Here is a 53,602-nt window from a genome sequence, read left to right on the forward strand (position 1 = left end):
CTGCGGGTTCTTGGTCTCTTCGGCGGCGGTCGAGACCGCGTCGAAGCCGACATAGGCGAAGAAGATCGAGGCGGCGGCGCCGACCACGCCCATGCCCGTCGTCCCGTGCGGGCCGAACCAGCCGTTGGGGGTGAAGGGCGAGAAGTTGCCGGTCTTCAGCACCGGAATGGTCAGGATGACGAACGCCGTCAGGGCCGTGACCTTGATCACCACCAGCACGGCGTTGACGCGGGCGCTCTCGGTGGTGCCGCGCACCAGCAGGGCGGTGACGGTCAGGGCCACCAGGATGGCCGGAATGTTGACGATGCCCTTGCTGAAATCGGCGGCCGGCATCCAGCCGTTCATCGACCAGGCGGGACCGGATCGCAGGAGGTCGGGCCAGTGGAAATGCAGGGCGTTCTCGATCAAGCCGAGGAAGTAGCCCGACCAGCCGACCGACACGGCGGAGGCGGCCACGGCATATTCCAGGATCAGGGCCCAGCCGACCATCCAGGCCAGCAGTTCGCCCATCACGGCGTAGGTATAGGTGTAGGCAGAGCCCGAAACCGGCACCATCGAGGCCAGTTCCGAATAGCAGAGCGCGGCGATGGCGCAGACGGCGCCGGCGATCACGAAGCTCCACATCATGCCCGGGCCGGCCTTCTGGGCGGCGGCGGCGGTCAGAACGAAGATGCCGGTGCCGATGATGGCGCCGACCCCGAGAAGGGTGAGTTGGACAGGGCCGAGCGAGCGATGCAGCGACTTCTTCTCGGCCGTTGCTAGAATCGCATCCAGTGACTTAACGCGCCACATATTTCCTCCAGAGACCCGCGGCTCCCCCCGGGGCTGCCACGTAGATAAATTTTGCGGACCGTGGCCCGGTTATCGGGACGCGGTCAAGGTAAAGCGGAGGCTGTGCGTAATTGTTCGCCCCTGTGTGTGCAATACGAGCCATGCCGTGCCGGGCCGTTGTTGCGTCGCAGCACGCTTGCTGACCGTTGCTGCCTCAGGGTTGGGCGGTTTTTCGAAGACCCCGGTTCGACGGCCGGCGCTTGGCGATTTTCCCGCTCGCCCTTAAACCACGCCGCGTGACCCTTCCCATCCACGACGCCTTGTCGGCCCTGAAATCCGCGCTCGCCGCGCGCGAATCCGCCGTGCTGGTGGCCCCGCCCGGCGCGGGCAAGACCACGGTCGTGCCCCTGGCGCTGATGGACGAGCCATGGGCGGCCGGCGGCAAGATCGTCATGCTGGAGCCGCGCCGCCTGGCGGCCCGGGCGGCGGCCTCGCGCATGGCCCAAAGCCTGGGCGAAAGCGTCGGCGAAACGGTGGGTTTTCGCGTGCGTCTGCAGTCGAAGGTATCGGCCAGGACCCGGGTCGAGGTGGTCACCGAAGGCGTCTTCACACGGATGATTCTCGACGACCCGGGCCTGGACGGCGTCAGCGCGGTGATCTTCGACGAGTTCCACGAGCGCAGCCTGGACGCCGACCTGGGGCTGGCCCTGGCCCGCGACGCCCAAGGGCTGGTGCGCGAGGATCTGAAGATCCTGGTGATGTCGGCCACCCTGGACGGGGCGCGGGTCTCGGCCCTGCTAGGCGAGGCGCCCGTGGTCGAGAGCCAGGGCCGGATGTTCCCGGTCGACACCCGCTATCTCGGCCGCGACGAGCGGCAGCGCCTGGAAGAGCGTGTGGTCCGTGCCGTCGAGCGGGCCTTGGCGGAGGAGGCTGGCAGCGTGCTGGTCTTCCTGCCGGGCCAGGGCGAGATCCGGCGGACCGAGACCCTGCTGCGCGAGCGGCTGCGGCGGCCGGACGTGGATGTGGCGCCGCTGTACGGCGCGCTGGATCCCGCCGAGCAGGATCGCGCCGTGGCGCCCGCCCAGCCTGGGCGGCGCAAGGTGGTGCTGGCCACCTCCATCGCCGAGACAAGCCTGACCATCCAGGGCGTGCGGGTGGTGATCGATTGCGGCCTGGCCCGCGTACCGCGCTTCGACCCGTCCAGCGGCCTGACCCGGCTGGAGACCGTGCGGGTGTCGCGCGCCGCCGCCGACCAGCGCCGGGGCCGCGCCGGCCGCACCGAACCGGGCGTCTGCTACCGCCTGTGGGACGAGCCGGAGACGCGCGCCCTGCCGGCCTTCGCCCGACCGGAAATCCTGGAAGCCGACCTGTCCAGCCTGGCCTTGAACCTGGCCCGCTGGGGCGCGCGCGACGCCTCGGGCCTGGCGTTCCTGGACCCGCCGCCCAACGCCGCCTTCACCGAGGCGCGGACCCTGCTGAACCGCCTCCAGGCGCTGGACGGGCAGGGCGGCCTGACCGCCCACGGCCGCGCCCTGGCCGACATGCCCCTGGCGCCTCGCCTGGCCCATATGGTGGTGCGCGCCGCCGCCTCGGGCCAGGCCGAGCGGGGGGCCAAGATCGCCGCCGTGCTCAGCGAGCAGGGTCTGGGCGGCCGCGACGTCGACCTGCGCCACCGGCTGGAAAGCTTCGACCGCGACCGCTCGCCGAGAGCGAAGGACGCCCGGACCCTGGCCGAGCGCTGGGCGCGCGCTGCCGGCAAGCCGTCCGGCGCGGCCGAGCTGGACGATGCCCTGCTGCTGGCCGAGGCCTATTCCGAGCGGGTGGCCAAGGCGCGCGGCAAGCCAGGCGAGTATCAGCTGGCCGGCGGGCGCGGTGTCTATCTGGAGCCGACCGACGCCCTGGCCCGCGAGACCTGGCTGGCGGTGGGCGAACTGGGGGGCGGCGACGCCCGCGATCGCATCCTGCTGGCCGCGCCCCTGGACGAGGCGGGCCTGCGCTCGGCCTTCGCCGATCGGCTGACGGCCGAGGACCGCCTGGAGCCCGACGCCAAGGGGCGGGTCAAGGCCCGTCGTCTGCTGCGGCTGGGCAAGCTGGTGGTCGAGGAGAAGCTGGTCGATCAGGTCGATCCGGCCCTGGTGGTCCGGGCCCTGCTGGATCAGGTAGGCCGCGAGGGCCTGTCGGCCGTGCCCCTGGGCGACGCCTCGGCCTCGCTGCGCGAGCGGATCGCCTTCCTGCGGCGAGGCGATCCGGACACTTGGCCCGACCTGTCCGACGCGGCCCTGCTGGAGCGTCTGCCGGACTGGCTGGAGCCGCTGCTGGCTGGGCGCTCGGCGCTGTCGCAGCTGTCGGACGGCGCCCTGGCGGACGCGATCCGCACCCTGGTCCCGTGGGAGCTGCACCGTCGCCTCGACGCCGAGGCTCCGGCCCGTTTCGCCGCCCCGACCGGCTCGACCTTCGCCATCGACTACGCCGCCGACGGCGGCCCGCGCGTCGATGTGCGGGTGGGGGAGCTTTATGGGATCACGACGCATCCCACGGTGGGCGGGGTTCCGCTGGTGCTGGCCCTGCTGTCGCCGGGGCACAAGCCGATCCAGATCACCCGCGACCTGCCGGGCTTCTGGAAGGGCTCCTGGCGCGAGGTGCGGATCGAGATGAAGGGCCGCTATCCCCGGCACGTCTGGCCGGAGGATCCGGCCGGAGCGGCAGCGACGACGCGAGCGAAGCCTCGGGGGACGTGAGTCAGAGGGGCGCCACTTGCCCCCACCTGACCGCTGCGCGGTCTGTCCGCCCCCATAGGGGGCGGAGCTCCGAAGGCGCGGCGTAAAGGCTCCGCCCCCTATGGGGGCGGACAGGCGACGTAGTCGCCAGGTGGGGGCAAGTCGTGAGCTACCGCCCCTAGAGCGGCGCGCACACCTCTTCAAGCCAGGCGCGGACCTCGCCCTCGACCAGCGGGCCGATCTCTTTCACCACCCGCGCATGATACGCGTCGAACTGGGCGATTTCCTCGGCCGACAGCAGGCTCTTGTCGACCAGGCGGCGGTCGATCGGGGCCAGGGTCAGGGCGTGGAAGCGGTGCATCGGGCGGTCGCCCGTGCCGACGGCTTCGGCCGGCATCACCACCTCAAGGTTCTCGATGCGGATGCCGTATTCGCCGTCCTTGTAGTAGCCCGGCTCGTTGGAGACGATCATGCCCGGCTGCAGGGCGATGGTGTTCGGGGCCTTGCTGATCCGCTGCGGACCCTCGTGGACGCCCAGATAGACCCCGACGCCGTGGCCGGTGCCGTGGTCGTAGTCGAGGCCATGGCTCCACAGGGCCGCGCGGGCGAAGGCGTCGATGGCCGAGCCGGTGGTGCCGGCCGGGAAGCGCAGGCGGGCGATGGCCAGGTGACCCTTCAGCACCAGGGTGTTGCGGGTGACCATCTCGGCGGTCGGCTCGCCGATGGCGACCGTGCGGGTGACGTCGGTGGTGCCGTCCAGGTACTGGCCGCCGCTGTCGACCAGCAGCAGCGAGCCCTTCGCCGCGCGCTCGTTGCTGCGCTCGGTCGGGCGGTAGTGGGGCAGGGCGCCGTGGCCGTTGGCCGCGCCGATGGTGTCGAAGCTGAGGTCCTTGAGCACGCCCGTCGCCTCGCGGAAGGCCTCCAGCTTGGCCACGGCCTCCTTCTCGTCCGGCGGATTGACCTGGCCGTCGGTGGCCAGCCAGTGCAGGAAGCGGGTCAGGGCCGCGCCGTCGCGCTTGTGGGCCTCGACGGTGCCGGCGATCTCGACGGCGTTCTTGCAGGCGCGGGGCAGGGTGCAGGGGTCCATGGCGCGGACCACCGAGGCGCCGGCGCCGACCAGGGTGTCGAAGTACCAGGCCGAGGATTGGGCCGGGTCGACCACGACCTTCAGGCCCGACAGATCGCCCAGGGCGCCTTCCAGGGCGTCGGGGGTTTCCAGCGAGACCTGGTTGCCCAGCCACGCGGGCAGGTCGTCGGTGACCTTGGCAGGATCCAGGAACAGGCGGGCCGTGCCGTCGGCGCGGACGATGGCCTGGGACAGGGGCAGGGGCGAGCGGATCACGTCGCCGCCGCGGATGTTGAACAGCCAGGCGATCGAGGCCGGGGCGGTGATCACCGCCGCCTCGCCGCCCAGGGCCGCGACGGCCGAGCCGACGCGGGCGCGCTTCGAAGCTGATTCCTCGCCGGCGTATTTCACCGGCTGGGGCACGACCGGCGCGGCGGGCTGGGCGGGACGCTCGGCGCCCCAGGCTTCGTCCAGAGGATTGACGGCCACGGCCTTGAGACTGGCGCCGGCCTTGGCGGCGGCGGCCTTCAGGCCGTCCAGCGCCTGCGGGCTGTGCAGGCGAGCGTCGTAGCCGATCACCGCGCCCTTGGAGGCGGTCTCCAGATAGGCCGGCACGCCGCCTTCGACGAGGTCGCGGATTTCGAACACGCCCTGGTCGACCTGCTCGCGCACCTGCAGGGTGTAGCGGCCGTCGACGAACACGGCGGCGCGGTCCTTGAGGATCACGCCGGCGCCGGCCGAGCCGGTGAAGCCGCTGGCCCAGGCCAGGCGGTCGTTGGCGGCGGGCAGGTACTCGTTCTGGTGCTCGTCCTCGTGCGGCACGAGGAAGCCGTCCAGGCCCTGGCGCGCCATCGCGGCGCGGATCAGGGGAACGTGACGGGGGCCGAAGCCGGGATCGGTGGATTCATCGAAGGTCTGGCGCATGACCTTCGATGTAGTCCCACCCCGCTTTCCTGGAAAGAGGGGCTTAGTTCACCGGCTGGGTTTGGACGTTGGGATCGGCCGACGGGGCGATCATGTCGTCGCGCGAGGCCTCGGCCCGGTCGGCGGCGTCGTGCGCGGCCTGGGCGGCGTTGGCGGCCGTGGCCTCGGTCGAGCGGCGGGCGCTGTCGGCGGCGGCGCTGGCGTCGCGCGCGGCCTGCTGGGCGACGATGGTGGCCTGGGCGGCCCCGGTCTGGGCGCCTTCGATCACGCCGACGGCGCGGCCCTGTTCCTGGGCCTGGGCGATCATCTGGTCTTGGCTCGGCGTGCGCGCCCCGACGCTCAGCATGAAGGCCACCGCGACCATGGCCACGATGGCCACGGCCCCGGCCACGAACCACCCGGTCGCGCCGCCTTCGCGGCGGACCACCACCTGACGCGGCGGCAGCGGGGCGTTGGGGTCGATATAGGTCATGACGTTGCTCCTGGAGGCAGAGTGTCCCGCCGGGAGAAACGTGGAGGAGGCGAGGGGTGTTCCCCCGCCCTACGGCCGCTGCAGAACCAGCGCCGCCCAGGCGTCGCGGTGGATGCGGTTGACCACCTTGAAGCCGCGCGAGACGTAGGCGGCCTTGACCATCCGCTCTTGGGTGCGCAGCAGGCCCGATAGAATGACCGTGCCGCCGGGGACCAGGGCGTTCTTGATGTCCTGGGCCAGGCTGATCAGCGGGCGGGCCAGGATGTTGGCGAACACCAGGTCGTAGGGGGCGTTGTCGGCGACCAGGCGATTGGACAGGCCCGAGGCGTGGACGAACCGGGCGTTGGCGCGGTTGACCTTGGCGTTCTCGCGCGAGATGCGCACGCTGGGCTTGTCGATGTCGGTGCCCACGGCGATCTTCGAGCCGGTGCGGGCGGCGGCGATGGCCAGCAGGCCGGTGCCGGCGCCGACGTCCAGAACCTTGTTGAACTTCTTGGCCTTGATCAGCTTGTCGTAGGCCATCAGGCAGCCGACGGTGGTGCCGTGGTGGCCGGTGCCGAAGGCCGCGCCGGCCTCGATGCGCAGGTTGACCGTGCTGGCCGGCAGGCGGCCGCGATCATGCATGCCGTAGACGAAGAAGCGGCCCGCGCGCACCGGCGGCAGGCCCGACAGCGCCATGGCCAGCCAGTCGGCGTCGGCCAACTGCTCGCGCAGGACCTTCAGCGGATAGCCGGCCAGCAGCTCCAGCAGGCCCGCGTCCTCCTCGTCGGTGGTCGGGAAGGCGTCGATGCGCCAGATGCCCTTGTCCTCGTCCTCTTCCAGGATCGAGTAGGTCGCGCCTTCGAGGCCGGGGTGGTTGTCGATGGCGTCGGCGGCGGCTTCGGCGTCGGCGCGCGCGCCGCGGGCGACGATCTGCTGGGGCGTATAGTCGGTCATGCCGCTCCAGTAGCCGCCTAGGCGACGAAAGGCGAGACCGCGCGCTTGCCAAATGTGGGGGCGGGACGCTGACCGAAGGTCGCGGGGCGGGCGGCGACGGGCGCGGTGGCGCGGGCCACCGCCACCGGAACCCGGCCCGGCGCCGGCGTCTGGATCTCGAACATCGGTCCGGCGGGGGCCAGGCTCCAGGTCAGGGGCTCGGGCGCGAACAGGGGACGGCTGGGAGCTTTCTCAGTCTGGGCCTCTTGTCGCCAGACCGGTCCCAGCAGGCGGGTCACCGCCGCGCAGGCCAGGGCCCAGGCGATGCCGTTGCGCTCCAGGATGAAGCTCTCGGAGAAGGTGGTCATCAGGAAGATGGCCAGGAAGATCGTGGCCCAGTAGCCGTCCTCGACCTTGCGGAAGCGGACCAGCGAGACCAGCAGCGCGCCGCCCAGCACCAGGGCGCACAGCCCCACGCCGATCCAGCCCAGCTGGGCCAGGATGTCCAGCCAGCCGTTGTGGGCGGTGGGCACGTCCCAACCGGTCTCCTTGCGGATCCACATGGCCGGCACGGAGTCGAGCTTCCAGAACACCGCGTAGCCGTAACCGGTCAGCGGGTGCTTGGCCGACTGGCGCAGCAGAGCGGCCCAGATGTCGGTGCGGCCGGTCAGGGACGGGTCCTTGCCCAGGGCCTTGAACAGCAGCTCGGGGGCCAGCCACATGACCATGGCGGCGGTCACCGCGACGGTTACGCCCAGCCAGACCACGATCACCGCCGTGGCCGGGCCGCGCCGCATGATCGCCAGCATCATGGAGCCACCCAGGCCGATCATCAGCGCCAGCAGCGAGGTCTTGGACTTGCTCATCACCATCATGGCCGCGCACAGCAGGATGGTGGCGATCATCAGCTTGCGCTTGGTTGAGCCGGCCAGGATCGCGGCCATGGCGGCCAGGGCGCCGTAGACCATCATCGCGCCCATCTGGTTCTTCTCGTACCAGAGGCCGCGCCAGTCGCCGGCGTTGATGTCGTGCTGCACGCCCATCTTGGGATAGGCGACCGCGGCCAGCAGGCCGCCGGCCGCCAGCAGCAGGAAGGTGACGGCGATGATCTCGGCCATCCGCTTGCCGTCGAAGCTGGAGGCGAAATAAAGGCCGAACAGGGTGGTGAAGGCCGCCGCCAGGGCGCGGCGATTGGTGGTGCCGGGATCGGCCGACCACGAGGCCGAGGCGAACACCCAGAAGATCATCAGGCTCAGCATCACCGCCGGGAACCAGAACCGCGTCACGCGCGGGGCGCGCCACACCGCCAGGGCCAGGATCAGGGCATAGACCGGCAGCCACATCAGCCGCAGCAGCGGCATGTCCTCGCCGCCGGCCTGCAGCGGGTCGACTAGCGGGCCGATCAGGGCGTTGGACAGCATGAACAGCACGAAGCCGCAGGCCAGGGCTTCCAGCTTGCGCGGGAGGCTGTCGGGCGTGTCTTGCGGCTGTGCGTCCAAAAGTCCGGTCCAAAGCTTGGCGCGAAATGGAACACGCGCCGGGGGTTGGACCGGTTGGCTGCAAGCGTGGGGCCGATGGGATGGTTCGTTTCGGCGCGCCGAGATCAGTAGGAGGCGGCCGCCAGGGCGACGGGCGCGGCGGCCACGACCGGCGCTTCGGGAGCCGCGGGCGCTCGCGGCGCGTCTTCCGGCAGGCGGACGTCGAGGATGTCGCCGTGGGTGGAGGGCCAGGCGCGGTCTTCGGGTTCGGCCATGGCCACCCTCTGGACGACGGCCGGGGCGGGGGCGGGCGGGGGCTCCTCCCAGGTCGCGGGCGTGTATTCGGGGACCTCGTACGAGGCCACCACGACCGGCGGCTGGTAGGACTGGGCCTTCAGGAAGTCGGTGCCGATCACGTAGTCGGGCAGCTTGCCGGTGGGCCAGGCGATCTGTTCGACTTGCTCGTTCGAAGCGTCGGGGACGAACTCCGCATAGGCCTCGGGCGCGGTCTGGGAGCCGGTCTTCAGGATCAAGCCGCCGGTCATGCCTATCGCCAGGGCGACGGCGGCGCCGATCAGGGCCGAGCGATGGGGGAGGAGATCCTGGGCGTCCATGACAAGCAAAGCGCGCCGGACGACAAAACGTTCGATCCGGTGCGCCCGGGCGCTTTCCTTCGTCGCGTGACAAGCGCCAAAACCGGCCTCCACTTTCGGCTGTCACACTCTAGGCTGTCGACTCGCTGACCTCGGGGGACGACCGCCATGAAACGCCAGATGCTTCGCGAGCGCGCCGAGGGCGGCCATGCGCGGGTGACCTATGTCGAGCTGTTCTTCGACCTGGTGTTCGTGTTCGCGGTCACCCAGCTGTCGCACGGGCTGATGGCCCATCCCAGCCTGCTGGGCCTGGCCGAGACGGGCCTGTTGCTGATGGCCGTCTGGTGGGCCTGGATCTACACGGCCTGGGTGACCAACTGGCTGGACCCCGAGCGGCCGCCGGTGCGGATCATGCTGTTCGTGGTGATGCTGGTGGGCATGGTCCTGACCATGTCGATCCCGCAGGCGTTCGGCGAGCGGGGCCTGATCTTCGCCGTGGCCTTCGTGACCATCCAGCTGGGCCGCAGCCTGTTCACCCTGTGGGCCCTGCGCGACGACCCGTTCCAGCGGCTGAATTTCACCCGGATCAGCGCCTGGCTGGCGGTGTCGGGCGTGCTGTGGATTTCAGGCGGTTTCGCGGAAGGACACGCTCGCCTGGCGCTATGGGCGGCGGCCATCGGGGTGGAATATGTTTCGCCGGCCATGGGCTTCTGGACGCCGGGCCTGGGCCGTACCCGCGCCGAGGAGTGGGACGTGGAGGGCGGTCACCTGGCCGAGCGCTGCGCCCTGTTCACGATCATCGCCCTGGGCGAGTCGATCCTCGTGATGGGCGCCACGACGGCGGGCCTGGCCTGGACGCCGGGCGTGATCGCCGCCTTCGTCGCCTCGTTCGCCGGCAGCCTGGCCATGTGGTGGATCTATTTCTCGTTCACCGCCGAAGCGGCCAGCGAGGCGATCAGCCACGCCAAGGACCCCGGCCGCGTGGCGCGCGTGGCCTATACCTATACGCACCTGCTGCCGATCGCCGGGATCATCGTCACCGCCGTGGCCGACGAGTGGACCATCCATCATCCGCTGGGTCACACCGATACGAAGACCGCCGCCGCCCTGATCGGCGGGCCCTTCCTGTTCCTGCTGGGCGGACTGCTGTTCAAGAAGGCGGTGTTCCGCATCTGGGCCCCGGCCCAGGTCGTCGGGCTGCTGGCCCTGGCGCTCCTGGTTCCGGCCAGCATGCTGCTGAACCCCCTGGTTCTCTCGATCGCCACGACGGTGATCCTGCTGGGCGTGTCGATCCGCGAAGGGCTGGTGCATCGCGCCAGGGCGCGACCTTAAGTCCTGAACGCCGCGTCCGTCGCGCGCACCAGGCCGTCGATGACGCCCGGCTCGGTCGAGGCGTGGCCGGCGTCCCAGACGATCTCCAGCTTGCACTCCGGCCAGGCCTTGTGCAGGGCCCAGGCGCTGTCGAGAGGGGTGACCACGTCGAAGCGGCCCTGGACGATCCAGGCCGGGATGTGCCGGATCTTGTCGATGTTCTTCAGGATCCAGCCGTCCTCGTCGAAGAAGCCGCCGTTCATGAAGAAGTGGCACTCGATCCGGGCGAAGGCGATGGCGAAGTCTTCTTCGTTGAATTTCGGAGGACGCGCTTCGGGACCGCGAAGCGAGATGGTGTCGCCCTCCCACTGGCTCCAGGCGTTGGCGGCCTGGGCCTGGATGCGACGGTCGGGATGGGTCAGGCGGCGGTGGTAGGCGGCCATCAGGTCGCCGCGCTCCTCCACCGGGATCGGGGCCAGGAACCGCTCCCAGGCGTCGGGAAACAGCATCGCCGCGCCGTCCTGGTAGAACCAGCGCAGCTCCTTCTGGGTCAGCAGGAAGATGCCGCGCAGGACCAGGCCCTCGACGCGGTCGGGGTGGGCGATGGCGTAGGCCAGGGCCAGGGTCGAGCCCCACGAGCCGCCGAATACGGTCCATTTCTCGACGCCCAGATGCACGCGCAGCCGCTCGATGTCGGCGATCAGGCTCCAGGTGGTGTTGTCTTCCAGGCTGGCGTTCGGGCGCGAGCGGCCGCAGCCGCGCTGGTCGAACAGCGTCATGCGCCATTTGCTGGGGTCGAAGAACCGCCGCATGGTGGGATTGACCGCCCCGCCCGGGCCGCCGTGCAGAATCACCGCCGGCTTGCCGCGCGGCGCCCCGCATTCCTCGTAATAGATCTCGTGCGGCCCGTTGGTGTGCAGCCAGCCGAACGAGAACGGTTCGATGTCCCGGAACAGGCCGCGACGGCCTGCGGAGGACATGGCGAAGGCGGAGACGTTGCGATCCATGCGCCAACCCTAAACCCGTTTCGGGGCGGGAGGGAACGGCTTGGGGGCGGGCGGCGGGTCACCTAGCGTCGTTGCGATCCTCGCAACCCGCGCGGCTTTTCCGTATTCTCCCGAGTCATGAACAACCCCGAAGACTTCAGCGACGAAGAGCTGCTGGCCATGCTCACGCCGCGCCAACTGGCCGAGCTGGACCGCGCCATCGCCGAGATGATGGGCCCGGAAGGCCTGGACAAGGTGATCTCGCTGCAGGTGATGGCCCAGGTCTACACCGTGCGGGCGGCCGAGCGCGACGAGACCTCGGCCCTGGCCATGCTGCAGATGGCCGCCGCGATGCGGCGCCGGGCCGAGATACTGGCGGCCGACAAGCCCCGGCTCGAATCCTAGTTCGGGAAGCGCCGGCCCAGCCAGTCGATCAGGACGGCGTTGACCTCGTCGGGCCGCTCCTGCTGGGTCCAGTGGCCGCTGCCCTCGATCAGCACCTTTTCCAGGTCCGAGATTTGATCGGGCATGCGGTCGGCCAGGGACGGCGGCAGGACCACGTCCAGCTCGGCCATGATCATCAGGCAAGGTACGCCGTCGATGCGGGCGGGCAGGTGTTCGGCCCGTTCCCAGTTGCGCACGAAGTTGCGGTACCAGTTGATGCCGCCGGTGAAGCCGGTGCGCTCGAACGCCTCCACGAAGGTCTTCAGCTCTTCGGGCGCTAGCAGCTGGGTGGCGTCGTCGGCGACGTCGTAGCGGGCCAGGCCGTCCTGCAGGGCCAGCGAGCGCCGCTCGCCCGGCGCGGCTGTGAAGGCCGCCTGGATGGCGCTGGGCCGGCGCATGAAATAGCGCATGGTCTTCTCGACATCGGCCCCCAGTTGGGCGTCGGCGACGCCGGGCTTCTGGAAGTGGACGATGTACATGTCCTCGCCGAACGCGTTGCGAAACGCGGTGATCGGGTCGACGGGCAGGCGGGGCAGGAAGGGCGTGTTGACGCCCACCACCCCGGCCGTGCGCTTGGGGTGCATCAGCGGCATCTGCCACACCACGATGCCGCCCCAGTCATGGCCGCAGAACACCGCCTTCTCCACGCCCAGGTGATCCAGCAGCCCGACCAGGTCGCCGGTCAGGTGCTCCATGTCGTAGTCCTCGACCGCCTCGGGACGGTCGGTCAGGCCATAGCCGCGCTGGTCGGGCACGATCACCCAGCGCCCGGCCGCCGCCAGGGCCGCGATCTGCCAGCGCCAGGAATAGGAGAACTCGGGAAAGCCGTGGCACAGCACGATGGGCACGCCCGTCTTTGGGCCGGCCTCGTAATAGGCCATGCGGATCCCGTTGATCTGGGCGAACTGGGGCTCGGGCATCGGGGGGGCGAGCTGGCTCATGGCGTTTCCTGCTTATATTATTGGTGATCACCTTGAAGGCGCGCGGCGGGCCCGGCAAGGGGCGGCCTGACGGGGATTCGGACGGTCAAGGACTTACCCCTGCGGAAAACAAGCGTAAAAGCGCGGCCATGACCGATACGACCCAGCCCGTACCCGCCGTCATCCCCTGGCGGCTTGTCCTCATGCTGGGGGCGCTGACCGCCTTCGCCCCGATGTCGATCGACATGTACCTGTCCAGCATGCCCGACATCGGCCGCCAGCTGCACGCGGGGGCCGACGACGTCCAGGCCACCCTGGCGGCGTTCTTCGCGGGTATGGCCATCGGCCAGTTCCTGTACGGCCCGGCGTCGGACCGGTTCGGCCGGCGCGGGCCGCTGCTGCTGGGCATCGGCATCTATGTGATCGCATCGGTGGTCTGCGCCATGGCCCCGACCATCGAGGTGCTGATCGCCGCCCGGTTCGTCCAGGCCCTGGGGGGCTGCGCCGGTGCGGTGATCGCCCGCGCCGTGGCCCGCGACCGCTTCAACCACGCCGACACCGCCCGCGTGCTGTCGCTGATGACCCTGATCATGGGCCTGGCCCCGGTGCTGGCGCCGCAGCTGGGCGGGGCGATCCAGTTCCTGGCCGGCTGGCGCGGGGTGTTCTGGACCCTGGTGGCGTTCGGCCTGCTGATCGGCCTGTGGATCGCCCTGGCCCTGACGGAGTCGCGCTCGGAAGCCACGGCCGCCCAGGCGCGCTCGGAAAACCCGTTCAAGGCCTATGTCGCCCTGCTGAGCCAGAAGCGCCTGGTCGGCTACGGCCTGGCCGGCGGGCTGAACGGCGCGACCCTGTTCACCTACATCTCGACCTCGCCGGACCTGGTGATGGGCACCTACGGCCACACGCCGCTGGTCTTCAACATCGTCTTCGCCTTCAACGCCGTGGGCATCATCGGGGCCAGCCAGGTCAACCGGCTGCTGCTGCGCCGCCTGACGCCAGATCAGGTGCTGGTCCGCGCCAGCGTCGCCTCGATCGTCGCCGCCGTGCTGCTGGTCGTCGCCGCTTGGAGCGGACTGGGCGGGGAGTTCACGGTGCTGCCGCTGCTGTTCGCGGCCCTGGCCAGCTACGGCCTGATGGCGGGCAACACCATGGCTGGGGCGTTGAGCATCGATCCCCGGCGGGCCGGTTCAATCTCGGCCCTGATGGGCGGGGTTTCGTTCGCGGCGGGGGCGCTGGCTTCCTGGATCGGCGGCGTCCTGCACGACGGCACGCCCAAGCCGGTGGCGGCGGTGATGTTCGCCTGCCTGTTCGGGTCCAGCCTGGCGATCTTCGGCCTGGCGGTCCCCAAGGGGCTGCGCAAGGCCGCGGCCTAGGCCTTTTCGTCGGCGAGCGTGCCCGCGCGCCAGGCCAGCAGCAGCCAGCCGGCCAGGAAGCACAGCCCGCCGAACGGCGTGACCATGCCCAGGACGCGCGGCGCGCCGAAGGCCAGGGCGTAGAGCGAGCCGGAGAACAGCAGGGTTCCGACCAGGAACAGGGCGGGGGTCGCGACGCCCGTCTTGGCGCCAGCCTTACGCACGGCCAGCCAGCCGAACACCGCCAGGGCGTGGGTCATCTGGTAGAGGCTGCCGGTATGCAGCAGTTCGGCGGCGCGGGCGTCCTTGGCGCCGTGGGCGGCGAAGGCGCCGAAGGCCACGGCCAGGAAGCTGCTGAGCGCGGCCAGGCGAACGACGAGCGCCGTGGACTTCATCTATTTGTGCTTCCGGTGGGCGGCCAGCTCTTCCTGGGTGATGTCCAGGAACGAGGGAGCCGCGGCGTTGTAGGCCTCGGTCTTGTGCAGGTCGATGACCACGCTGCGGTGGCCTTCCCAGACCATGTGCAGCGCCACGTAGAACACGATGGCCAGGCCCACGAAGCCGATCCAGCGGTGCTTGTGCAGCAGGTTGGCGATGGCGGTGGCGGCCACGCCCATCAGGATGATCGAAAGCAGCAGGCCGAATACCAGGATGGCGGGGTGCTCGCGGGCCGCGCCGGCCACGGCCAGCACGTTGTCCAGCGACATCGAGACGTCGGCGATCAGCACCTGCAGGAAGGCCTGCTTGAAGCTCTTGGCCGGCTTGGCGGCCGGTTCGGGGCAGGTGCCGTCCAGGGTCGACTGGGCGGTTTCCTGGTCGTGGGTGATCTGCTCGCGCAGCTCGCGCCACATCTTCCAGCACACCCACAGCAGCAGTACGCCGCCGGCTAGCAAGAGGCCGATGACGCCCAGCAGCCAGGTGGTGATCAGGGCGAAGCTGATGCGCAGCACCACGGCCGCGCCCAGGCCGTAGAGGATGACCTTCTTGCGGTCCTTGGCCGGCAGGCCGCCGGCCGCCAGGCCCACGGCCACCGCATTGTCCCCCGCCAGGACGAGGTCGATCATCAGGACGGAGAGGAAGGCCGCGAACGGACCGTTCAGCCCGCCCGCCTGGGCTATGAGCGCGTCAAACATGAGGCCTCAATGCGTCAGGCGGGACGGTCTGGCAAGCACGCCTTAGTGGGCGTGCTCGAGTTCCTTGTGGGTGGCGGGGTGAGCGTCGTGCCCATGGTCGTCGTGATGACCGGCTTCGGCGTGGCCGTGGTCATCGTGGCCGTGTCCATGATCGTCGTGCCCATGGTCGTCGTGACCGTGCCCATGGTCGTCGTGGTGATCGGCGGCGTGGGTCTCGGCGTGATCGTGACCGCTGATCGGCAGGGCCTCGGCCGCCGCCACCGGAGCGGCATGGTGGTCGTCGTGCACGGCGTGAACCGCGACGGCCTCGGCGCCGGCCACCGGGGCGGCGTGATGATCGTCGTGGCCGTGGTCGGCGTGCCCATGGTCGTCATGGCCGTGGCCGTGATCGTCGTGATGATCGGCCGCGTGGGTTTCGGCATGACCATGGTCGTCGTGGCCATGTCCGTGGTCGTCATGGTGACCGTGGTCGTCGTGATGGCTGACCGCCGTGGCCACCGCCGCGCCGGCCAGGGCGCCGCCCGCGGCCGCGACCATCGGGTTGACGTAGTTGACCTCGGCCGTCTTCGGCGGCGCATCGAACTCCATCTCGTTGCGGCCGTAGTCGGTGAGGGTGCGGAACTTGCGGCGACGCTCGGCCTTGGCCTTGGAGGCGGCGGCGTTGCGCGAGATGGCCACCAGGATCAGCAGGGCCAGCAGCACCAGGGCGCCGCCCAGGAGCGACTTGCCCGGCACCTTGCCCACGCCCGGCAGGTCGACGGTCTCGTACTTGCCCAGGCTGGGCATGCTGAAGCCCTTGGTCTTTTCCTTCACCGCTTCCTGGATCGGCGCGATCCGTTTGGCGATGGAGCCCAGGGTGAAGCCCTGCACGGGCTTGGAGCCATCCAACTGGACGCCGAACTCGGTCTTCAGCTGGCCCTTGGCGGCCGGGGTCGGCTTGACCTGCCAGGCGAAGGTGGCGGGTTCGCCGTCCTTGACCACGGCGGTCTGGCGACCGTTCGGGGTGATCTCGTAGCCCTCGCCCTGCAGGTCGGCATAGGCGCTGGTCTTCTTGGCCGCCTTGGTCAGACCCAGCTTGGCGGCTTCCTTCTTGATCAGGTCGCCGAGCGTGGCGGGCAGAGACAGGGTGACCTGGCCCTCCTTGCCTTCGGCCAGGCTGGCCGCCGGGGCCAGGACGGCGCCCTTGGTGGCTTCCGGCGCGACGGCGGCTTGCAGCTTCTGCAGCTTGGTCAGCGGCTTGGCGGGCTCGGGCGTCTTGGCCGGAGCGACGACCGGAGCCTTGGCCACCGGCGCGGCCGGCTTGGGCGCGACGACGGGCTTCAGCGGGGCCGGGGCGGGCGCGACGGCGACCGGCTTCGGCGCCGGCTTGACCACCGGCGTCGGCGCGGGCTTGGCGGCCACGACAGGTTTCGGGGCGGGCTTGGCCGCCGGCTTGACGACCGGAGCGGGCGCCGGCGCGGCGTGGGCCCGGCGAGCCGGCGCGGAAACGGCGCGCGGCGCATAGCGGGCCGCGCGATGGGCCTTGGCGGTCGGATTGGGAATCGGCGCCATGGCGGTGACCAGGGTGCCGTCGGCGCGGCGCCAGGTCTTCAGGGCGGGATTGCCGCTGGCGACGGGGGTGGGCGCGGCGACCGGGGCCGGGCCGGCGGCGGGGCCGCCCAGCAGGCCGTCGGCTGGCGTGGCTTCCGCGGGCGGCGCCCCCATCAGCTCCGGCGTCGACGCCGCGCCCGAACCGGGCTCCAGCGTGGCGGGCGGCGCCGCGACGGGCTCACGCGCGCCGCAGCCGGCCAGCGCCAGAACGCCTACCGCGCAGCCGGCCAGAGCCGTCAAACGGATATTGGTATGCAACATCGGGTCCCCCGATCCCATGTTTGAACTCTCCGCGCAGCAACGCTCGCGGTCACGAGCGTTGAGAGAACCACGTCATCGCGACGAAATCAAAACGGTTAAGAGAGATTCACGAACCGATTTCTTCCCTGGGGCGAACTTTCGACGCTTCGTACAGCGCGACCGCCGCCGCGGCGGACACATTCAGGCTCTCAAAGCCCCCTGGCATGGCAATTTTTCCCATGGCGTCGCAGTGCTCGGCGACCAGCCGGCGCACGCCTTCGCCTTCCGATCCCAGCACCAGGACGGTGGGGCGGCCGTCCAGAACCTGGTCCAGGGTCTCCTCGGCCTCGCCGGCCAGGCCCACGGCCCGCCAGCCCAGGTCGGCCAGTTCCTCCAGGGCGCGGGAAAGATTGACCACGCGCGCGTACGCGATCTTGTCCACCGCCCCGACGGCGGTCTTGGCCAGCACGCCGGTGAGGGCGGGGGCGTGGCGGTCCTGCAGGATCACGCCCTTGGCGCCGAAGGCGGCGGCCGAGCGGAAGATCGCGCCGATGTTCTGCGGGTCGGTGATCTGGTCCAGCATCACCAGCAGCCCCTCGGCGGGCGAGCCCAGGTCGTGGACGCTCAGGGGCTCGGGTTCGTCGATCTTCAGCGCGATCCCCTGGTGCACGGCGCCGGCGGGCAGCTGACGGGCGATCTCGGCGCCTTCCAGGATCTGCAGGAAGGGCGCCTTGGCCAGATTCGGCGCGAGTCGCTTGGCCCGGTCCGGGGTGGCCAGAAGGCGTTTCGGAACGGGTCTGGCGGGGTTGGAAAGCGCCGCTTCGACGGCGTGAGTCCCCCAAATCCAGTCCTTGGCGTCCCCTTGGCCCTTCGAAAACTTGTTGTTTTCCCGTGGCTTGGAACGAAAATCACGTCCAGGCGAAGAAGGCCGTTTCCGGTCGTTGCGTTCGGAATGAGAGGACACTATAAGACGCGCTCCGATTTGGGGCCCCGAGGGTTTCCACGAACCGGGGCGGCGCTGCTCTAGCACCGTCTCACAGGTTTCGAGGAAGCTTTTGTTCCTTTTTCGTGACGGGCGGTTCTCCGCCGGTTTCGAGGATGGAAAGGCCGCTTTGAAGGAACTCTGTCGCGCGCTGGGGGAATGTCCCGAGTGGCAAAGGGGGGGGACTGTAAATCCCCTGGCGTACGCCTTCGTAGGTTCGAGTCCTACTTCCCCCACCACGCGCGACGAGAGCTCCGACGAGGCTTGGTCCCCAGAGCCAGAGACCGGGAGCCGACGCGACCCCGCTAGCTAGGCGGGTATAGCACAGTGGTAGTGCAGCAGCCTTCCAAGCTGAGGATGCGGGTTCGATTCCCGCTACCCGCTCCAGCTCCCCTTTTAGACTGAACCCTGAAACAAACCCGCCGGCGCGAAGGTAGAGACGATGGCCAAGGAAAAGTTCGAACGTAATAAGCCGCACTGCAACATCGGCACGATCGGTCACGTTGACCACGGCAAGACGACGTTGACGGCCGCGATCACCATCATCCTGGCCAAGTCGGGTGGTGCGACGGCGAAGAACTACGCCGACATCGACGCCGCGCCGGAAGAAAAGGCCCGCGGCATCACGATCAACACCGCGCACGTGGAATACGAGACGGCCAACCGTCACTACGCCCACGTCGACTGCCCCGGCCACGCCGACTACGTGAAGAACATGATCACCGGCGCGGCCCAGATGGACGGCGCGATCTTGGTCGTGTCGGCCGCCGACGGCCCGATGCCCCAGACCCGCGAGCACATCCTGCTGGCCCGTCAGGTCGGCGTGCCGGCCCTGGTCGTCTACATGAACAAGGTCGACCTGGTCGACGACGCCGAGCTGCTCGAGCTGGTCGAGATGGAAGTGCGCGAACTGCTGAGCTCGTACGAGTTCCCGGGCGACGACATTCCGATCACCAAGGGTTCGGCCAAGGTGGCCATCGACGGCGGCGATCCGGTGATCGGCGAGCAGTCGATCCTGGAACTGATGACCACGGTCGACGCCTACATCCCGCAGCCGGCCCGTCCGGTCGACCAACCCTTCCTGATGCCGGTCGAAGACGTGTTCTCGATCTCGGGCCGCGGCACCGTGGTGACCGGTCGTATCGAAAAGGGCATCGTCAAGGTCGGCGAAGAAGTCGAGATCGTCGGCATCCGCGCCCCGCAGAAGACCACCTGCACCGGCGTCGAGATGTTCCGCAAGCTGCTGGACCAAGGTCAAGCCGGCGACAACGTGGGCGTGCTGCTGCGCGGCACCAAGCGCGAAGACGTCGAGCGCGGCCAGGTGCTGTGCAAGCCGGGTTCGATCACCCCGCACACCAAGTTCGCGGCCGAGGCCTACATCCTGACCAAGGAAGAAGGCGGTCGTCACACCCCGTTCTTCACCAACTATCGCCCGCAGTTCTACTTCCGCACCACGGACGTGACCGGGATCATCAAGCTGCGCGAAGGCGTGGAAATGATCATGCCGGGCGACAACGCCGAGCTGGACATCGAGCTGATCACCCCGATCGCCATGGACCAAGGCCTGCGCTTCGCCATCCGCGAAGGCGGCCGGACCGTCGGTTCGGGCGTCGTGTCCAAGATCATCGAGTAGTCGATCGATCCCAGCGACAGCTGACCTAAGCGAAGGCCCCGAGGGAAACCTCGGGGCCTTTTGCTTTGGGGGCTGGGCGCTCTCGCCTAGGTCGGCCTATAATCGTGGCGGACCGGGAGACACGCTGATGGCGAGCGACGGAAGACCGAGAAACATATTCCAGGGACTGCCCATGGAGGATTTGGTCGGCGGTCCGCTGATCACGGCCCCTGCGGCCCAGGCCGCCGCCGCCAAGGCCGCGGCGGAGTTCGTCGAGAAGGCGAGTTCGAAGCCGCCGGCCGATCCCACGCCGGAAGAGGACGCCGAGGGCTAGACGCCGTCAGGCCGTCGTCACCGGCTCGGCCAGATAGGCGTGGATCGCCGCCACCACCTGGGCGCCTTCGCCGACCGCCGCCGCCACCCGCTTGACCGAACCGGCCCGCACGTCGCCGATGGCGAAGACGCCGTGGCGGCTGGTCTGCAGGGTGGGGGTGCCGGGCGCCAGGTCCGCGCCGGTGCGCACGAAGCCGTGGTTGTCCAGCTCGACCCGGCATTGGCTCAGCCATGCGGTGTTGGGCGCGGCGCCGATGAAGAGGAAGAGATGGCTGATATCGCAGCGGTCTTCCTCGCCGGTGTCCAGATCGCGGAAGCGCACCGCGCTCAGCTGGCCGTCCTCGCCCTCCAGCGCGAAGATTTCGTTGCGCACGACGACCTCGATATTGGGCAGGCTCTCGATGCGCTCGATCAGGTAGCGCGACATGGTGGCGGCCAGGCTCTTGCCGCGCACCACCAGCCAGACCTTCTCCACCTGGCTGGCCAGATAGACCGCCGCCTGGCCCGCCGAATTGCCGGCCCCGACCAGGGCCACCTGCTGGCCCGCGCACAGCTTGGCCTCCAGGGGCGAGGCCCAGTAGTGGACGCTGACGCCTTCGAATTCGTCGAGATTGGTGATGTCCAGCCGCCGGTAGCGGGCGCCGCTGGCGATCACCACGGTCTTGGCCTGGGTGGTCTCGCCGCTGGTCAGGGTGAGGTGGTAGCCCAGCTCGTCGCCGCCCCGCAGATCCTGCAGGCATTCCAGATTGGCCACTTCGTCGGGGATGGCCAGATTGGCCCCGAACTTCTGGGCCTGGTTATAGGCCCGCGCCATCAGGGCCATGCCCGACACGCCGGTGGGGAAACCCAGATAGTTCTCGATCCGCGCCGAGGCCCCGGCCTGGCCGCCGAACGCCCGGGTGTCGAGCACCAGCACCGACAGGCCCTCCGAGGCGGCATAGACGGCCGTCGCCAGGCCTGCCGGCCCGGCCCCGACCACGGCCACGTCGAACACCTTGTCTGGATCCATCTTGCCGACCATGCCGATGCAGCGGGCCAGCTCCTGGTTCGACGGATGGCGCAGCAGCTGGCCGCCGGGGCACAGCACGATCGGCAAGGCGGCCTCGTCGACCGAGAACCGCTCGATCAGCACCTTGGCGCAGTCGACCTGGTCGGGATCCAGGTGCTGATAGGGATGGCCGTTGCGGCTCAGAAAGCCCGACAGGCGGATGACCTCGCCGTCGCCGGTCCGGCCGATGATGATCGGGCCGCCGGCGCCCGTTTCCAGAAGCCCGACCCGGCGCAGGATCAGGGCCCGCATGATCCGCTCGCCCAGCTCGGCCTCGGCGATCAGCACGGCGCGCAGGCGGTCGGGCTTGATGCGCAGCACTTCCAGGTCGGTCAGGGCCTGGACGTCGACCAGCGACGGGCGGCCCGACAACTGGGCCAGCTCGCCGATGAAATGGCCGGCCTCGTGCTCGACGATGACGTGGCTCTCGTCGTGGGCGTCGCGCCGACTGATGCGGGCCTTGCCCTCCAGCACCACCATCAGACCGGGCGAGACCTCGCCGGCCTGGGCCAGCACGGCGCCGGCCTGGGCGTGGGCGATGTCGCCGAACCGGCGGAGGCGGTCGATCTCCTCGGCGGTCAGCCGGGGGAACATCTGTTCGCGTCGAGTGTCGATGATGGCCATGCATGTAGAGTGCGTCAGGACCGTCTCCAGGTCATCCGCCCGGCGCGTCGGAATTTGAATGTTCCTGCTGTCTTGAGCGGCGCCGTGGCTTGGGTGTTGGAGAACGGGGCGGGCAGGGGCTAGACTCCGGCCATGTCGTACCCCGCCGCCCGTAGCCGCGCCGCCACCCAGTGGCGGGTCGGAGGCGAAAGCCAGGCCGTCCTGCGCGCCAACCCCGACGAGACGGCCGTGGGCCTGTCGTTCGACGGCCGTCCCCACACCGTGCTGATGGCCTCGCTCACCGATCCTACCGATCTGGCCGTTGGCTTCACCATCACCGAAGGCGTGGCGACCCACGCCGACATCCTTGAGGTCGTCGTCACGGCCACGGACCTGGGCATCCTGGCCGACGTCAGGCTGCGGCCCGGCGCGATCCAGCGCAAGGCGCGGCCGCGCACCCTGGAGGGGCGGTCCAGTTGCGGGCTGTGCGGCGTGCAGCGCCTGGCCGACGCCGTGCGGCCGCTGCCCGTGGTCGGCCCTGGCGTGCGCGTCTCCCACCAGGCGGTGCAGAGGGCCGTCGATAGTCTGGGCGAGGCCCAGGCCCTGGGGCGACTGACGCGCGCCACCCACGCGGCCGCCTTCTTCGACGTGGCCGGCGGGCTGACGACGATCCGCGAGGACGTCGGCCGCCACAACGCCCTGGACAAGCTGGCCGGCGCCATGGCCCAGGCCGGCCAGGACGCCCAGGCCGGCTTCGTGGTGGTCACCAGCCGCTGCTCGTTCGAGATGGTCGAGAAGACCGTGCGCATGGGCGGGGCGATCCTGGTGGCCGTCTCGGCCCCCACGGACCTGGCCATCCGCCGGGCCGAGGAGTCCGGCCTGACCCTGGTGGCCCTGGCCCGCGCCGACGGCCACACCGTCTTCACCGGCGCCGAGCGCCTGTTCGCCGAAGTTCCGGAGTTCGCGTAAATGCCTAAAGGCAATAACGAGGGCGACAAGCCCAACACGGGCATCCCAGGCATCCATCGCTATGACAACGCCGCCGGCGGCTGGGGCGCGCTGAAGGCGGTGGCCGGAGCCCTGGCCGACCAGGCCACGGTGATCGAGGGCGGCAAGACCCTGATGCGCGCCAACCAGCCCGAGGGCTTCGACTGCCCTGGCTGCGCCTGGCCCGATCCCAAGCACACCTCCTCGTTCGAGTTCTGCGAGAACGGCGCCAAGGCCGTGGCCTGGGAGGCCACCTCCAAGCGCGCCACGCCCGAGGTCTTCGCCGCCCACTCCGTGACCGAACTCCTGACCTGGAGCGACCACGCCCTGGAGGACCTGGGCCGGCTGACCCATCCGATGGCCTATGACAAGGCCAGCGACCGCTATCTGCCCATCGCCTGGGACGAGGCCTTCGTTCGCACGGCCGACGCGCTGCGGGCGATGGAGCATCCCAACCAGGCGGAGTTCTACGCCTCGGGTCGGGCGTCCAACGAGGCGGCCTTCCTGTTCCAGCTGCTGGGCCGCCGGGTGGGGACCAACAATTTCCCCGACTGCTCCAACATGTGCCACGAGCCGACCAGCGTCGGCCTGCCGGACCAGCTGGGCGTGGGCAAGGGCTCGGTCAGCCTGGACGACTTCGAACACGCCGACCTGATCCTGTGCTTCGGCCACAACCCCGGCACCAACCATCCCCGGATGATGGCCACTTTGCGCGAGGCTTCGCGGCGGGGCGCGACGATCCTGGCCTTCAATCCGCTGAAGGAGCGGGCGCTGGAGAAGTTCGCCTCGCCCCAGGACCCGGTCGAGATGGCGACCCTGACCTCGACCCCCATCGCCTCGGCCTATTATCAACTGACCGTCGGCGGCGACGCCCTGGCGGTGCAGGGTATGATGAAGGCGGTCCTGGCCCTGGACGCCGAGAGCCAGGGCACGGTTCTGGACCGGGCCTTCATCGCGGAACACACCCAGGGCTTCGAGGCGGTGAAGGCCGTGGTCGAGGACCTGACCTGGGAGGAGATCGAGGCGGGCTCGGGCCTGACCCGCGCCCAGATCGAGCAGGCGGCGCGGACCTATGCCGGCGCCAAGGCCACGATCCTCTGCTACGGCATGGGCCTGACCCAGCACCGGTCCTCGTCCAGCACCGTGCAGCAGCTGGTCAATCTGTTGCTGCTGAAGGGCAATATCGGCCGACCGGGGGCGGGGATCTGTCCGCTGCGGGGCCACTCCAACGTCCAGGGCGACCGCACGGTCGGGATTTGGGAGAAGCCCTCGGCGGCCTTCCTGGACGCGATGGATAACGTCTTCGCCTTCAAGTCGCCGCGCGAGCACGGCCACACGGTGGTCGAGACCATCGCTGCCATGGAGGCGGACGAGACCAAGGTCTTCGTCGGCCTGGGCGGCAATTTCGCCGTGGCCGCGCCCGATCCGGTGCGGACCTTCGCGGCGATCAAGAAGGCGGGCCTGACGGTCCATGTCGCCACCAAGCTGAACCGCACGCACCTGCTGCATGGCGCAGAGAGCCTGCTGCTTCCGTGCCTGGGCCGTACCGAGATAGACGTCCAGGCGTCGGGTCGCCAGGCGGTGACGGTCGAGGACTCCATGTCGATGGTCCACGCCTCGCGCGGGCTGAACGCCCCGGCCTCGGACCAGCTGAAGTCGGAGCCTGCGATCATCGCGGGGATCGGGGCTGCGCTGTTCGGACCGGACGATATCGTCGACTGGCCGGGCCTGGCCGGCGACTACGACAGGATCCGCGACCTGATCGAGGCCGTCTTTCCTCAGGCCTTCGCCAACTATAACGAGCGGGTGCGCCAGCCGGGCGGCTTCCGCCTGCCGCTGCCCCACGCCGAGCGGGTGTGGAAGACGCCCAGCGGCAAGGCCCAGTTCCTGGTCCATCGTCACGACGGCCAGGACGCCCGGCGCGGCGACGCCGAGGTCATGCTGCTGACCACCCTGCGCAGCCACGACCAGTACAACACCACTATCTACGGCCAGAACGACCGCTATCGCGGGGTGTTCGGCCGCCGCGACGTGGTCTTCGCCCATCCGGACGACATCGCCGCGCGGGGCCTGAAGGCGGGGGATCTCATCGATCTGGCCGCCGCCTTCGACGACAGCGGCAAGCGCGCGGTGCGCGGCTTCACCCTGGTGGCCCGCGAGATCCCGCGCGGCTGCCTGGCGGCCTACTATCCCGAGACCAACGTGCTGATCGCGCTGGAGGATCACGACCGTCGCAGCGGCACGCCGGCCTACAAGTCCGCGCCGGTGCGACTTATGGCCCATGCGGGCTGAAAACGCGCCGCCCCTTTACGCTTTGGTCGAGGCCCTTGGTCTAGGGTTGCGCGAACCCTAGGGGAGAGGATCCGGTCGTGAACGCGCGGATCGACATCGAGATCGTCAAGGTCGCCGCGTTGGGCGAGGCCGAGCGCGCGCTCTGGTCGGCCCTGCGCGCGGCCCATCCGCATCTGGGCAGCCCCTATTTCGACCTGCGCTACGTCGAGGTGGCCGAACGCGTGGCGCCTGGGGGCGGGGTGGCGATGATCCGGCGCGGCGGGCGTGTCGTCGGCTTCCTGCCGTTCCAGCGGCGCGGCGGGGCCTTGCAGCCGCTAGGCGCGCCGATGAGCGATTTCCACGGCCTGATCGCGGACCCGGCCGAGGCGCTGGACCTGGGGCAGGTGGTCGAGGCCCTTGGCGGGCGACGACTGCGGGTGAGCGGCCTGGTCGGCGCGCCGGCGCGGCCGGGGCTGAACGTCCGTCCCGCCATGGCCGCGGACCTGTCCAACGGTTTCGAAGCCTACCAGGCCGGACGGGCGGCGGCCTTTCTCAAGGACAAGCGCCGTCGGCGGCGGGCCCTGGAGCGCGACCATGGCGCGGTGCGGTTCGACTTCGACCGGCCCTCGCCGGCCTTGCTGGAGCGGGTGATCGCCGAGAAGCGCGCCCAGATCCGCCGCACCTATCAGCACGACATCTTCGCCTGCGGCTGGACCGCCCAGTTGCTCCGCGACCTGGACGCCATAGCCGATCCCGATTTTGGCCTGCGCCTGGCCGTGTTGCGGGCGGGCGAGGTCGTCGTCGCCGCCGAGCTTGGCTTGACGGGCGGGGGGCGGCATCACCTGTGGTTCCCGATCTACGACCCGGCCTATGCCCGCTATTCGCCCGGCGGCCTGATGACCTTGGAAACCCTGCGGGTCTGCGCCGAGCGCGGGATCGCCCGCGTGGACTTCGGTCCCGGCGAGGAAGCCTACAAGGAGGATTTCGCCGATCCGGCCGAACCGACCCTGGAAGGCCTGATCATGCCGCGCGTGCCGCTGGTCGCGCGGGCGGCGGCATTGCCGGGCGGTCGCCGGATCGCCGCCGTCGGCACGCGGCTGAGCCGCCGTTTCGACCGCATCGCCGCCTGCGAGCCCAGCGTGGCGGGTCAGATCAAGGGGGCTTCGTCCTTGGTCGCAGACCTCGGCGTCCGCCACCGGCGTCTCGGCGCCAAGGTCGGCGCGGGGATGGGGCTGGGCTTGAGCCTGGGTCTTGGCCTGGCGCTTCTCGCGGACTAGACCGCCGGTCGCCAAGATTGCGGCCCGATCATGACAAGCGGGTCATGACCTCGAATTAAGTCGTTTCTCGATATGGGCGCGGCTAGCTTTCCCTCAACAACGCTTTCGTTCGAGGGAACACCGATGCGCGCTCTTCTGCTTCTGGCCACCGCCGCCGCCGCCTCCATGGCTTTCGCCGGCGCGGCCTCCGCCGCCGAACCGTCCGTCAAGATCAAGGACGCCGTCGCCCGCGTGGTGGTCATCCCCGAAGCCCGCGGCGACGTGAAGGTCGAGTTCCTGACCACCAACCAGAGCCTGCCGCTGAACATCCGCCAGAACGGTTCGACCACGGTGATCGACGGCGGGCTGAAGCTCAACCGCATCAACGGCTGCAACACAGTGATGGGCAAGACCGTGGTCCATGTGCGCGGGGTGGGCGACGTGAAGTGGGACGACATCCCGCAGATCGTGGTCCGCACGCCGATGAACGCCGAGGTCGCCGCCGGCGGCGCGGTGTTCGGCAGTGTGGGCCGCACCGAGAGCCTGGAACTGGCCAACGCCGGCTGCGGCGATTGGACGGTGGCCAACGTCAAGGGCAAGTTCGAACTGAGCCAGGCCGGCTCGGGCGACACCCTGGCCGGCAGCGCCGGCTCGGCCGAGATCAACATCGCCGGTTCGGGCGACGTGAAGACCCAGGAGATCGGCGGCGATCTGGAGATCAACATCGCCGGCTCGGGCGGCGTCACCGCCGCCAGCGTCAACGGCAAGCTGGAAGCCAACATCGCCGGCTCGGGCGACGTGACCATCTCGGGCGGCCGTTCGCGCTCGGTCGATGTCAGCATCATGGGCTCGGGCGACGTGACGTTCGACGGCGAGGCCCAGGACGTCGAGGTGTCGGTGGCCGGTTCGGGCGACGTCCGCATCGCCAAGGCCACGGGCAATGTCCAGAAGTCGGTGGCCGGCTCGGGCGACGTGACCATCGGCCGTTAGTCGGCTTCTTCCCGGTCGCCATCTCGGCCGTTATCGAGATGGCGACATGTGGGACTATATCTCACTTTGTGAAAACAACCCGCGCGACTAGACTGCCGCCCTGTTCATAAGGGGAGGCGGCATGGTCGCGCGGGTTCTGGTGTTGATCGGCGCCCTGGCGCTGCCCCTGGCCGCTCAGGCGGCGGCGCCCAAGCCGCTGTACCGCGATCCCGTCACCGACGGCGCGGCCGACGTCTCAATCGTCTTCGACAAGGCCCATGGCGAATGGGCGATGTTCTACACCAACCGCCGCGCCACGGTGACGGCGCCCGACCCCAAGGACGTGGCCTGGGTCCACGCCACGCCGATCGGCGTGGCGACCTCCAAGGACGGCTTGGCGTGGTCCTACAAGGGCGTGGCCGACATCCCGGCCGCCTGTACTGGCCAGACCCTGTGGGCGCCGGAGCTCTATGCCGAGGGCGGCGTCTATCACATGTGGCTGACGGTGGTGCCGGGCGTCTTCCACCGCTGGGGCGAGAAGGGGGCCACCGCGCGGATCGTCCACCTGACCAGCAAGGACCTGAAGGCCTGGACCTGCGGCGACGCCCTGGACCTGGGCTCGGATCGGGTGATCGACGCCAGCGTGGTCAAGATCGGCGACCGCTATCGCCTCTGGTACAAGGACGAGCGCAAGGGCAGCCGGATCATGGCGGTGGAAAGCACCGACCTCGTCCACTGGACGCCGCTGGACGACAAGCCCGTGGTCGACATGGCCGCCGAGGGGCCCAAGGTGTTTCGCTGGAAAGGCGCGTGGTGGATGATCGCCGACGCCTGGAAGGGCCTGATCGTCCTGCGCTCGGACGACGCCCGGTCCTGGACCCTGCAGCCGACGCGTCTTCTCGAGCAGCCGGGCAAGGCCCAGACGGACACCGCCAAGGGGCAGCATCCCGACGTGGTGGTCAGCGGGGGCAGGGCGTTCCTCTACTACTTCGTCCACCAGGGAAACGAGCCCCAGGCCGCCGCCGATCCGTATTGGTGGCAGCGTACAGCCGTGCAGGTGGCCGAGTTGAAGGAAGAGGGCGGGGTGATCAGCGTCGATCGCGAGGCCCCGGTGGAGCAAGGCCTGGTTCCACCCGGTGGTCGGTGAACCACGCTCACGCTACGTAAATATAAAGTGAAACGCCCCGGAGCCTGAGCTCCGGGGCGTTCCTTCATCCGCTGATCGCGAACGGCGCCCGGAGCCTGCCGAGGCAGGCTCCATCTTGGAGCGACGCGCGATGGCCGCCGAAACCGGCGACCACTTTCGGCTATCGCGCGTTTTAGCGGACGCCGAAGCCGAACAGGGTGTCGGCGTCGATCAGGTCGGCGCCCGAACGGTCGCGGGTCTTCAGGCTGCCGCCGAAGGTGTAGCGGAAGCCGAACTTGACGGCTTCGGCGTTCAGGTTCGCCAGGTCGTCGGACTCGGTGTGGGTGTACTTGGCGAAGGTCGACCAGCCGGTGTTGGCGAACTTGTATTCGCCGCCGACATTGACGTCCCAGACATCGGCGCTCGAGAAGCCCTTCGGGTCGAGGTTCGCGTAGCCGGCGCCGGCGTCCAGACGGAAGTCGTCCGAGACGAAGTAGCGGGCGTCGGCGCGGACGGCCCACAGGTCGGCGTCCAGGTCGTTCGACTGGCCGTAGGCGGCCAGGCCGGTCAGGGTGACCTTGTCGAAGTACTTGCTGGCTTCGGCGCCGACGGCCCACAGGGTGTCGTTCGACGGACGCGACAGGGCGGCGAAGCCACCGACGCGCACGGTGTCGCCGGCGACCAGGGTCGTGGCGTGAGCGGCGGTCGAGGCGACGGTCTCGTCGCTGATGTCGTTGTCGTTGACCGAGACGTTGCCGTTGACGGTGACGGTCCAGGCGCCGGTCGGGATGGCGACCGAGCCGTCGACCTTCACCGAGGTGCCGTCGACGTCGACGCCGGTGGCCTTCAGGTCGGTGTAGTTCACCGCGGCGCCGATCGAGCCGACGTTCTGAGCGAAGGCGGGAGCCGAGACGGCCAGCGCCAGGACGGCGGCGGCGGCGAAGAGTTGGGTCTTCATAGTGGGTAATCCCCTTACTGTGTGGCCTCGATCGGCAGGCGGTCGTTTGGGGAGGGGCCGCCCGTCCGTCGAGGAGCGGCGGATCTATGGAGCTTCGCCTGGCGTCACAAGTCCGCCGAACGCGTTCATCGGACAAATGATGCAGTTTTATGACACTTGCGAAGGTGGCTGGAGCTTCCTATCGCGTGGGCCGCGCACGTTCATGCTCACCTTTCAGAAGTTTCGGGGCATGTCCGCGCGACGACGTTATGTTTCGGCGCGCGGCGATCGGCGGGCGAGGGCAGGGGGATGTGAAACCCCTTCCGAACCGCTTGACGAAACCGATTCACACACGTAAAAGCCCCCCTCTGTTGGACCGGCTGTGAGCTCCAGGGCTCAAACGCGGTTCGCAAACGACTGAGGATCGCGCCTTTTGGGGCGCAGTTCGAAGTCACCGGCCCTAGCGGGTGACCGCCGGGGCTTATTTGTTTTGCGGACGCTGCGTTCGGATGTCTCGAAAGAGGGGTCCGGGTTGGTCTTTGAAATGGTTCGAGACGCGGGCGCAGCCCACTAGGAAACCGAGCGATATGGATCGTCAGAACATCCGCATCCGGCTCAAGGCCTTCGATCACCGCGTGTTGGATCATTCCACGCGCGAGATCGTGAATACGGCCAAGCGCACGGGTGCGACGGTACGGGGCCCGATCCCCCTGCCCACGCTTATCGAGAAATTCACCGTCAACCGCTCGCCGCACGTCGACAAGAAGTCGCGCGAGCAGTTCGAGATCCGTACGCACAAGCGCGTCCTCGACATCGTTGACCCGACTCCGCAGACCGTGGACGCGCTGATGAAGCTCGACCTGTCGGCCGGCGTTGACGTCGAAATCAAGCTGTAAGGAGGGCCGAACAGATGACTCTCCCCGCTAATCGTACTGGCGTGATCGCCAAGAAGCTGGGCATGACCCGCTTCTTCGATGAAACCGGACAGCACGTCCCGGTCACCGTCCTGTCGCTGGACGGTTGCCAGGTCACGGGCCAGCGCACGGTCGAGAAGGACGGTTACACCGCCCTGCAGCTCGGCGCCGGCGCCAAGAAGCCCAAGAACACCTCGAAGGCCGAGCGCGGTCACTTCGCCAAGAACTCGGTCGAGCCCAAGCGGATCGTCGCCGAATTCCGCGTCGATGAAGCCGCTCTGATCGACGTGGGCGCCGAGTTCACGGCCGACCACTACGTCGCCGGCCAGAAGGTGGACATCCAAGGTATCACCGTCGGTAAGGGTTTTGCCGGCGCCATGAAGCGCTGGAACTTCGGCGGTCTGCGCGCCACCCACGGCGTCTCGGTCTCGCACCGTTCGCACGGTTCGACGGGTAACCGTCAGGATCCGGGTCGCACGTTCCCGGGCAAGAAGATGGCTGGCCACCTGGGTCAGGAAACCGTCACCACCCTGAACGTCACCGTCTGGAAAGTGGACGTCGAGCGCGGCCTGATCCTGGTCAAGGGCGCCGTCCCGGGCCACGAAGGCAGCTACGTCAAGGTTCGCGACGCGATCAAGAAGGCCGCTCCGGCCGACCTGCCGCGTCCGGGCGCCTTCCGCAAGGCTGGCGAGGCTCCGGCCGCCGCTGCTGAAACCCCCGCTGAGGAAGCCCCCGCGGCGACGACCGAAGAGGGCGAAGGCTAATGAAACTCGACGTCATCAAACTGGACGGCGGCAAGGCCGGTTCCGTTGATCTCGACGACGCCATCTTTGGCATCGCCGACATCCGCGGCGACATCCTGCAGCGCGTCGTCACCTGGCAGCTGGCCAAGCGCCGCTCGGGCAACCACAAGATTCAGGTCCGCAACGAGGTCTCTCGTACGGGCAAGAAGATGTACAAGCAAAAGGGCACCGGCTCGGCTCGTCACGGTTCGCGCCGTGCGGCTCAGTTCGTCGGCGGCGCCAAGGCCCACGGCCCGGTCGTCCGCAGCCACGCGTTCGATCTTCCCAAGAAGATCCGCGCCATGGCCCTGCGTCACGCCCTGTCCTCGAAGGCCAAGGCCGGCGCGCTCGTCGTGCTGGACAGCGCCGTTCTGACCGATCCGAAGACGGCCGCCCTGCGCGCCAACTTCGACAAGATCGGCCTGAAGAACGCCCTGGTCATCGCGGGTCCGGAAGTGGACGGCAACTTCAAGCTCGCCGCCCGCAACATTCCGAACATCGACGTGCTGCCGAACGCCGGCCTGAACGTCTATGACGTGCTGCGTCGCCAGACCCTGGTCCTGACCAAGGACGCGGTCGAAGCGATCTCGGCTCGTTTCGCTGAGAAGGAAGCCGCGTAATGGCCGCTACCGCCCGCCACTACGACACGATCCTGTCGCCGGTGATCACCGAGAAGGCCACCCTGCTCAGCGAGCAGAACAAGGTTGTCTTCCGCGTGGCCGCCGATGCGTCGAAGGACGAAATCGCCGCCGCCGTCGAAGAGCTGTTCAAGGTCAAGGTCACCAAGGTCAACACCCTGGTGTCCAAGGGCAAGACCAAGCGCTTCCGTGGCATCGTCGGACGCCGTTCCGACGTCAAAAAAGCCATCGTGACCCTGGCCGAAGGCCAGTCGATCGACATCACGACGGGGCTCTAAGACATGGCCTTGAAGCACTATAATCCGACCAGCCCGGGCCAGCGCGGCCTGGTGCTGATCGACCGCAGCGAGCTCCACAAGGGCCGCCCGGAAAAGAAGCTGGTCGAAGGCCTGACGAAGTCGGGCGGCCGTGGCGGCAATGGCCGCGTGGCCGTTCGCTTCCGCGGCGGCGGCGCCAAGCGCCTGTACCGCCTGGTCGACTTCAAGCGTCGCAAGCAAGGCGTGGCCACGGTCGTTCGTCTCGAGTACGACCCCAACCGCACCGCCTTCATCGCCCTGATCAAGTATCAGGCCGATGGCGAGCTGGCCTACATCCTGGCCCCGCAACGCCTGAGCGCCGGTGACGAAGTCGTCACCGCCGAGAAGGTCGACGTGAAGCCGGGCAACGCCTCGCCGCTGCGGACCCTGCCGATCGGCACGATCATCCACAACGTCGAGCTGAAGCCCGCCAAGGGTGGTCAGATCGCTCGTTCGGCTGGCGCCTACGCCCAGCTGGTCGGTCGTGACGCCGGCTACGCTCAGATCCGCCTGAACTCGGGCGAGCTGCGCATGGTCCTGGACAGCTGCATGGCCACCGTCGGCGCCGTGTCCAACCCCGACCACTCGAACCAGAACCTTGGTAAGGCCGGTCGGTCTCGCCACCTGGGCCGTCGTCCGCACGTTCGCGGCGTGGCCATGAACCCGGTCGACCACCCCCACGGTGGTGGTGAAGGCCGTACTTCGGGTGGTCGTAACCCGGTGACCCCGGCTGGTAAGCCGACCAAGGGCGCCAAGACCCGCGTTAACAAGGCCACGGACAAGTTCATCATCCGTTCGCGCCACAAAGCGAAGAAGGGCCGCTAAGCCATGACCCGCTCCGTCTGGAAAGGCCCGTTTGTCGACGGGTACCTCCTGAAGAAGGCCGACGCCGCCCTGGCGTCGGGCCGCAAGGACGTGATCAAGACCTGGTCGCGCCGCTCGACCATCATGCCGCAATTCGTCGGCCTGACGTTCGGCGTGCACAACGGTCAGAAGCACGTTCCCGTCTCCGTGTCGGAAGACATGGTCGGCATGAAGTTCGGCGAGTTCGCTCCGACCCGTAACTTCCCCGGTCACGCCGCCGACAAGAAGGCGAAGAGGAAGTAGGCCATGAGCCAAGCTAAACAACCTCGCCGCCTGCCGGCCAATGAAGCGATGTGCAAGGTTCGCACCCTGCGCACCAGCGCCCGCAAGCTGAACCTGGTCGCTCAGTCCATTCGTGGCCTGAACGTCCAGCGCGCTCTGAACGAGCTCGAGTTCAGCCACAAGCGTATCGCTCAGGACGTCCGCAAGGCGCTGTACTCGGCGATCTCCAACGCCGAGAACAACCACAACCTCGACATCGACTCGCTGGTCGTCGCCGAGGCCTATGTGGGCAAGAACCTGGTGATGAAGCGCTTCTCGCCCCGCGCCCGCGGTCGTGCGACGCGCGTTGAAAAGCCGTTCTCCGAGATCACCATCGTGGTCCGCGAACTGGGTGAGGCCGCCTGATGGGTCAGAAAGTCAATCCGGTCGGGCTGCGGCTCGGCGTCAACCGTACCTGGGACAGCCGTTGGTTCGCCGACGGCGAGCAGTACGGCAAGCTCCTGCACCAAGACCTCGCGGTCCGTGCGATGCTCAAGAAGCGCCTGTATCAAGCCGGCGTCTCGCGCATCATCATCGAGCGTCCCCACAAGAAGTGCCGCGTGACCATCTACGCGGCGCGTCCGGGCGTGATCATCGGCAAGAAGGGCGCCGACATCGACAAGCTCCGCAAGGATCTGTCGGTGATGACCGAAGGCGAAGTTCACCTGAACATCGTCGAGATCCGCAAGCCGGAAACCGACGCCCAGCTGGTGGCCGAGTCCATCGCCCAGCAGCTCGAGCGCCGGATCGCCTTCCGTCGCGCCATGAAGCGGTCGATCCAATCGGCCGTCCGTCTCGGCGCCAAGGGCATCCGCATCAACGTGTCGGGCCGCCTCGGCGGCGCGGAAATCGCTCGTATGGAATGGTACCGCGAAGGTCGCGTGCCGCTTCACACGCTGCGCGCCGACATCGACTACGGCTTCGCGGAAGCCAAGACCACCTACGGCATCATCGGCGTGAAGACCTGGATCTTCAAAGGCGAAGTGCTGGAGCATGACCCGATGGCGCTCGACAAGCGTCTGGCCACCGAATCCGGCCCGGCCGGCGAAGGCGGCGGACGCGAGCGCGGCGATCGTCCCGACCGGGGCGACCGCGGCCGTCGCGATCGGGGCTAAGGATAGAGCGCTATGCTGTCACCGAAAAAAACCAAGTATCGCAAGCAGTTCAAGGGCCGCATCCACGGCACCTCGAAGGGCGGCACCCTGCTGAACTTCGGTTCGTACGGCCTGAAGGCCGTCGAGCCGGAGCGGATCACCGCTCGTCAGATCGAAGCGGCTCGTCGGGCGATCACTCGCCAGATGAAGCGCCAAGGTCGCGTGTGGATCCGCATCTTCCCGGACGTGCCGGTCACCGGCAAGCCGGCTGAAGTCCGGATGGGTAAGGGCAAGGGCGCCGTGGACCACTGGGCCGCTCGCGTGGCTCCGGGCCGCATCATGTTCGAAATCGACGGCGTGCCGGACGATATCGCTCGCGAAGCCCTGCGCCTCGGCGCGGCCAAGCTGCCGATCCGTACCCGTGTCGTCACCCGCATCGACGCCGGTGCGGCTCTGGAGGCCGAAGCGGCATGACCAAGATTGCTGACATCCGGGGCATGACCCCCGACCAGCTCGCCGAGCAACTGCTCAACCTGAAGAAAGAGCAGTTCAACCTGCGCTTCCAGGCGGCGACCGGTCAGGTGGAAAAGACCCACCGCGTCGGCGAGATCCGCAAGGAAATCGCCCGCATCAAGACCGTGCTGCGCGCCAAGGCCGCGGCTTAAGGAGAACGATATGCCCAAGCGTATCCTCGAAGGGGTTGTCGTCTCCGATAAGGGCGACAAGACCGTGGTGGTTAAGGTCGAACGGACCATCGTTCACCCGCTGCTGAAGAAGATCGTGCGTCAGTCCAAGCGTTACCACGCGCACGACGAGAGCAATGCGTACAAGACCGGCGAAGCTATTCGCATCGTCGAGTGCGCTCCGAAGTCCAAGCTGAAGACCTGGGAAGTCCTTCCCAAGGCTTCGGCGTAGTCTGGAAGGTTTAGTCCATGATCCAGATGCAAACTAACCTGGAAGTCGCCGATAACTCCGGCGCCCGCCGGGTCATGTGCATCAAGGTGCTGGGTGGCGCGGGTCGTCGCTACGCCAGCGTCGGTGACGTGATCGTCGTGTCCGTGAAGGAAGCCATTCCGCGCGGCCGCGTGAAGAAGGGCGACGTGCTGCGCGCCGTCGTCGTTCGCGTGAACCAAGGCATGAAGCGTAAGGACGGGTCGCTGATCCGTTTCGACAAGAACGCCGCGGTCATCGTCAACAAGCAGAGCGAGCCGGTCGGCACGCGGATCTTCGGCCCGGTTCCCCGCGAACTGCGCGCCAAGAACCACATGAAGATCATCTCCCTCGCCCCCGAGGTGCTGTAATGGCTGCCAAGATTAAGAAGGGCGACCGCGTTGTCGTCCTGGCCGGCAAGGACAAGGGCAAGCAAGGCGCTGTGACCCAGGTTCTCCCGAAGGAAAGCCGCGTCGTGGTGCAAGGCGTGAACCTGGTTCAACGCCACACCAAGCCGACCCAGGCCGAACCGCAGGGCGGCATCAAGAGCAAGGAAGCGGCGCTGCACGTCTCGAACGTCGCGCTCGTTGACTCCAACGGCAAGGCCACCCGCGTCGGCTTCAAGATCGAAGGCGACAAGAAGGTGCGCGTCGCCAAGACGACGGGCGAGGTGATCAATGGCTGATCAAGCTTATGAACCCCGGCTGAAGACCGTTTATCGCGAGCGCATCCGCTCGGCGATGAAGGAGCAGTTCAGCTACACGAACGAAATGCAGATCCCCAAGCTGGACAAGATCGTCCTGAACATGGGTATCGGCGAGGCCGTGGCCGACTCCAAGAAGGCCCAGACCGCGCTGAAGGATCTGATGGCTATCGCCGGCCAGAAGCCGGTCGCCACGAAGGCCCGCAAGTCGATCGCCGGCTTCAAGCTGCGCGAAGGCATGGTGGTCGGCGCCAAGGTGACCCTCCGCAAGGACCGGATGTACGAATTCCTGGACCGCCTGGTCACGATCGCGCTGCCGCGCGTGAAGGACTTCCGCGGCCTGAACGGCAAGAGCTTCGACGGCCGTGGCAACTACGCCATGGGCCTGAAGGAGCACCTGGTGTTCCCGGAAATCAACTATGACCAGATCGAACAGATCTGGGGCATGGACATCATCGTTTGCACCACTGCGAAGACCGACCAGGAAGCCAAGGCTCTCCTGAAGGAATTCCAGTTCCCGTTCGTCAACTAAGAGAGCGGGAAGGGAAAACACACCATGGCCAAGAAAAGCGCCGTTAACCGTAATCTCGCGGTCAAGGCCCTCGTCAAGAAGTACGCCGGCAAGCGCGAAGCGCTGAAGGCGATCGCCAACGACGAAAGCCTGCCGCTGGAAGAACGCTTCGAAGCCCGCCTGAAGCTCGCGAAGCTTCCGCGCAGCTCGTCGTCCGTCCGCATTCGCAACCGCTGCGAAGTGACCGGCCGCCCGCGCGCCTACTATCGCAAGCTGAAGATGAGCCGGATTGCTCTGCGCGAACTGGGTTCGCAGGGGCAGATCCCCGGCCTCGTCAAGTCGAGCTGGTGAGGACGATCAGATGTCGATGAACGATCCCCTGAGCGATATGATCGCTCGCATCAAGAACGCCGCCACGCGCAAGCGCGCCAAGGTCGCGACGCCGGCTTCCAAGCTGCGCGCCCGCGTCCTGGACGTGCTGGCCGACGAAGGCTACATCCGCGGCTACTCGCTGGTCGAGAAGCCCGGTGCGTTCCCCGAATTCGAGATCGAGCTCAAGTATTTTGACGGTGAGCCCGTGATCGCCGAGATCAGCCGCGTGTCCAAGCCTGGCCGTCGCGTCTATTCGTCGATCAAGGACCTGAAGCCGATCAAGAACGGCCTGGGCATCTCGATCCTTTCGACGCCGAAGGGCGTCATGTCGGACTCCGCCGCGCGCGACGCTAATGTCGGCGGCGAAGTCCTCTGCCGCGTCTACTAGGCGCGGGAGGGAAAGAGCATGTCACGTATCGGAAAGAAGGCCGTCTCGATCCCCAAGGGCGTCACCCTGACGCTCGAAGGCCAGACGGTCACGGCGAAGGGCCCCAAGGGTCAGCTCGCCTGGACGGTTCCCGAAGAGATCGAAGTCAAGGTCGAAGGCGATGAGCTGACCCTGGCCCCGCGCTCGGAAACCACCCGCGCCCGCGCGATGTGGGGCCTGTCCCGCACGCTGGTCGCCAACATGGTGCACGGCGTCAGCACGGGCTTCGAGGAAACCCTCGAGCTGGTCGGCGTCGGTTACCGCGCCGCGATGAAGGGCTCCGCCCTGTCGCTGCAGCTCGGTTTCTCGCACGAAGTCGACGTCGAGGCTCCGGCCGGCGTCACCTTCGCGGTGCCCAAGCAGACCGAAATCAAGATCGCCGGCGCTGACAAGCAGGCGGTCGGCGAGATTGCCGCGAAAATCCGTCGCATTCGTCCGCCGGAGCCCTACAAGGGCAAGGGCGTGCGGTATGCTGGCGAGAAGGTTCGCCGCAAGGAAGGCAAGAAGAAGTAAGCCATGGCGCTCACACCTCGCGAATCCGCCGTGCGTCGTGCTCAACGCACCCGCACCCGCCTCAAGGCCCTGTCCAACGGTCGTCCGCGTCTGTCGGTCTTCCGTTCGTCCAAGAACATCTACGCCCAGGTCATCGATGATGAACGCGGCGTGACCCTGGCTCAGGCCTCCACCCTCGAGGGTGAAGGCAAGACCAAGGGCGCGGACAAGGACGCGGCCGCTCTCGTCGGCAAGCTCGTCGCCGAGCGCGCTATCGAAAAGGGCGTCAAGGACGTCGTCTTCGATCGCGGCGGCTACATCTTCCACGGTCGGGTGAAAGCCCTGGCCGACGCCGCGCGCGAAGCCGGCCTGAACTTCTAAGGGAAACAGAATGGCTCGTGGTGAACAGCAGCGCGGTGAAGGCGGTCAACGCCGGGACCGTCGCGACCGCAACGCCCCCGAAGAGCGGGTCGACAGCGACATCGTCGAAAAGCTCGTCCACATCAACCGCGTCGCCGCCACCGTGAAGGGCGGCCGTCGCTTCAGCTTCGCCGCTCTGATGGTCGTTGGCGACCAAAAGGGCCGCGTCGGCTTCGGTCATGGCAAGGCGCGTGAAGTGCCGGAAGCCATCCGCAAGGCGACCGAAGAAGCCAAGAAGACCATGATCCGCGTCCCGCTCCGCGAGTCGCGCACCCTGCACCACGACGGCGCTGGCCGTTGGGGCGCCGGTAAGGTCATGATGCGCGCTGCCCCTCCCGGCACGGGCGTCATCGCCGGTGGTCCGATGCGCGCGGTTCTCGAAACCCTGGGCGTCCAGGACGTCGTGGCCAAGTCGACGGGTTCCTCGAACCCGTACAACATGGTCCGCGCCACGTTCGAAGCCCTGAAGGTCCAATCGTCGCCCCGCCAGATCGCCGCCAAGCGCGGCAAGAAGGTCGGCGACATTCTCGGCCGCCGCGCCGACGGAGCTTCGGCTCCGGACGCTCTTGAGGGCTAAGTCATGGCTGAAGCTAAAACCGTCACCGTCCGTCAGACCGGCAGCCCGATCCGTCGCGACAAGGCCCAGCGCCTGGTGCTGATCGGTCTGGGTCTGAACAAGTTGGGTCGCGTCTCGACCCTCGAGGACACCCCGGCCGTTCGTGGGATGATCCGCAAGGCCGCCCACATGCTGGAAATCGTCGAGTAGTTCTGCTACGAGACGTCGAAATCGCCACCCCGGTGAAAGCCGGGGTGGTTTTCGTTTGAAGTCCCGGTCCCAGTCCTTGTGTCTGGTCGGGCTTCGACGAAGCGATCAAACCATTGTTTTCAAAAGCCGAGTCTGGCCCCCGGCCAGGCGCAGATCTCCAAGGAGAGGCACATATGACCAAGCTGAACGAACTGGCTCCGGCTCCCGGCTCCACCAAGGGCCGCATGCGCATCGGCCGCGGCCCGGGCTCGGGCAAGGGCAAGACCGGTGGTCGCGGCGTGAAGGGCCAAAAGGCCCGTACCGGCGTCTCGATCAACGGCTTCGAAGGCGGCCAGATGCCGCTGCACATGCGTATGCCCAAGCGCGGCTTCAACAACCCCTTCCGCCTGCAGTTCGCCGAAGTGAACCTGTGGCGCCTGGAGCAGGCCGTCGAAGCCGGCAAGCTGAAGGCCGGCGCCGAGCTGGCCGCCGCTGACCTGATCGCCGCCGGCGTGATCCGTCGCGAGCTGGACGGCGTGAAGCTGCTGGCCAAGGGCGAGATCAAGACCGCCCTGAAGCTGACCGTCTATTCGGCGACCGAAGCGGCCATCAAGGCCGTCGAAGCCGCCGGTGGTTCGGTCACCGTGACCAAGAAGGCCAAGGCGCAAGCCGAAGCCTAAGACCATAGCGTCATCCCGGGGCGGCCTTCCAAGGCCGCTGTCCGGGATCGCGGGCAGGGCAGGGGAGACCCGCCGGGTCCGCCTTTTCCCATCGGGATGACAGAATAACGAGGCTCGCCGTGACATCGCGGCGAGCCTCACCTATGTACGGCTCCGTACTCGGGCTTAGTCCGCTCCCGGCGATTCACCGCCGACCGGACCTGGCCCGGCAATATGCTTGGAGCGCGACTAGGCCGCGGAAGCGGCGCGCGCTCTCGACGTGGGGATTTGAATGGCCTCGGCCGCCGAACAACTCGCAGCCAACATGAACTTCGGGTCCTTCCAGAAGGCCACCGAACTTCACAAGCGCATCTGGTTCACGCTCATCGCCCTGATCGTCTACCGGCTCGGCACCTATGTGCCGATCCCGGGGATCAATCCGGAAGCCTTCGCCGCCGCGTTCTCGCAGCAGTCGAAGGGCATCCTGGGCATGTTCAACATGTTCTCGGGCGGCGCCGTGCAGCGCATGGCCGTGTTCTCGCTGAACGTGATGCCGTACATCAGCGCCTCGATCATCGTGCAGCTGATGGGCTCGGTGTATCCGCCGTGGGAAAAGCTGAAGAAGGAAGGCGGCGAAGCCGGCCGCAAGACCCTGAACCAGTACACCCGCTACCTGGCGGTCATCCTGGCCGTGGTGCAGTCGTTCTCGATCGCCGTGGGCCTGCAGAGCCAGCCCAACATGATCGTCAGCGGCATCGCGCCGGCCTTCTTCGTGGTCTCGACCGTGGTGGCCCTGACGGGCGGCACCCTGTTCCTGATGTGGCTGGGCGAGCAGATCACCAGCCGTGGCGTCGGCAACGGCGTTTCGCTGATCATCTTCACCGGCATCGTCGCCGGCCTGCCGGTGGCCATCGTGCGGATGTTCACCCAGGTGCAGACCGGCGCCATGTCGGGCTTCTCCCTGTTCGCCCTGGCCGTGCTGATGGTGGCGGTGATCTTCGCGATCGTCTTCATCGAGCGCTCGCAGCGCCGCCTGCTGGTGCACTATCCAAAGCGCCAGCAAGGCAACCGGATGATCGGCGGCGACACCTCGTTCATCCCGCTGAAGCTGAACACCGCCGGCGTCATCCCGCCGATCTTCGCCTCCAGCCTGCTGCTGCTGCCGACGACCGCCATGGGCTTCGCCAACCAGGCCAACCTGCCCAACTGGCTGCAATGGCTGCCCACCGTGGTGGGCGCGCTGCAGCACGGCCAGCCGCTGTTCATGATCCTCTACGCGGCGCTGATCATCTTCTTCTCGTTCTTCTACACCTCGGTGGTGTTCAATCCGGACGAGACGGCGGAGAACCTGCGCAAGTACGGCGGCTTCATGCCGGGCATCCGTCCGGGCAAGCGGACGGCGGAGTATCTGGACTATGTGCTGACCCGCCTGACGGTGATCGGCGCGGCCTACATCACCGCCGTCTGTATCTTCCCCGAGCTGCTGATGGGCGCGATGGGCAACAAGAGCTTCGCCCTGGGCGGCACCTCGATCCTGATCGTCGTGACGGTGACCATGGACACCGTCGCTCAGATCCAGTCCCACCTGCTGGCCCACCAGTACGAAGGGCTGATCAAGAAGTCCAAGCTGCGGGGCGGCAAGGGGCGCTAGCCTCATAACGCCCCAGCGGAAGGTATGAACGCGGAAGCCGGTTTGTCACAAACCGGCTTCCGTTTTGAGCGAACCCACTCTAGGTCTGAGCGGGACGCGGGCGGCAGACTCGCGAGAACGCAGGAAGCGCATTGATGAACTTGATCCTGTTCGGGCCGCCGGGAGCGGGCAAGGGCACCCAGGCCAAGCGGCTGGTCGAGCAACGCGGCATGGTCCAGCTGTCGACCGGCGACATGCTGCGCGCCGCCATCGCCTCGGGCTCGGAACTGGGCCAGAAGGTCAAGGGCGTGCTGGATCGCGGCGACCTGGTCACCGACGAGATCGTCATCGCCCTGATCGAGGAGCGTCTGCCCGAGGCCGAAGCGGCCGGCGGCGCCATCTTCGACGGCTTCCCGCGCACCGTGGCCCAGGCCCAGGCGCTGGATTCCATGCTCGCCAAGCGCGGCCAGAAGATCGACTCCGTTCTCCGACTCAAGGTAGACGAGCCGGCTCTGATCGAGCGCATCACCAAGCGGTTCGCCGAGCAGGGACGGTCGGACGACAATCCCGAGACCTTCGTGAATCGTCTGGCCCGCTACAACGCCGACACGGCGCCGCTGCTCCCGTACTACCGGGAACAAGGCAAGCTGACGGAAGTCGATGGCATGGGGACCGTGGACGCGGTCGCCGCCGCGATCGACGCCGCGCTTTCCGTCGTGGCTTAAGACTTCGTTGGAATCCTCTCATTCGAGCGGATTCCGCCATTGACGGACGCGCAACTATCCCTATAACGGGGCGCTTCCGCGAAAGGGCGCGATCTGTGCGCGCCGGACTGGGTCGAAAGACCGGGCCGGGCGCGCCGTTCGCGTCTTTAGTGCGTGACTAGGAGAACATTAGACGTGGCCCGTATCGCAGGCGTCAACATCCCGACGAACAAGCGCGTTCTGATCGCGCTTCAGTACATTCATGGCATCGGCCAGAAGTCCGCTCGTGACATCGTCACCAAGGTGGGCCTCGACGACACGCGCCGCGTCAATCAGCTGACCGACGCCGAGGTCCTGCAGATCCGCGAAACGATCGACCGCGACTATACCGTCGAGGGCGATCTGCGTCGCGAGAACTCGATGAACATCAAGCGCCTGATGGACCTGGCCTGCTATCGCGGCCTGCGTCACCGTAAGGGCCTGCCGGTCCGCGGTCAGCGCACCCACACCAACGCTCGCACCCGCAAGGGTCCGGCCAAGCCGATCGCCGGCAAGAAGAAGTAAGGTAGGCTGACCGATGGCCAAGGAACCGGCTCGCGTTAAAAAGCGCGAACGCAAGAACATCACCTCGGGCGTGGCGCACGTGAACGCCTCGTTCAACAACACCATGATCACCATCACCGACGCCCAGGGCAACACGATCTCGTGGTCCTCGGCCGGCATGATGGGTTTCAAGGGCTCGCGCAAGTCGACCCCGTACGCCGCTCAGATGGCTGCGGAAGACGCTGGCAAGAAGGCCGCCGAGCATGGTGTGAAGACCCTCGAGGTCAACGTGTCGGGTCCGGGTTCGGGCCGTGAATCGGCCCTGCGCGCCCTCCAGGCCGCCGGCATGACCATCACGACCATCCGCGACGTGACGCCGATCCCGCACAACGGTTGCCGTCCGCCCAAGCGTCGTCGCGTCTAGTACTTTTTAGACCCAATCTTCCTTCGCCGGCTGCGCAAAACGCGGCCGGCGAGCCGCGTTCAAGGGATCGACACGTGATCGAAAGAAACTGGAACGAGCTGATCCGTCCTGAGAAGCCGCAAATCGAGACTGGCGCCGACGCGACCCGCAAGGCTCGCATCGTGGCCGAGCCGCTCGAGCGCGGCTTCGGTGTGACGCTCGGCAACGCTCTCCGCCGCGTCCTGCTCTCCTCGCTGCAAGGCGCCGCCGTCACCGCCATCCAGATCGATGGCGTGGTGCATGAATTCTCGTCGCTCGAAGGCGTCCGCGAAGACGTCGTCGACATCGTTCTGAACATCAAGCAACTGGCCGTGCGCATGCACGCCGAAGGCCCCAAGCGCATGACCCTGCGCGCCACCGGCCCCGGCCCGGTGACCGCTGGTCAGATCGAAACCCCGGCCGACATCGAGATCCTGAACCCCGACCACGTGCTGTGCACGCTGGACGACGGCGCCTCGGTGCGCATGGAGTTCACGGTCAACACCGGCAAGGGCTACGTCCCGGCCGACCGCAACCGTCCGGAAGACGCGCCGATCGGCCTGATCGCCGTCGACGCCCTGTATTCGCCGGTCAAGCGCGTGGCCTATCGCGTCGAGCCGACCCGTCAGGGCCAGTCGCTGGACTACGACAAGCTGATCCTGGAAGTGGAAACCAACGGCGCCGTCACCCCGGTGGACGCCGTGGCCTACGCCGCCCGCATCCTGCAAGACCAGCTGCAGATCTTCATCACCTTCGAAGAGCCCAAGGCCAAGACGGCCGACGAGGCCAAGCCGGAACTGCCGTTCAACCCGGCCCTGCTGAAGAAGGTGGACGAACTGGAACTGTCGGTCCGCTCGGCCAACTGCCTGAAGAACGACAACATCGTCTACATCGGCGACCTGATCCAGAAGACCGAAGCCGAGATGCTCCGCACCCCGAACTTCGGCCGCAAGTCGCTGAACGAGATCAAGGAAGTTCTCGCCGGCATGGGCCTGCACCTGGGCATGGACGTGCCGAACTGGCCGCCGGAAAACATCGAAGACCTGGCCAAGAAGTTCGAAGACCAGATCTAAGACCGTATCGAGTATCGCGCTTAATCCGGGCCGCTTCCTTCGGGAGGCGGCCTGGGCCTTTTGAAGCCGCAACAGCGGTGGAGGGCCCCGGCGCTTCGTTCTGAACCCGGCCGGGACGCCGCTGGGATTGGTGACAATCAGCGCAATTTCTCGCGCTTCAGCGGGCCACGGCCCAGGAGACACTACAATGCGTCACGGTAAAGCTCACCGTAAGCTCGGCCGCACCTCGGCTCACCGCACCGCCATGTTCGCCAACATGTCGGCCTCGCTGATCAAGCACGAGCAGATCGTCACCACCCTGCCCAAGGCCAAGGAACTGCGTCCCTTCGTCGAGAAGCTGGTCACCCTGGCCAAGCGCGGCGACCTGCACGCGCGTCGTCAGGCCATCTCGACCGTCCGCGACGTCGAGCAGGTCGGCAAGCTGTTCGCCACCATCGGTCCCCGCTACAAGGACCGTCAGGGCGGCTACATCCGCGTCCTGAAGGCCGGCTTCCGCTACGGCGACAACGCCCCGCTGGCCGTCATCGAGTTCGTCGACCGCGACGTCTCGGCCAAGGGCAAGGACTCCGGCCCGGTGTTCACCGCCGACTCGGAAGACTAAGACCACTCGACTTCAAGTCGATCAAGGAAAGGCCCTGGAGCGATCCAGGGCCTTTTCGCTGTTTGCACTCTGTGCGAACGCCCGCGATGACATTTGCGTGTGTCACCAAAACAAGGTTACGCGCCCCGAAGAACAACGTTCAATGTGCGGCCTTTCGCTCATCTGAACCGCCGGGGGGATAAAGTGGTTCTATTTGGAAAGAAGGCCTCGGAGCTGAGGTCTTTACCTTCGTTCGTGGCCGATGCGCCGGCGCCGGACCAGGCGCTGTGGCGGCTGATCGAGGGCAACGCCGCCTTCATCGAGGGACGCGCCGCGCCGGTCAATTCGCGCGAATACCTGAAGAAGCTGGCCGCGGCCCAGCATCCGTTCGCGGTGATCGTCGGCTGCGCCGACAGCCGTGTCTCGGCCCAGACGCTGTTCAATCAGAAGCTGGGGCAGCTGTTCGTGGTCCGCGTGGCCGGCAACACGGTCGACCGCGTGGCCCTGGGCTCTATCGCCTACGGCGTCTCGGTGCTGGGCTGCTCGCTGGTGGTCGTGCTGGGGCACGCCAAGTGCGGGGCGGTCACGGCGGCGGTCGACATGGTCGAGAACGGGGCGGACTATCAGGGCGCGATCGCCGAGATGGTGCTGCCCATCGTTCCGGCCGTGATCACCGCCAAGACCCATGAGCCGCACGACCTGGTAGACGCCTCGGTGCGGGAGAACATCCGGCGGGTCGCCGACGGACTGCGCAGCGCCGAGCCGGTGATCACCTCGGCCCTGGAGGCGGGGACGGTGCGCATCGTCGGCGCCCACTACGACCTGGAGACGGGCGAGGTGGAGTTCTTCACCTAGCCCGGCGGGCTATTCCTTTGTCAGGTCCTGGCGGCGGAACAGCAGCGCCGCGCCGCCCGCCAGGATCGCCAGCCAGGCCAGCAGCAGCACCAGGGCCAGGCCCGCGGGGCCGGCGTCCAGCCGGGCCTCGGCGGGGCTGGCCAGGAAGGTCTTGAGCACACGGCCGGCATAGGCCGGGATCGCCAGGCTCTTCCAGGTGGTCGCCTGCTGGGTGGCCGCCAGGGTGGACTGCACGAACACCACCACGAGGCCGGCGATCACCGCGCCCAGGGTCGAGCGGGTCTGCACGCCGATCAGGGCGGCCAGCACGCCGATCAGCAGCACCTCCAGCCACGTCGTCAGCATCACGCCCGCATACTGGCCCACGAAGGCCCCGCCGGACGGCGGACCGACGAGGCTGGTGTGGTTCATGGCGCTGCCGAACAGTCCGCCCAGCACCGAGGCGAGGGCGGTGGCCAGCAGGCTCCAGGCGGCGGCCTCGGCGAAGACCACCAGCTTGGCGGCCAGCAGGTTCAGGCGGCTGTTGCGCGGCGTGACCAGCCGCCAGGTCTCCCAGCGATAGTCGCCGGCGAAGATCGAGGCTGCGCCGATCAGCAGGAAGAGGGCGGTGATCGGACCCGAAGCGCCGGCGACCGCGCCCATGGCCCGGTTGGCCAGGTCCGTCGTCTCGCCCGGAATGCTGCGCCGGATCACGAAGTGCACGAACAAGTCGCCCGCGATGCTGAACAGCAGAGTGGCCACGGGCATGAAGCCGAAGCCCCAGAACAGCGAGACCCGGTCGCGCCACAGGCGGAAGCGCTCGGCGGCGATGGCGTCAGCGAGCATCGGCGAGATCCCCATTCTTCCCGTTGGAGGGCTCAAGCGCGCCCAGATAGGCGCTCTCCAGGTCGGCCTCGCGCCAGCGGGCCTCGGTGATCTCGACGCCGGCCTCGACCAGGGCGCGGATCAGGGCGGGGGTTTCCGAGCGCAGGACGTCGGCCAGCACGGCGTGCGGACCGTCGGCCTCGCCCTTATCGCCCAGCACGGCCAGGGCCTTGTCGACGGGGGTGACGGTCAGACGCAGGCGCGGCTTGCCGCCGGTCAGGGCCTCGACCGAGCCCTCGGCCGCCACCTTGCCCTTGGAGAAGATCGCCACCCGGTCGCAGACCCGACGGACCTCGTCCAACTGGTGGCTGGCCAGGATGATGGTCACGCCCTCCTTGTCGGCCAGATCGCGGATCAGGGCGCGGATTTCCTGGATGCCGGCCGGGTCCATGCCGCTGGTCGGCTCGTCCAGGATCACCAGCTCGGGCCGAGTGAAGAAGGCGGCCGCCAGGCCCAGGCGCTGCTTCATGCCCACCGAGAAGGTGCCGGCCTTGCGCTCGGCCGCGCCGCCCAGGCCCACGCGCTCCAGCCAGTAGTCGATGTCGGCCGTGCCGCCGGCGCCGCTCTCCAGGGCCAGCATCCGCAGCACCTCGCGGGCGGTCAGATAGGGCGGATAGCGCGGGGTCTCGATCATCGCCCCCACGCGACGCAGGGACGAGGTCTGGCCGGCGGGCGCGCCGAACAGTCGCGCCGCGCCGCTGGTGGGACGCACCAGGCCCAGGGCGATGCGGAACAGGGTGCTCTTGCCCGCGCCGTTGGGGCCCAGAACCCCGAACACGCCGCCGGCCGGAATGCTCAACGACAGGCCGTCCAGGGCGCGCACCGCGCCATAGGTCTTGACCAGGCTCTCGGCCTCGAGCGCCAGGCTCATTTGAAGCGCGTTCCGGCGGCGATCATGCAAGACGTCTCCTGGGAAGATGCCGCGACTATGGCCGGGCCGCCGAGTCCCGCCAAGTTAAGTCGCGGTCATGCTTGGCCAGTTGTCGTATGGGCGAGTTGTCATCTGGTCGGGCTATAGGCTGGCCATGTCGAGTGCGAGGTGCGTGATGGTTTGGATGTGTCGCTGGATGGCCATGGTGCTGGCGTTGGCCTTGGGCCTCGGCGCTGTCCCAGCCCAAGCCGCGCCCACCAAGCCCGCCCTGACCATCCTGATCTCGCTGGACGGTTTTCGCCCCGACTATCTGGATCGCGGCGCCACCCCGACCCTGAACGCCCTGGCCGCCGACGGCGTGCGCGGGGCCATGCGGCCGTCGTTCCCGTCGCTGACCTATCCCAACCACTACACCCTGGTGACCGGCAAGCGGCCCGACCATCACGGCATGGTCAACAACACGCTGGAGGACGAGGACATCCCGGGCGTCAGCTTCAGCATGACCAACCAGGCCGCCGTCAGCGACGGGCGCTGGTGGGATCAGGCCAAGCCGATCTGGGTCAGCGCCGAACAGCAGGGCGTCCATGCCGGCACCCTGTTCTGGCCGGGCTCGGAGTCCGAGATCGACGGCGTGCGGCCCAGCCACTGGAAGACTTTCGACGAGAACCTGCCCTATGACGTGCGGGTCGACACCGTGCTGGCGTGGATCGACGCCAAGGACCCGCCGCTGGGCTTCGCCACCCTCTATTTCCAGGGCACGGACACCGAGGGGCACCACTACGGCCCCAACTCGCCGGAGGTGGACGTCGCCGCCGCCCAGGCCGACGCGGCCATCGCTCGTCTGGTGGCGGGGCTGAAGGCGAGAGGGCTGTACGAGACCACCAACCTGGTCGTCGTGGCCGACCACGGCATGGCGGCCCAGCCGCTGAGCAAGCTGGTCCTGGTGGCGACCCTGGCCGATCCGGCCAAGGCCAAGTTCGTCGCCACGGGCTCCGTCGTCGGCGTCGAGCCCAAGCCCGGTTTCGAAGCCGAGGTGACGGCGACCATGCTGAAGGCCCATCCGCACCTGACCTGCTGGAAGAAGGCGAAAATCCCGGCGCGCTACGGCTACGGGACCAATGCGCGCGTGCCGCCCATCGTCTGCCTGGCCGACAGCGGCTGGTACTTCGTCACCGACAGCGCCCTGAAAAAGCGCATGCGGGAGTATCCGCGCGACGGCGGGGCGCACGGCTACGATCCGGCCGATCCCGACATGCGGGCGGTCTTCCTGGCCCACGGTCCGGCGTTCAAGCGCGGCGTGGTCCTGCCGGTGTTCGACAATGTCGACGTCTATCCGCTGCTGACCCGCCTGATCGGCGTGAAGGGCGAGCGCGGCGACGGCAGGCTGGGGCCGGTGAAGAAGGCCCTGAAATAGGTCAGTCCGGCTGATTGCGCGCCGTGACGATCCAGGCCGCGCCGCCGATCATCACCGACCGCTCGCCCGGACACCGGGCATAGGCGGCCCGCACGGCCGCGCAGGCCTTGGCGCGGACGTCGTCGGGCTGGTCGGCCAGGACGCGTGACAGCGGACCGACCTGGAACGCCATCTCCACCGCGTCGTCCAGGGCGGCCTCCCGGTCCTGGCCTTGGCCGAACGGGATGACGTGGTCGAAGGCGGTCACGGCGATGTCGATGAAGCCGGCGGCGTCCAGGATGCGCGTGACCCGCTCAGGATCGGCGAAGGAGAAAGGGCCGGGCGCTTCCGGATCGGGCGGTGCGGGCAGGGGGACCAGGTCGCGGATCGCGCCCAGGGGCAGGGCGCCCCAGTCGTTCTCGGCCGCGGCGCGCCAGCAGACGAAGGCCAGGCGACCGCCGGGTTTCAGCGCGCGGCGCATGTGCGCGAAGGCGCCTGCCGGATCCTCGAAGAACATCACCCCGAACCGCGAGAACAGCAGGTCGAACTCGGCCTGGGGCAGGGCGGCGCTACCGGCGTCGGCCAGTCGGTAGGCGACCGGCGCGTCGTCCGGCGCCAGCTCGGCCGCCCGCTGGATCAGCGGCGCGGAGATGTCGACGCCCATGACGTGGCCGTCTGGGCCGACCTTCTCCGCGAGCGCCAGGCTGGAGGCGCCCGCGCCGCAGCCCACGTCCATCACCCGCTCGCCCTGCGCCGGCGCGGCGATCTGGATCGCGGCCTCGCCGAACACCGCCAGCATCTGGTCCAGCCGTGCCTGGTTGGCGACCCAGCGTTCGCCGCTTTGCCCGTTCCAGTCGGAGACCTGGTAGGCGCTCTGTGCGGACATGTGGCGTTCCTTCCTGACAGTCGTTCTCAACTACGGGCGTCGGCGAGAGGGCGCAATCGCGCGTCGGTTAGAAAATGCGCATTCGCACGCTTGCGGATATAGTTTCGATATGCGTTAAATATTGTCGATATTTGAAACGGAGCTTGGCCATGATCCGCAACGCCCTGACCTCGGCCCTCTGCTATCGCGACCCGAAGGCCGCCCTGAAGTTCCTGGAGGCGGCGTTCGGCTTCGACCTGGTGATGCTGATCGAGGACGCCGAGGGCAATCTGGCCCATTCGGAGATGAAGTTCGGCGACAGCCTGATCATGATCGGCAACGAGTGGACCGCCCAGCACAAGAGCCCGGCCTCGATCGACAATTTCAACACCCAGACCGTCCATATCCATCTGGAAGGCGACATCGACGCCCATTGCGAGCGGGCGCGGGCGGCCGGGGCCGAGATCCTGATGGAGCCGGAGGACCAGTTCTACGGCGACCGCACCTATCGCTGCCGCGACCCGGAAGGCCACTTCTGGACGGTCGGCGCCCCGGTCCGAACCGTGACCCAGGAAGAGGCCGAGGCGGACTCTGGCCTCAAGGTGGTCAAGGGCTGGGCGTGAGCGCCCCGATGACCCAGGACGATTTCCGCCGCCTGGCCTTGGCCCTGCCCGAGGCCATCGAGAGCTCGCACATGGGCACGGTCGATTTCCGGGTCGGGCGGATCTTCGCCACCCTGGGCTATCCCAACGCCAGCTTCGGCATGGTGCAGCTGACCCCCGAGCAGCAGGAGGTGGTGACAGGCGTCGAGCCCGCCGTCTTCCGGCCGGTGCCCGGCGCGTGGGGCCAGAAGGGGGCGACCCTGGTGCTGCTCGAGGCGGCCGACGAGCCCACCCTGCGCGGGGCGCTGGAGGCGGCCTGGCGGTTGAAGGCCAACAAGCGGCAGATCGCGTTGCTGGATGCCCAGCGGGCGGATGCGCCGTCATGAGCGCCTCTCTGGACGCCACCCTGGCCGCCCTGGCCGATCCGCACCGGCGGGCCACCGTCGATCTGCTGCGCCAGGGACCGCGCCGCGCCGGAGAGCTGGCCCAGGCCGCCGGCCTGTCACCCCCGGCCATGAGCCGCCACCTGCGCGCTCTGCGCCAGGCCGGGCTGGTGGAGGAGACTCATCCGCCGTTCGACGCCCGGGTGCGGGTCTACGCCCTGCGGCCCGCGCCCATGGCCGAGCTCAAGGCCTGGGCCGAGGCGGCCGAGGGCCTGTGGAGCGACCAGTTGTTGGCGCTGAAGGCGCATGTCGAAGGCGGCCCCGCCGAAGAGGTGGGGGCGTGACCTCCAAGATTCTGGTCGCCCTGCGCATCAGGGCCGCGCCCCTGCGGGTGTTCGAGGCCTTCACCGCCGACATCGGCGCCTGGTGGAAGCCCAACGCCCTGTTCTCGTTCACCCCGCGCTCGCCCGGCGTCCTGGCCTTCGAAGGGGCCGGGGAGGGCGCGCGGCTGGTCGAGCAACTGCCCAGCGGCAAGGTGTTCGAGATCGGCCCCGTCCGCGTCTGGGCGCCGGGCGAGCGGCTGGTGTTCGGCTGGCGCCAGGCCAGCTTCGCGCCGGGCATGGACACCGAGGTCGAGGTCCGCTTCGAGCCGGTGGGGCCCCCTGAAAGCCAAGAGACCCGGGTCACCGTCGAGCATCGCGGCTGGGACACCGTGCCCATCGAGCACGTCGCCCGTCACCACTTCCCGGACGCGATCTTCCTGCATCGCCACGCCGAATGGTGGAGAGCGTTGCTGACGGGTCTCGCCGCGCGGGCTATGGACGAGGAAAACACCGCCGGGGAGGGGCGTCCATGACCGAGACCACGACGATCAAGCGTCGCCAGGCGGCGCTGGGCTTCATCTTCGTGACCGCCACCCTGGACGTGCTGTCGCTAGGCGTGATGATCCCCGTGCTGCCCGAACTGATGAAGCGCTTCAACGGCGGCGACACCGCCCAGACCGCCCTGTGGAGCGTGCTGTTCGCCACCACCTGGGGCGTGATGCAGTTCTTCTGCGCGCCGATCCTGGGACTGATGTCCGATCGGTTCGGCCGCCGTCCGGTGATCCTGACCTCGATCTTCGGCCTGGGGATCGACTTCCTGTTCATGGCCTTCGCCCCGAACCTGTGGTGGCTGTTCGTCGGGCGGGTGCTGAACGGCATGACCGCCGCCAGCTTCTCGACCGCCGGGGCCTATGTGGCCGACGTCACCAAGCCCGAGGACCGGGCCAAGGGTTTCGGCCTGATGGGGGCGGCGTTCGGCGTGGGCTTCACCTTCGGCCCGGCCGTGGGCGCCTGGCTCTGGCACTTCAGCCCGCACCTGCCGTTCATGGTCTGCGCGGGCTTGGCCTTGTGCAACTGGCTGTACGGCTTCTTCGTCCTGCCCGAGTCCCTGCCGCCCGAGCGGCGCGTGCATCGTTTCGACTGGAAGAAAGCCAATCCCGTCGGCTCGCTGAACCTGCTGCGCAGCAAGCCCAGCCTGCTGGGCCTGGCCGGGGTGGGGTTCCTGTTCCAGCTGGCGCACAACGTGCTGCCCAGCGTCTTCGTGCTCTATATGGGCTTCCGCTATCATTGGCCGGTGCAGGTGATCGGCTTCACCCTGATGGCCAGCGGCGTGGCCGGCATCCTGCTGCAGAGCTTCCTGGTCGGGCCGATCGTCAAGACGGTGGGCGAGCGTGGGGCCCTGCTGATCGGCCTGTTCTCCGGCGCCGTCGGGTTCCTGATCTACGCCCTGGCGCCGACGGGCTGGCTCTATCTGTGCGGCCTGCCGATCTTCGCCTTCTCGGGCCTGATCCAGCCCGGCTTGCAAGGCCTGATGACCCGTCGGGTCCAGCCCTGGGAGCAGGGCCAGCTGCAGGGCGCCAACTCGGCCATGATGGGCATCACCGCCATCGTCGGCCCGCCGATCTACCTGCTGCCCTTCGCCTGGGCCGTGCGCCACGACGCCACCCTGCACCTGCCGGGCCTGCCGGTGCTGATCGCCGCGACCTTCCTGCTGGTGGCCGTCAGCCTGGCCTACCGCGTGGCCCGGCCCGTGGCGGCGGAACCCAGCCCCGCCTGACCGTCTTTGCGGTTGAACCGCCATCAATGCGCCCGAAAGCTCGGCTGATCTTCCGGGGCTGAAATTCACGGAGTCGCCGAAACCTCATGCGATCCTATCGCGTCGTGCTTCCCGCCTTGGCCCTGCTGGCCGCCTGTTCGCCGCAGGGGCCGTCCAAGGCCCAGACCATCCCGGACCTCGCCCAGCCCACCCGCCGCGCGCCCTCCGACCCGGCGTCGATGAAGGCCTCGTTCGCGCCGGTGGTGAAGAAGGCCGCCCCGGCCATCGTCAACGTCGCCTCCAAGCGGGTGGTGCGCCAGCGCGTCGATCCGTTCTGGGACTTTTTCATGGGTGGCGGCGGCGGGGCCACCCGCGACCAGGTGCAGGGCTCGCTGGGCTCCGGCGCCATCGTCCGCGCCGACGGGGTGATCATCACCAATCACCACAACATCGAGAACATGAGCGACATCACCGTCCAGCTGGCCGACCGCCGGGAGTTCCCGGCCACGGTGTTGCTGGACGATCCGCGCTCGGACCTGGCGGTGCTGAAGATCGACACCAAGGGCGAGCGCCTGCCGGTGATCGCCATCGACGACCAGGAGCAGCTGGAGGTCGGCGATCTGGTCCTGGCCCTGGGCAACCCGTTCGGCGTGGGCCAGACCGTGACCAACGGCATCGTCTCGGCCCTGGCCCGCACCGATGTCGGCGCGGCCGAGTTCGGCAGCTACATCCAGACCGACGCCTCGATCAATCCGGGCAATTCCGGCGGTCCGCTGGTCGACATGGACGGCGACCTGATCGGCATCAACACCTTCATCATCTCGCGCTCGGGCTCGTCCAGCGGCGTGGGCTTCGCCATCCCGGCGGCCGTGGTCAAGCAGGTGGTCTCCACCGCCCTGGGCGGCGGCCACAGCGTGGTGCGGCCCTGGCTGGGCGTGCGCGGCCAGCCGGTGACCGGCGACATCGCCAAGAGCCTGGGCCTGGCCGCGCCGCGCGGCGTGGTGGTCTCCGACGTCTATCCGGGCGGCTCGGCCGACCGGGCGGGCATCCGTGAAGGCGACGTGATCCTGAGCATCGACGGCCAGGCGGTGAACGACGAGGGCGGCGGCGCCTTCGCCATCGGCACCCACAAGGTCGGCGACCGCGTGAACGTGCTGATCCACCGCGGCGACAAGGAACTGACCCTGACCCTGCGCGCCGAGGCCGCGCCCGAGACCCCGGCCAAGGACGAGCGCGTGCTGAAGGGCCGCAACCCGTTCGACGGCGCCACGGTGGTCAACCTGTCGCCGGCCGTGGCCCAGGACCTGAGCGTCGACCCGTTCGCCGGGCGCGGCGTGCTGGTGACCAAGATCGGGCAAGGCTTCGCCCTGAACGCCGGCCTGCGTCCCGGCGACTTCATCCGAGAGGTCAACGGCAAGGCCATCAACACCACCGCCGACCTCAACGCGGCGGCCAACACCGGCGCCTCGACCTGGACCGTGACCATCGAACGCGGCGGCCAGCGGATCACGGCGCGCCTGCGGACCTAGCCGGGAAGGCGGGGAAGGGGACGCGCCGGTGTCCCCTTTCCGTTC

At 68.3% G+C, this 53,602-nt stretch carries 63 protein-coding genes and 2 tRNA genes (1 of these 65 only partly in view); 48 read left to right on the forward strand and 17 right to left on the reverse strand.

What is annotated here, in order from left to right; translation table 11 throughout:
• Positions 1-792 carry the start of an amino acid permease gene (locus AC07OA_RS15870; RefSeq protein ID WP_494664785.1) on the reverse strand. 792 nt of this gene lie to the left of the window's left edge, so only the first 792 of its 1,584 coding nucleotides appear in the window; its start codon is at positions 790-792; its stop codon lies beyond the left edge, outside the window.
• 275 nt (positions 793-1,067) lie between these two features.
• On the opposite strand from AC07OA_RS15870, the gene hrpB reads away from it, so the two are divergent.
• Entirely contained in the window at positions 1,068-3,509 is a 2,442-nt protein-coding gene (gene hrpB / locus AC07OA_RS15875) for an ATP-dependent helicase HrpB (protein ID WP_494664786.1), read from the forward strand.
• 157 nt (positions 3,510-3,666) lie between these two features.
• Here hrpB and AC07OA_RS15880 read toward each other — a convergent pair whose 3' ends face one another.
• From AC07OA_RS15880 to AC07OA_RS15900, 5 genes are all read right to left on the reverse strand, one after another.
• Positions 3,667-5,478 carry an aminopeptidase P family protein gene (locus tag AC07OA_RS15880; protein ID WP_494664787.1) on the reverse strand — a complete coding sequence of 604 codons (1,812 nt, stop codon included), beginning with the start codon at positions 5,476-5,478 and terminating at the stop codon, positions 3,667-3,669.
• A 43-nt stretch (positions 5,479-5,521) separates the two neighbouring features.
• A complete protein-coding gene (locus tag AC07OA_RS15885) occupies positions 5,522-5,950 on the reverse strand; it encodes a hypothetical protein (RefSeq protein ID WP_494664788.1) in 429 nt (142 codons plus the stop codon).
• A 69-nt stretch (positions 5,951-6,019) separates the two neighbouring features.
• Positions 6,020-6,886 (reverse strand): 50S ribosomal protein L11 methyltransferase, encoded by an 867-nt coding sequence (locus AC07OA_RS15890; RefSeq protein ID WP_494664789.1) that lies wholly within the window; start codon positions 6,884-6,886, stop codon positions 6,020-6,022.
• A gap of 17 nt (positions 6,887-6,903) precedes the next feature.
• Positions 6,904-8,364, reverse strand: a complete 1,461-nt coding sequence (locus AC07OA_RS15895; protein WP_494664790.1) for an O-antigen ligase family protein — start codon at positions 8,362-8,364, stop codon at positions 6,904-6,906.
• A gap of 104 nt (positions 8,365-8,468) precedes the next feature.
• Positions 8,469-8,957 (reverse strand): hypothetical protein, encoded by a 489-nt coding sequence (locus tag AC07OA_RS15900; RefSeq protein WP_494664791.1) that lies wholly within the window; start codon positions 8,955-8,957, stop codon positions 8,469-8,471.
• A 147-nt stretch (positions 8,958-9,104) separates the two neighbouring features.
• Between AC07OA_RS15900 and AC07OA_RS15905 the strand changes: the two genes are divergently transcribed.
• The gene (locus tag AC07OA_RS15905; protein ID WP_494664792.1) at positions 9,105-10,268 is read left to right on the forward strand and encodes a low temperature requirement protein A; all 1,164 of its coding nucleotides are present in this window, start codon (positions 9,105-9,107) and stop codon (positions 10,266-10,268) included.
• Here AC07OA_RS15905 and pip read toward each other — a convergent pair.
• Complete coding sequence (gene pip / locus AC07OA_RS15910; RefSeq protein ID WP_494664793.1) at positions 10,265-11,254, reverse strand: prolyl aminopeptidase; 990 nt, start codon at positions 11,252-11,254, stop codon at positions 10,265-10,267. The two genes, AC07OA_RS15905 and pip, sit on opposite strands and share 4 nt — an antisense overlap.
• Before the next feature lie 117 nt (positions 11,255-11,371).
• Here pip and AC07OA_RS15915 point away from each other — a divergent pair, with 117 nt between their 5' ends.
• Positions 11,372-11,638 carry a low temperature requirement protein A gene (locus tag AC07OA_RS15915; protein ID WP_494664794.1) on the forward strand — a complete coding sequence of 89 codons (267 nt, stop codon included), beginning with the start codon at positions 11,372-11,374 and terminating at the stop codon, positions 11,636-11,638.
• Here AC07OA_RS15915 and AC07OA_RS15920 read toward each other — a convergent pair.
• Positions 11,635-12,618 (reverse strand): alpha/beta fold hydrolase, encoded by a 984-nt coding sequence (locus AC07OA_RS15920; protein WP_494664795.1) that lies wholly within the window; start codon positions 12,616-12,618, stop codon positions 11,635-11,637. The two genes, AC07OA_RS15915 and AC07OA_RS15920, sit on opposite strands and share 4 nt — an antisense overlap.
• Positions 12,619-12,746: 128 nt before the next feature.
• Between AC07OA_RS15920 and AC07OA_RS15925 the strand changes: the two genes are divergently transcribed.
• Positions 12,747-13,970: a multidrug effflux MFS transporter gene (locus AC07OA_RS15925; RefSeq protein WP_494664796.1), complete on the forward strand. Its 1,224-nt coding sequence runs from the start codon at positions 12,747-12,749 to the stop codon at positions 13,968-13,970.
• Here AC07OA_RS15925 and AC07OA_RS15930 read toward each other — a convergent pair.
• From AC07OA_RS15930 to rlmB, 4 genes are all read right to left on the reverse strand, one after another.
• Complete coding sequence (locus AC07OA_RS15930; RefSeq protein WP_494664797.1) at positions 13,967-14,344, reverse strand: DUF423 domain-containing protein; 378 nt, start codon at positions 14,342-14,344, stop codon at positions 13,967-13,969. The two genes, AC07OA_RS15925 and AC07OA_RS15930, sit on opposite strands and share 4 nt — an antisense overlap.
• On the reverse strand, positions 14,345-15,082 hold the full coding sequence (locus AC07OA_RS15935; protein ID WP_494664798.1) for a TerC family protein: 738 nt from the start codon (positions 15,080-15,082) through the stop codon (positions 14,345-14,347).
• A 42-nt stretch (positions 15,083-15,124) separates the two neighbouring features.
• Positions 15,125-16,933, reverse strand: coding sequence for a stalk-specific protein StpX (stpX, locus tag AC07OA_RS15940; protein ID WP_494664799.1), 1,809 nt, complete (start codon positions 16,931-16,933; stop codon positions 15,125-15,127).
• Positions 16,934-17,039: 106 nt separating this feature from the next.
• Complete coding sequence (gene rlmB, locus AC07OA_RS15945; RefSeq protein ID WP_494664986.1) at positions 17,040-17,876, reverse strand: 23S rRNA (guanosine(2251)-2'-O)-methyltransferase RlmB; 837 nt, start codon at positions 17,874-17,876, stop codon at positions 17,040-17,042.
• A gap of 171 nt (positions 17,877-18,047) precedes the next feature.
• On the opposite strand from rlmB, the gene AC07OA_RS15950 reads away from it, so the two are divergent.
• The 4 genes from AC07OA_RS15950 (at position 18,048) to AC07OA_RS15965 (ending at position 19,840) form a co-directional block, all read left to right on the forward strand.
• Positions 18,048-18,133: transfer RNA gene (locus AC07OA_RS15950), tRNA-Tyr, on the forward strand.
• 74 nt (positions 18,134-18,207) lie between these two features.
• Positions 18,208-18,281 (forward strand) — tRNA-Gly (locus AC07OA_RS15955).
• A gap of 55 nt (positions 18,282-18,336) precedes the next feature.
• Positions 18,337-19,527 carry an elongation factor Tu gene (gene tuf / locus AC07OA_RS15960; RefSeq protein WP_494664800.1) on the forward strand — a complete coding sequence of 397 codons (1,191 nt, stop codon included), beginning with the start codon at positions 18,337-18,339 and terminating at the stop codon, positions 19,525-19,527.
• A gap of 172 nt (positions 19,528-19,699) precedes the next feature.
• A complete protein-coding gene (locus AC07OA_RS15965) occupies positions 19,700-19,840 on the forward strand; it encodes a hypothetical protein (protein ID WP_494664801.1) in 141 nt (46 codons plus the stop codon).
• A gap of 6 nt (positions 19,841-19,846) precedes the next feature.
• Here the strand turns inward: AC07OA_RS15965 and AC07OA_RS15970 are convergent, their stop codons facing one another.
• Positions 19,847-21,511 carry an FAD-dependent oxidoreductase gene (locus tag AC07OA_RS15970; protein WP_494664802.1) on the reverse strand — a complete coding sequence of 555 codons (1,665 nt, stop codon included), beginning with the start codon at positions 21,509-21,511 and terminating at the stop codon, positions 19,847-19,849.
• A gap of 132 nt (positions 21,512-21,643) precedes the next feature.
• On the opposite strand from AC07OA_RS15970, the gene fdhD reads away from it, so the two are divergent.
• From fdhD to AC07OA_RS15995, 5 genes are all read left to right on the forward strand, one after another.
• Positions 21,644-22,459: a formate dehydrogenase accessory sulfurtransferase FdhD gene (gene fdhD, locus AC07OA_RS15975; RefSeq protein WP_494664803.1), complete on the forward strand. Its 816-nt coding sequence runs from the start codon at positions 21,644-21,646 to the stop codon at positions 22,457-22,459.
• Positions 22,460-24,769, forward strand: coding sequence for an FdhF/YdeP family oxidoreductase (locus AC07OA_RS15980; protein ID WP_494664804.1), 2,310 nt, complete (start codon positions 22,460-22,462; stop codon positions 24,767-24,769).
• A 77-nt stretch (positions 24,770-24,846) separates the two neighbouring features.
• A complete protein-coding gene (locus AC07OA_RS15985) occupies positions 24,847-26,025 on the forward strand; it encodes a GNAT family N-acetyltransferase (protein WP_494664805.1) in 1,179 nt (392 codons plus the stop codon).
• A gap of 123 nt (positions 26,026-26,148) precedes the next feature.
• Positions 26,149-26,994, forward strand: a complete 846-nt coding sequence (locus tag AC07OA_RS15990) for a GIN domain-containing protein (protein WP_494664806.1) — start codon at positions 26,149-26,151, stop codon at positions 26,992-26,994.
• Between the two features lie 121 nt (positions 26,995-27,115).
• Positions 27,116-28,120: a glycoside hydrolase family 43 gene (locus tag AC07OA_RS15995; RefSeq protein WP_494664807.1), complete on the forward strand. Its 1,005-nt coding sequence runs from the start codon at positions 27,116-27,118 to the stop codon at positions 28,118-28,120.
• Positions 28,121-28,292: 172 nt separating this feature from the next.
• Here the strand turns inward: AC07OA_RS15995 and AC07OA_RS16000 are convergent, their stop codons facing one another.
• Complete coding sequence (locus AC07OA_RS16000; RefSeq protein WP_494664808.1) at positions 28,293-29,057, reverse strand: hypothetical protein; 765 nt, start codon at positions 29,055-29,057, stop codon at positions 28,293-28,295.
• A gap of 566 nt (positions 29,058-29,623) precedes the next feature.
• Between AC07OA_RS16000 and rpsJ the strand changes: the two genes are divergently transcribed.
• The 28 genes from rpsJ (at position 29,624) to AC07OA_RS16140 (ending at position 44,971) form a co-directional block, all read left to right on the forward strand.
• Positions 29,624-29,932 carry a 30S ribosomal protein S10 gene (rpsJ, locus tag AC07OA_RS16005; RefSeq protein WP_004616952.1) on the forward strand — a complete coding sequence of 103 codons (309 nt, stop codon included), beginning with the start codon at positions 29,624-29,626 and terminating at the stop codon, positions 29,930-29,932.
• A gap of 14 nt (positions 29,933-29,946) precedes the next feature.
• Entirely contained in the window at positions 29,947-30,714 is a 768-nt protein-coding gene (rplC, locus tag AC07OA_RS16010) for a 50S ribosomal protein L3 (RefSeq protein ID WP_494664809.1), read from the forward strand.
• Positions 30,714-31,352, forward strand: coding sequence for a 50S ribosomal protein L4 (rplD, locus tag AC07OA_RS16015; protein WP_494664810.1), 639 nt, complete (start codon positions 30,714-30,716; stop codon positions 31,350-31,352). The genes rplC and rplD overlap by 1 nt, the downstream gene beginning before the upstream one ends.
• Positions 31,352-31,648, forward strand: a complete 297-nt coding sequence (locus tag AC07OA_RS16020) for a 50S ribosomal protein L23 (RefSeq protein ID WP_494664811.1) — start codon at positions 31,352-31,354, stop codon at positions 31,646-31,648. The genes rplD and AC07OA_RS16020 overlap by 1 nt, the downstream gene beginning before the upstream one ends.
• Before the next feature lie 3 nt (positions 31,649-31,651).
• Complete coding sequence (gene rplB, locus AC07OA_RS16025) at positions 31,652-32,491, forward strand: 50S ribosomal protein L2 (RefSeq protein ID WP_494664812.1); 840 nt, start codon at positions 31,652-31,654, stop codon at positions 32,489-32,491.
• A gap of 3 nt (positions 32,492-32,494) precedes the next feature.
• The gene (gene rpsS / locus AC07OA_RS16030) at positions 32,495-32,773 is read left to right on the forward strand and encodes a 30S ribosomal protein S19 (protein ID WP_494664813.1); all 279 of its coding nucleotides are present in this window, start codon (positions 32,495-32,497) and stop codon (positions 32,771-32,773) included.
• A 3-nt stretch (positions 32,774-32,776) separates the two neighbouring features.
• Positions 32,777-33,157 (forward strand): 50S ribosomal protein L22, encoded by a 381-nt coding sequence (gene rplV / locus AC07OA_RS16035; RefSeq protein WP_012285670.1) that lies wholly within the window; start codon positions 32,777-32,779, stop codon positions 33,155-33,157.
• Entirely contained in the window at positions 33,157-33,906 is a 750-nt protein-coding gene (gene rpsC / locus AC07OA_RS16040; protein WP_028041108.1) for a 30S ribosomal protein S3, read from the forward strand. The genes rplV and rpsC overlap by 1 nt, the downstream gene beginning before the upstream one ends.
• Before the next feature lie 12 nt (positions 33,907-33,918).
• Entirely contained in the window at positions 33,919-34,359 is a 441-nt protein-coding gene (gene rplP / locus AC07OA_RS16045) for a 50S ribosomal protein L16 (protein ID WP_012285672.1), read from the forward strand.
• Positions 34,356-34,550, forward strand: a complete 195-nt coding sequence (gene rpmC / locus AC07OA_RS16050) for a 50S ribosomal protein L29 (protein WP_029912302.1) — start codon at positions 34,356-34,358, stop codon at positions 34,548-34,550. The genes rplP and rpmC overlap by 4 nt, the downstream gene beginning before the upstream one ends.
• Before the next feature lie 10 nt (positions 34,551-34,560).
• Complete coding sequence (gene rpsQ / locus AC07OA_RS16055; protein WP_494664814.1) at positions 34,561-34,800, forward strand: 30S ribosomal protein S17; 240 nt, start codon at positions 34,561-34,563, stop codon at positions 34,798-34,800.
• Positions 34,801-34,817: 17 nt separating this feature from the next.
• On the forward strand, positions 34,818-35,186 hold the full coding sequence (gene rplN, locus AC07OA_RS16060) for a 50S ribosomal protein L14 (protein WP_007662742.1): 369 nt from the start codon (positions 34,818-34,820) through the stop codon (positions 35,184-35,186).
• Complete coding sequence (rplX, locus tag AC07OA_RS16065; RefSeq protein ID WP_494664815.1) at positions 35,186-35,500, forward strand: 50S ribosomal protein L24; 315 nt, start codon at positions 35,186-35,188, stop codon at positions 35,498-35,500. Before rplN ends, rplX begins: the two co-directional genes overlap by 1 nt.
• The gene (gene rplE / locus AC07OA_RS16070) at positions 35,493-36,050 is read left to right on the forward strand and encodes a 50S ribosomal protein L5 (RefSeq protein ID WP_494664816.1); all 558 of its coding nucleotides are present in this window, start codon (positions 35,493-35,495) and stop codon (positions 36,048-36,050) included. Before rplX ends, rplE begins: the two co-directional genes overlap by 8 nt.
• A 24-nt stretch (positions 36,051-36,074) precedes the next feature.
• A complete protein-coding gene (rpsN, locus tag AC07OA_RS16075) occupies positions 36,075-36,380 on the forward strand; it encodes a 30S ribosomal protein S14 (protein WP_494664817.1) in 306 nt (101 codons plus the stop codon).
• Between the two features lie 10 nt (positions 36,381-36,390).
• Entirely contained in the window at positions 36,391-36,789 is a 399-nt protein-coding gene (gene rpsH / locus AC07OA_RS16080; RefSeq protein WP_007662733.1) for a 30S ribosomal protein S8, read from the forward strand.
• Positions 36,790-36,807: 18 nt separating this feature from the next.
• Complete coding sequence (rplF, locus tag AC07OA_RS16085; RefSeq protein WP_494664818.1) at positions 36,808-37,341, forward strand: 50S ribosomal protein L6; 534 nt, start codon at positions 36,808-36,810, stop codon at positions 37,339-37,341.
• A 3-nt stretch (positions 37,342-37,344) separates the two neighbouring features.
• On the forward strand, positions 37,345-37,701 hold the full coding sequence (gene rplR, locus AC07OA_RS16090) for a 50S ribosomal protein L18 (RefSeq protein WP_494664819.1): 357 nt from the start codon (positions 37,345-37,347) through the stop codon (positions 37,699-37,701).
• Positions 37,702-37,711: 10 nt separating this feature from the next.
• A complete protein-coding gene (gene rpsE, locus AC07OA_RS16095; protein ID WP_494664820.1) occupies positions 37,712-38,317 on the forward strand; it encodes a 30S ribosomal protein S5 in 606 nt (201 codons plus the stop codon).
• Between the two features lie 3 nt (positions 38,318-38,320).
• Positions 38,321-38,506: a 50S ribosomal protein L30 gene (gene rpmD / locus AC07OA_RS16100; protein WP_494664821.1), complete on the forward strand. Its 186-nt coding sequence runs from the start codon at positions 38,321-38,323 to the stop codon at positions 38,504-38,506.
• A 173-nt stretch (positions 38,507-38,679) separates the two neighbouring features.
• Positions 38,680-39,165: a 50S ribosomal protein L15 gene (gene rplO, locus AC07OA_RS16105; RefSeq protein ID WP_494664822.1), complete on the forward strand. Its 486-nt coding sequence runs from the start codon at positions 38,680-38,682 to the stop codon at positions 39,163-39,165.
• A 271-nt stretch (positions 39,166-39,436) separates the two neighbouring features.
• Complete coding sequence (gene secY, locus AC07OA_RS16110) at positions 39,437-40,795, forward strand: preprotein translocase subunit SecY (protein ID WP_494664823.1); 1,359 nt, start codon at positions 39,437-39,439, stop codon at positions 40,793-40,795.
• 134 nt (positions 40,796-40,929) lie between these two features.
• On the forward strand, positions 40,930-41,499 hold the full coding sequence (locus tag AC07OA_RS16115; protein WP_494664824.1) for an adenylate kinase: 570 nt from the start codon (positions 40,930-40,932) through the stop codon (positions 41,497-41,499).
• 174 nt (positions 41,500-41,673) lie between these two features.
• A complete protein-coding gene (gene rpsM / locus AC07OA_RS16120) occupies positions 41,674-42,042 on the forward strand; it encodes a 30S ribosomal protein S13 (RefSeq protein ID WP_494664825.1) in 369 nt (122 codons plus the stop codon).
• 13 nt (positions 42,043-42,055) lie between these two features.
• A complete protein-coding gene (gene rpsK, locus AC07OA_RS16125; protein ID WP_018112960.1) occupies positions 42,056-42,445 on the forward strand; it encodes a 30S ribosomal protein S11 in 390 nt (129 codons plus the stop codon).
• Between the two features lie 74 nt (positions 42,446-42,519).
• Positions 42,520-43,536, forward strand: coding sequence for a DNA-directed RNA polymerase subunit alpha (locus AC07OA_RS16130; RefSeq protein ID WP_018061159.1), 1,017 nt, complete (start codon positions 42,520-42,522; stop codon positions 43,534-43,536).
• 187 nt (positions 43,537-43,723) lie between these two features.
• Complete coding sequence (rplQ, locus tag AC07OA_RS16135; protein ID WP_026176397.1) at positions 43,724-44,137, forward strand: 50S ribosomal protein L17; 414 nt, start codon at positions 43,724-43,726, stop codon at positions 44,135-44,137.
• A 183-nt stretch (positions 44,138-44,320) separates the two neighbouring features.
• Positions 44,321-44,971, forward strand: a complete 651-nt coding sequence (locus AC07OA_RS16140) for a carbonic anhydrase (RefSeq protein WP_494664826.1) — start codon at positions 44,321-44,323, stop codon at positions 44,969-44,971.
• 9 nt (positions 44,972-44,980) lie between these two features.
• Here the strand turns inward: AC07OA_RS16140 and AC07OA_RS16145 are convergent, their stop codons facing one another.
• Both AC07OA_RS16145 and AC07OA_RS16150 read right to left on the reverse strand, forming a co-directional pair.
• Entirely contained in the window at positions 44,981-45,796 is an 816-nt protein-coding gene (locus AC07OA_RS16145; RefSeq protein WP_494664827.1) for an ABC transporter permease, read from the reverse strand.
• Entirely contained in the window at positions 45,786-46,706 is a 921-nt protein-coding gene (locus AC07OA_RS16150) for an ABC transporter ATP-binding protein (RefSeq protein WP_494664828.1), read from the reverse strand. Before AC07OA_RS16150 ends, AC07OA_RS16145 begins: the two co-directional genes overlap by 11 nt.
• 175 nt (positions 46,707-46,881) lie before the next feature.
• On the opposite strand from AC07OA_RS16150, the gene AC07OA_RS16155 reads away from it, so the two are divergent.
• A complete protein-coding gene (locus tag AC07OA_RS16155) occupies positions 46,882-48,120 on the forward strand; it encodes an alkaline phosphatase family protein (protein ID WP_494664829.1) in 1,239 nt (412 codons plus the stop codon).
• A gap of 1 nt (position 48,121) precedes the next feature.
• Here AC07OA_RS16155 and AC07OA_RS16160 read toward each other — a convergent pair whose 3' ends face one another.
• Positions 48,122-48,985, reverse strand: coding sequence for a class I SAM-dependent methyltransferase (locus AC07OA_RS16160; RefSeq protein WP_494664830.1), 864 nt, complete (start codon positions 48,983-48,985; stop codon positions 48,122-48,124).
• A 149-nt stretch (positions 48,986-49,134) separates the two neighbouring features.
• Between AC07OA_RS16160 and AC07OA_RS16165 the strand changes: the two genes are divergently transcribed.
• The 6 genes from AC07OA_RS16165 (at position 49,135) to AC07OA_RS16190 (ending at position 53,557) form a co-directional block, all read left to right on the forward strand.
• On the forward strand, positions 49,135-49,587 hold the full coding sequence (locus AC07OA_RS16165; RefSeq protein ID WP_494664831.1) for a VOC family protein: 453 nt from the start codon (positions 49,135-49,137) through the stop codon (positions 49,585-49,587).
• A gap of 8 nt (positions 49,588-49,595) precedes the next feature.
• Positions 49,596-49,952: an MmcQ/YjbR family DNA-binding protein gene (locus AC07OA_RS16170; RefSeq protein WP_494664832.1), complete on the forward strand. Its 357-nt coding sequence runs from the start codon at positions 49,596-49,598 to the stop codon at positions 49,950-49,952.
• Positions 49,949-50,293, forward strand: coding sequence for an ArsR/SmtB family transcription factor (locus AC07OA_RS16175; protein ID WP_494664833.1), 345 nt, complete (start codon positions 49,949-49,951; stop codon positions 50,291-50,293). Before AC07OA_RS16170 ends, AC07OA_RS16175 begins: the two co-directional genes overlap by 4 nt.
• Positions 50,290-50,805: an SRPBCC domain-containing protein gene (locus AC07OA_RS16180; protein ID WP_494664834.1), complete on the forward strand. Its 516-nt coding sequence runs from the start codon at positions 50,290-50,292 to the stop codon at positions 50,803-50,805. The genes AC07OA_RS16175 and AC07OA_RS16180 overlap by 4 nt, the downstream gene beginning before the upstream one ends.
• Positions 50,802-52,049, forward strand: coding sequence for a TCR/Tet family MFS transporter (locus tag AC07OA_RS16185; protein WP_494664835.1), 1,248 nt, complete (start codon positions 50,802-50,804; stop codon positions 52,047-52,049). Before AC07OA_RS16180 ends, AC07OA_RS16185 begins: the two co-directional genes overlap by 4 nt.
• An 86-nt stretch (positions 52,050-52,135) precedes the next feature.
• Positions 52,136-53,557 (forward strand): Do family serine endopeptidase, encoded by a 1,422-nt coding sequence (locus tag AC07OA_RS16190; RefSeq protein WP_494664836.1) that lies wholly within the window; start codon positions 52,136-52,138, stop codon positions 53,555-53,557.
• Positions 53,558-53,602: the final 45 nt, after the last annotated feature.

The organism is Caulobacter sp. GW821-FHT09B08, from assembly GCF_059418225.1.

Bases quoted from the DNA above. Each gene is read 5' to 3' on its own strand.
- AC07OA_RS16185 (WP_494664835.1), top strand. From the start codon at position 50,802: ATGACCGAGACCACGACGATCAAGCGTCGCCAGGCGGCGCTGGGCTTC.
- rplO (WP_494664822.1), top strand. From the start codon at position 38,680: ATGACCAAGCTGAACGAACTGGCTCCGGCTCCCGGCTCCACCAAGGGC.
- AC07OA_RS15990 (WP_494664806.1), top strand. From the start codon at position 26,149: ATGCGCGCTCTTCTGCTTCTGGCCACCGCCGCCGCCGCCTCCATGGCT.
- AC07OA_RS15965 (WP_494664801.1), top strand. From the start codon at position 19,700: ATGGAGGATTTGGTCGGCGGTCCGCTGATCACGGCCCCTGCGGCCCAG.
- AC07OA_RS15900 (WP_494664791.1), bottom strand. From the start codon at position 8,957: ATGGACGCCCAGGATCTCCTCCCCCATCGCTCGGCCCTGATCGGCGCC.
- AC07OA_RS16145 (WP_494664827.1), bottom strand. From the start codon at position 45,796: ATGCTCGCTGACGCCATCGCCGCCGAGCGCTTCCGCCTGTGGCGCGAC.
- AC07OA_RS16155 (WP_494664829.1), top strand. From the start codon at position 46,882: ATGGTTTGGATGTGTCGCTGGATGGCCATGGTGCTGGCGTTGGCCTTG.
- AC07OA_RS15880 (WP_494664787.1), bottom strand. From the start codon at position 5,478: ATGCGCCAGACCTTCGATGAATCCACCGATCCCGGCTTCGGCCCCCGT.
- AC07OA_RS16165 (WP_494664831.1), top strand. From the start codon at position 49,135: ATGATCCGCAACGCCCTGACCTCGGCCCTCTGCTATCGCGACCCGAAG.
- rpsK (WP_018112960.1), top strand. From the start codon at position 42,056: ATGGCCAAGGAACCGGCTCGCGTTAAAAAGCGCGAACGCAAGAACATC.
- AC07OA_RS15885 (WP_494664788.1), bottom strand. From the start codon at position 5,950: ATGACCTATATCGACCCCAACGCCCCGCTGCCGCCGCGTCAGGTGGTG.
- AC07OA_RS15980 (WP_494664804.1), top strand. From the start codon at position 22,460: ATGCCTAAAGGCAATAACGAGGGCGACAAGCCCAACACGGGCATCCCA.
- rplC (WP_494664809.1), top strand. From the start codon at position 29,947: ATGACTCTCCCCGCTAATCGTACTGGCGTGATCGCCAAGAAGCTGGGC.
- rplE (WP_494664816.1), top strand. From the start codon at position 35,493: ATGGCTGATCAAGCTTATGAACCCCGGCTGAAGACCGTTTATCGCGAG.
- AC07OA_RS16160 (WP_494664830.1), bottom strand. From the start codon at position 48,985: ATGTCCGCACAGAGCGCCTACCAGGTCTCCGACTGGAACGGGCAAAGC.
- AC07OA_RS15905 (WP_494664792.1), top strand. From the start codon at position 9,105: ATGAAACGCCAGATGCTTCGCGAGCGCGCCGAGGGCGGCCATGCGCGG.
- rpsC (WP_028041108.1), top strand. From the start codon at position 33,157: ATGGGTCAGAAAGTCAATCCGGTCGGGCTGCGGCTCGGCGTCAACCGT.
- AC07OA_RS16150 (WP_494664828.1), bottom strand. From the start codon at position 46,706: ATGAGCCTGGCGCTCGAGGCCGAGAGCCTGGTCAAGACCTATGGCGCG.
- rplQ (WP_026176397.1), top strand. From the start codon at position 43,724: ATGCGTCACGGTAAAGCTCACCGTAAGCTCGGCCGCACCTCGGCTCAC.
- AC07OA_RS15890 (WP_494664789.1), bottom strand. From the start codon at position 6,886: ATGACCGACTATACGCCCCAGCAGATCGTCGCCCGCGGCGCGCGCGCC.
- AC07OA_RS15995 (WP_494664807.1), top strand. From the start codon at position 27,116: ATGGTCGCGCGGGTTCTGGTGTTGATCGGCGCCCTGGCGCTGCCCCTG.
- rpmC (WP_029912302.1), top strand. From the start codon at position 34,356: ATGACCAAGATTGCTGACATCCGGGGCATGACCCCCGACCAGCTCGCC.
- AC07OA_RS16175 (WP_494664833.1), top strand. From the start codon at position 49,949: ATGAGCGCCTCTCTGGACGCCACCCTGGCCGCCCTGGCCGATCCGCAC.
- rplD (WP_494664810.1), top strand. From the start codon at position 30,714: ATGAAACTCGACGTCATCAAACTGGACGGCGGCAAGGCCGGTTCCGTT.
- AC07OA_RS15915 (WP_494664794.1), top strand. From the start codon at position 11,372: ATGAACAACCCCGAAGACTTCAGCGACGAAGAGCTGCTGGCCATGCTC.
- secY (WP_494664823.1), top strand. From the start codon at position 39,437: ATGGCCTCGGCCGCCGAACAACTCGCAGCCAACATGAACTTCGGGTCC.
- rpsE (WP_494664820.1), top strand. From the start codon at position 37,712: ATGGCTCGTGGTGAACAGCAGCGCGGTGAAGGCGGTCAACGCCGGGAC.
- rpsJ (WP_004616952.1), top strand. From the start codon at position 29,624: ATGGATCGTCAGAACATCCGCATCCGGCTCAAGGCCTTCGATCACCGC.
- rplV (WP_012285670.1), top strand. From the start codon at position 32,777: ATGAGCCAAGCTAAACAACCTCGCCGCCTGCCGGCCAATGAAGCGATG.
- AC07OA_RS16115 (WP_494664824.1), top strand. From the start codon at position 40,930: ATGAACTTGATCCTGTTCGGGCCGCCGGGAGCGGGCAAGGGCACCCAG.
- AC07OA_RS15920 (WP_494664795.1), bottom strand. From the start codon at position 12,618: ATGAGCCAGCTCGCCCCCCCGATGCCCGAGCCCCAGTTCGCCCAGATC.
- rplP (WP_012285672.1), top strand. From the start codon at position 33,919: ATGCTGTCACCGAAAAAAACCAAGTATCGCAAGCAGTTCAAGGGCCGC.
- AC07OA_RS16170 (WP_494664832.1), top strand. From the start codon at position 49,596: ATGACCCAGGACGATTTCCGCCGCCTGGCCTTGGCCCTGCCCGAGGCC.
- rplR (WP_494664819.1), top strand. From the start codon at position 37,345: ATGGCGCTCACACCTCGCGAATCCGCCGTGCGTCGTGCTCAACGCACC.
- AC07OA_RS16190 (WP_494664836.1), top strand. From the start codon at position 52,136: ATGCGATCCTATCGCGTCGTGCTTCCCGCCTTGGCCCTGCTGGCCGCC.
- AC07OA_RS16020 (WP_494664811.1), top strand. From the start codon at position 31,352: ATGGCCGCTACCGCCCGCCACTACGACACGATCCTGTCGCCGGTGATC.
- AC07OA_RS16000 (WP_494664808.1), bottom strand. From the start codon at position 29,057: ATGAAGACCCAACTCTTCGCCGCCGCCGCCGTCCTGGCGCTGGCCGTC.
- AC07OA_RS15930 (WP_494664797.1), bottom strand. From the start codon at position 14,344: ATGAAGTCCACGGCGCTCGTCGTTCGCCTGGCCGCGCTCAGCAGCTTC.
- rplF (WP_494664818.1), top strand. From the start codon at position 36,808: ATGTCACGTATCGGAAAGAAGGCCGTCTCGATCCCCAAGGGCGTCACC.
- pip (WP_494664793.1), bottom strand. From the start codon at position 11,254: ATGGATCGCAACGTCTCCGCCTTCGCCATGTCCTCCGCAGGCCGTCGC.
- rpsQ (WP_494664814.1), top strand. From the start codon at position 34,561: ATGCCCAAGCGTATCCTCGAAGGGGTTGTCGTCTCCGATAAGGGCGAC.
- tuf (WP_494664800.1), top strand. From the start codon at position 18,337: ATGGCCAAGGAAAAGTTCGAACGTAATAAGCCGCACTGCAACATCGGC.
- rplN (WP_007662742.1), top strand. From the start codon at position 34,818: ATGATCCAGATGCAAACTAACCTGGAAGTCGCCGATAACTCCGGCGCC.
- rplX (WP_494664815.1), top strand. From the start codon at position 35,186: ATGGCTGCCAAGATTAAGAAGGGCGACCGCGTTGTCGTCCTGGCCGGC.
- fdhD (WP_494664803.1), top strand. From the start codon at position 21,644: ATGTCGTACCCCGCCGCCCGTAGCCGCGCCGCCACCCAGTGGCGGGTC.
- AC07OA_RS15925 (WP_494664796.1), top strand. From the start codon at position 12,747: ATGACCGATACGACCCAGCCCGTACCCGCCGTCATCCCCTGGCGGCTT.
- AC07OA_RS15970 (WP_494664802.1), bottom strand. From the start codon at position 21,511: ATGGCCATCATCGACACTCGACGCGAACAGATGTTCCCCCGGCTGACC.
- rpsH (WP_007662733.1), top strand. From the start codon at position 36,391: ATGTCGATGAACGATCCCCTGAGCGATATGATCGCTCGCATCAAGAAC.
- rpmD (WP_494664821.1), top strand. From the start codon at position 38,321: ATGGCTGAAGCTAAAACCGTCACCGTCCGTCAGACCGGCAGCCCGATC.
- rplB (WP_494664812.1), top strand. From the start codon at position 31,652: ATGGCCTTGAAGCACTATAATCCGACCAGCCCGGGCCAGCGCGGCCTG.
- stpX (WP_494664799.1), bottom strand. From the start codon at position 16,933: ATGTTGCATACCAATATCCGTTTGACGGCTCTGGCCGGCTGCGCGGTA.
- AC07OA_RS15935 (WP_494664798.1), bottom strand. From the start codon at position 15,082: ATGTTTGACGCGCTCATAGCCCAGGCGGGCGGGCTGAACGGTCCGTTC.
- rpsS (WP_494664813.1), top strand. From the start codon at position 32,495: ATGACCCGCTCCGTCTGGAAAGGCCCGTTTGTCGACGGGTACCTCCTG.
- rpsN (WP_494664817.1), top strand. From the start codon at position 36,075: ATGGCCAAGAAAAGCGCCGTTAACCGTAATCTCGCGGTCAAGGCCCTC.